The following is a 56,470-nucleotide window of genomic DNA, read 5'->3' as shown; positions in this document are numbered from 1 at the left end:
AGCTCGACGCGGACCTGCTCGGAGAAGGGGCGGTAGCGGTGCACCGGCATGCCCGAGGGCTTCTGCGTCGAGGTGCGGTAGGAGCTGGGGCGCGGGTCGGTCATCTCGTCCTCGTCAGGTGGTGAGCGGGGCCCCCGGCCGGAGCCGGTCGGGCGTCGTCACCGGCGGCACAGCAGACTCCGCGACGAGGGGGCCGGTGGCTGCTACTGGCCCTCGCCGCGGCAGCCGAGGAGGAGGCTCACGCGCACGAGGGCACCCTACCCCCGCCGGCGCCGCGACCCGGCAGTCCGTCGACCCCGAGGCCTCAGAAGCCCAGCCGCGCCAGCTGCCGGGGGTCGCGCTGCCAGTCCTTGGCGACCTTGACGCGCAGGTCGAGCCAGACGGGGACGCCGAGCAGGGCCTCGACGCCCGCCCTCGCCTGCGTGCCGACCTCCTTGAGCCGGGCGCCGCGCCGCCCGATGACGATGCCCTTCTGGGACTCCCGCTCGACGAAGAGGTGCACGCGGACCTCGACCATGCCGTCGGCGCGGGGCTCGCCGTGCTCGTCCTCGCGCGGCAGCATCTCGTCGACGACGACGGCCAGGCTGTGCGGCAGCTCGTCGCGCACGCCCTCCAGGGCGGCCTCGCGGACGAGCTCGGCGACCATGACGGCCTCCGGCTCGTCGGTCAGCTCGCCACCGGGGTACATCGGCGGCCCCTCCGGCAGGTGCCCGAGCAGCACCTCCTCCACCACGTCGACCTGCTGGCCGCCCGTCGCCGAGACGGGCACGACGTCGGCCCACGGCCCGAGCTCGGCGACCTCGACGAGCTGGCGCGCGAGGCGGTCGCGGGGCACGAGGTCGGTCTTGGTCACGAGCGCGACGACGGGGACGGCGCGCCGGCCCTGCGCGAGCGGGGCCAGCTGCTCGGTGATCCACCGGTCGCCCGGGCCGACGGGCTGGTCGGCGGGCACGCAGAAGCCGATGACGTCGACCTCGGCCAGGGTCGCGAGGACGAGGTCGTTGAGCCGCTGCCCCAGCAGCGTGCGCGGCCGGTGCAGCCCGGGGGTGTCGACGAGCACGAGCTGGGCCTGCGGGCGGTGCAGCACCCCGCGGACGGTGTGGCGTGTCGTCTGCGGACGGCTCGAGGTGATGGCGACCTTCTGCCCCACGAGGGCGTTGGTCAACGTCGACTTGCCCGCGTTGGGCCGCCCGACGAAGCAGGCGAAGCCGCTGCGGTAGCCCGCGGGGACGTCCGGCATGGCCAGCGCGGACGCGGGGACGCCCGGCGGGGGGACGTCGTCCTCGTCGAGCGGGGAGCTGTGAGGGCTCACCGCCGCGTCCCGAGGTACTCCAGGAGCAGCTGGCGCTGGAGGGCGAACATGGCCCGCTCCTCCTCCGGCTCGGCGTGGTCGTAGCCGAGCAGGTGCAGCACGCCGTGGGTGGTCAGCAGCAGCAGCTCGTCGGCCGTGGAGTGCCCGGCGGCGCGGGCCTGGCGGGCCGCGACGTCGGGGCACAGGACGACGTCGCCGAGCAGCCCGGGCGGGCTCGGACGGTCCTCCGTGCCCGGCCGGAGCTCGTCCATGGGGAAGGACAGGACGTCGGTCGGCCCCTCCTCGCCCATGTGCTGCTCGTGCAGGGCGGCCATGGCCGCCTCCTCGACGAGCAGGACCGACAGCTCGGCCTGCGCGTGCACGTGGAGGGCGTCGAGCACGTGGCGCGCGAGGGAGCAGAGCTCGCGCTCGGCGACGTCGTGCGAGCTCTCGTTGGCGACCTCGACGCTCACGCGCCACCCCCGGCGGCGGGCCGGGCGGGCGGCCGCCGCGGGTCGCGCTGCTGGCCGGCGGGCGCGGGCGCGGCGTGGGCGGCGTCCCAGCGGCCGTAGGCCTCGACGATGTCGGCGACGAGCTTGTGCCGCACGACGTCCCCGGCGTCCAGGTGGGCGAAGGCGACGCCGTCGACCCCGTCGAGGACCTCCTGGACGACCCGCAGGCCCGACTGCGTCCCGCTGGGCAGGTCGACCTGCGTGACGTCACCGGTGATGACCATGGTCGAGCCGAAGCCGAGCCGGGTGAGGAACATCTTCATCTGCTCGGCGGAGGTGTTCTGCGCCTCGTCGAGGATGATGAAGGCGTCGTTGAGCGTCCGGCCGCGCATGTACGCCAGCGGCGCGACCTCGATGGTCCCGGCCGCCAGCAGCCGGGGCACCTGCTCGGGGTCGAGCATGTCCCCCAGCGCGTCGTACAGCGGCCGCAGGTAGGGGTCGATCTTCTCGGTGAGCGTCCCCGGCAGGAAGCCCAGCCGCTCCCCCGCCTCGACGGCCGGTCGGGTCAGGACGATGCGCGAGACCTGCTTGGTCTGCAGCGCCTGCACGGCCTTGGCCATCGCGAGGTAGGTCTTGCCCGTGCCCGCCGGGCCGATGCCGAAGACGACCGTCTCCGCCTCGATGGCCTCCACGTACCGCTTCTGCCCCAGCGTCTTGGGGCGGATGGTGCGTCCCCGCGAGGAGAGGACGTCGAGGGTGAGGACGTCGGCGGGGCGGACGCTCGTGGCCTGGCGCAGCATCGCGACGGATCGCTCGACGGCGTCGGGGGTCAGGACCTCCCCCGCGAGGACGACGGCCGACAGCTCGTCCACCAGGCGCTCCAGGAGCGCGACCTCGGCGGCCGGGCCGGTGGCCGTGACCTGGTCCCCCCGGACGTGCACGTCGAGGTCGGGGAACAGCCGCTCGACGAGCCGGAGCACGGCGTCACCGCTGCCCAGCAGCGCCGGCATGGGCACCTCCGGCGGCACGACGACGGTGTGGCGCGTGCGGTCGGTGGCCCGGGGCGTGCCCGCCGCTGCTGCCGACGGTCGGGAGGAGGGCTGGTCGGGCGAGACCCGGTGGGACGGCGTCAGGGGAGGCGGCGACATGGGCGGGCTGGGCGCCCTGGCTCCTCGCGGGCAGGCGCGCCTCCGGACGGCACGCGGGTCCGCACAGGGTAGCCCGCGGGCACCCGGCCGCTCAGACGTCGCCCTCCATCGTGCTGCCCGGGGCGGCGAGGACGTGGCCGTGCGCGTGGAAGACGGTCTGCCCGACGCTCGCGCCGGTGAAGAAGAACAGGCGGTGCTCACCGGCGGTCGCGCCGCCGTCGGCGGCGACACGGGCGCCGACGGCCACGAGCTCGGCGAGCACGGCGGGGGCCGCCGCCGCGAGCGAGACGACGTCGGGGTGGTGCGCACGAGGGACGACGAGCACGTGCAGCGGCGCCTTCGGGTCGATGTCACGGAAGGCGACCACGTCGTCGGTGCTCGCGACCAGCTCCGCGGGCACCTCCCCCGCGACGATGCCGCAGAAGAGGCAGCCCCCCTGCGCCGCGCGGTCGCTGGCCGGGGCGGGCTGCTGGCCGTGCTGCTCCGACCGGGTCATGAGGGGCACTGTAGGGCGCCTCGGTGTGGAGCCGGCCAGGTCGGCTGGAGAGACGGACGGGCGGTGCACGGGGCGCCCAGCTCTGCGACCTGCCACCGGGTGTGCTGACGCCCGACCACCCGCTGCCAGGCGCCGTCCCGATCTCCGCCGCGCGTCAGCGGCCGGAGAAGATGTCGCGCAGACGGCCGAAGACACCACCGCCCGCGCTGGTGAGGCGCCCCTCGGGGGCCTCCTCGCCGCGCAGCTCCGCCAGCTGGCGCAGCAGCTCCTCCTGGCGCTCGTCGAGCCGGGTGGGGGTCTGCACGTCCACGTGCACGAGCAGGTCGCCGCGCCCGCCGCCGCGCAGGTGCCCGACGCCGAGACCGCGCAGGGTGTGGACCTCGCCGGACTGGGTGCCGGGCCGCACGTCCACCCGCTGGCTGCCGTCGAGGGTGTCGACGGCGAGCTCGGTGCCCAGGGCCGCCGCCGTCATCGGCACCACGACGCTGCAGTGCAGGTCGTCGCCGCGGCGGGTGAAGGTCTCGTGCGGCTTCTCGACGACCTCGACGAAGAGGTCCCCGGGCGGGCCGCCGGCCGGGCCGACCTCACTCTGGCCGGCCAGCTGGATGCGGGTGCCGGTGCTGACACCGGGCGGCACCCGCACCGTCAGGTCGCGGCGCTCCTGGACGCGGCCCTCCCCGGCGCACTCCGGGCACGGCGAGGGGATCGTCGTCCCGAAGCCCTGGCACTGCGGGCACGGCGTCGTCGTCATGACCTGCCCGAGGAAGCTGCGGACCTGGCGCTGCACCTGGCCGCGACCGCCGCAGACGTCGCAGCGGCGGGGGGAGGAGCCCGGCGCGCAGCATGAGCCCGTGCAGGTGGGGCAGACCACGGCCGTGTCCACGGTGACCTTCCGGTCGGCGCCGAAGACGGCCTCCCACAGCGGCACCTCGACACGCACGAGGGCGTCCTGCCCGCGCCGGGCGCGGGTGCTCGGGCCTCGGCCGGCCCCTGCGGCGCCGCCGAAGAAGGTGTCGAAGATGTCGCTGAAGCCGAAGCCGCCGGTGCCGCCGCCGAAGCCGCCCATCTGCTCGCCGCGGTCGTAGGCCCGGCGCTTCTCCGGGTTGGACAGGACGTCGTAGGCCGCCGACACCGTCTTGAACTCGTCCGAGGCCCCCGGGTTGACGTCGGGGTGCAGCTTGCGCGCCAGCCGTCGGTAGGCCTTCTTGATGTCCTCCTGCGAGGCGTCGCGGGGCACGCCGAGGGCGTCGTAGTGGTCGCTCACCAGGTCTGCTCACTTCTCTCGGGGCCGGCTGCGGGGCCGGCCCTGCGGGTCCGTCGGCGCTGCGGCGCCTGGTCGGGCGCGGCTCAGCCGCCGATCATGCGGGAGACGTAGCGGGCCACCGCACGTACCGCGGCCATCGTCGTCGGGTAGTCCATCCTCGTGGGGCCGAGCACGCCGAGGTGGGCCACGACCTGCCCGCCGGAGGCGTACCCGCTGGTCACGACCGACGTCTCGGTCAGCCGCTCGTGCGCCAGCTCGCGGCCGATGCGCACCGCGACCCCGCCCGTGCCGGCGCCGGTGTCCTCCGCCATCTCCCCCAGCAGGCGCAGGAGCACCACTTGCTCCTCGATCGCCTCCAGCACCGGGGAGATGGACTGGGGGAAGTCCAGGCCCGAGCGCGCGAGGTTCGCCGTGCCGGCGAGCACCACCCGCTCCTCCCGCTCGGCCGACAGCGAGTCCTCGAGGGCACGCAGCACGGCCCGGACGACGTCGCGGTCGGCGGGGGCGAAGGTCTCCGGCAGCGAGGGCAGCACGGCGACGACGTCGGACAGGCGCCGGCCGGCGGCGGCGACGCCCAGAGCGGCCCGCATCCGGGCGACCAGCTCGTCGGGGACCTCCGAGGTCACCTCGACGGTGCGCTGCTCGACGCGCCCGGAGTCGGTGATGAGCACGAGCAGCATGCGCGGCCCGCCGAGGGGCACGAGCTCGACGTGGCGCACCGTGGCCCGGCTGAGCGAGGGGTACTGCACGACGGCGACCTGGCGGGTCAGGTGCGCGAGCGCCCGCACGGTGCGGGTGAGGACGTCGTCGAGGTCGGTGGCGTCGTCCAGGAGCGTGGAGATGGCGCGACGCTCGGCCGGGGACAGCGGCTTGACGGTGGCGATGCGGTCGACGAAGGCGCGGTAGCCCTTGTCCGTCGGCACCCGGCCGGCACTGGTGTGCGGCTGGGCGATGTAGCCCTCCTCCTCCAGGACGGCCATGTCGTTGCGGATCGTCGCCGGCGAGACCCCGAGGCTGTGCCGCTCGACGAGGACCTTCGAGCCGACCGGCTCCCGGGTCGCGACGTAGTCCTCGACGATGGCGCGCAGGACCGCGAGCCGCCGCTCGTCGCTCACCGGTGCACCTCCGCCCGTCGCCGCGAGGCCGGCCGCACGGGCAGCTGGCACTCAGATGTCGTGAGTGCCAAGCCTACGCCCGTGGGCGTCGGGTCCTGGGCGGTGCCCGTGCAGCCCTCGAGGGCCGGCCCCCGTGGGGCCGGCCCGCCGGCCACCGGCGGGCCGGCCGCGGTCAGCCGCCGCGGACGGCGCCGACGACGCGGTCGGCGAGCCCCGGGCCGCCGGCGTCCTGCGAGGGCGTGAGCGCACGCAGCGGCTCCGCGAGCTCGCGGGCGAAGAAGTCGAAGAATCCGTCCGGGTCGGGGCCCGCGTTCATCGTGACCACGTGGTCGAAGCCGGCGTCCACGAACTGCTGGGCCACCTCGAGGTGGCGGGCGACGTCGGGGCCGCAGGCGAACTGGGCCTTGATCTGCTCCGTCGTGACGCTCTGGGTCGCCGCGTCGAAGTTCACCGGGTTGGGCAGCTCGGACATCACCTTCCACCCGGTCAGCGCCCACCGGGTCTTCTCCCACACGGCCGCGGCGGCGGTGTCGGCGTCCGGCGCCCAGGCGAGCGGGATCTCGGCGAAGGCGGGACCGCTGCCGCCGAGCCGCTTCCAGGTCGCGACCATGTCGCCCTTGGGCTCGGTGGCGAAGAGCCCGTCACCGAGCTCGGCCGCGATGCGCGCCGACGCCGGGCCGCTGGCGGCGACGGCGATGGCGGGCAGGTCCTCGGGCAGGTCGAAGACCCGGGCGTCCTCCAGCTGCAGGTGCTTGCCCTCGTAGGAGCGGTAGCCGCCCTGCCAGAGCAGCCGGATGATCTCCAGGGACTCGCGGAAGAGCTCGTGCCGCTGCCGGATGCCCGGGAAGTGCCGGGTGCCCACGACGTGCTCGTTGAGCCGCTCCCCGGCGCCGACCCCGAGCGTGAACCGCCCGTCGGAGATGATCTGGAGCGTCGCGGCGGCCTGGGCGATGACGGCCGGGTGGTAGCGGACGGTCGGGCACGTGACGCCCGTCGCGAGGCCGAGGGAGTCGGTCCTGGCCGCGATGTTCGCGAGCAGCGCCCAGGTGAAGCCGCTGTGGCCCTGCGTCTCCAGCCACGGGTGGAAGTGGTCGCTCATCTCCACGAAGTCGAAGCCGGCGCGCTCGGCCTCGACGGCCTGGCGCACGACCTCCTTGGGGTCGAACGCCTCGGTCGCGAGCTTGTAGCCGATCTGCATGGGGGTCCTCTCGCGGTGACGGCCGCTGGTGCCGCCGGGGGCGGGATGGTGCGGCGACGACGCTAGGAGCGGCGGGAGCAGGCTGCGCGGCGAGGGTCACCCCGCGTGCCGTCCGGGGCGGGCCGAGGGGGGCGGCTAGCGTCCGCGCCATGAGCCCCACCACGCCGCCGGGCCGCTACGGCGGCGACGTCCTGGCGGGCGACTGGCGCCGCCCGCCCCATGGGCGCTCGGTCGACCTGCGGGCCGAGACCGGTCTCGTGGTCGAGGAGGCCGAGACCGGCTGGGTCGGTGCCGTCGTCCGGGTGGAGAAGGCCGGGGGCACGCGCGTGGTCCACCTGGAGGACCGGCGCCGCCAGGTCCGCGCCTTCCCGCTCGGCCCCGGCTTCCTCGTCGACGGGCGTCCCGTGCGGCTCGTGCCGCCCGCCCCCTCGACCCCGGCGGCGGGCCCCACGTCCGGCCCGGCGCCGGGACGGACGGCCAGCGGCTCCCGCGCCGTCCTGGGGGGGCGGGCACGGGTGGCGCGGGGCAGCCGGATCTGGGTCGAGGGCCGCCACGACGCCGAGCTGGTCGAGAAGGTCTGGGGTGACGACCTGCGGGTCGAGGGCGTCGTCGTCGAGGCCCTCGACGGCGTCGACGACCTCGGCGGGGCGCTGGCCGCCTTCGGGCCCGCCCCCGGCCGGCGGGTCGGCGTCCTCGTGGACCACCTCGTGCCCGGGACCAAGGAGTCGCGCATCGTCGACGCCGTCCGCGCGGACCCGCGCTGGCGGGGGCTCGTGCACGTCGTCGGGCACCCCTACGTCGACGTCTGGGCGGCCGTGCGACCCCGGGCCCTCGACCTGCCGGCCTGGCCGGAGGTGCCGAGAGGCCAGTCGTGGAAGCACGGCGTCCTGGCCGCGCTGGGCTGGCCGCACGCCGACCAGCGCGACGTCGCCCTCGGGTGGCGGCGCATCCTCGGCGCGGTGACGACCATCGCCGACCTCGAGCCCTCGCTGTCCGGGCGGGTCGAGGAGCTCGTCGACTTCGTCACCGAGCCCGGCACCTGACCGCGTCCACCCCGGCAGACCCGGACGCCGGAGGAGGGCCTTCTCGTCTGGAGCCGGGCGCTCGGCCGGCCGTAGGCTCGACCTGAGCGGCCGAGCGGTCGCGGCAGAGGAGGGACGTCCCGTGTCCGACCAGCAGCCCCGTGGTGACCAGCAGCCGGCGCCCGGCCCCCAGCAGGGGTACGGCCAGCAGGAGTACGGCCAGCAGGAGTACGGCCAGCAGGGCTACGGCCAGCAGGGGTACGGCCAGCAGGGGTACGGCGGCTCCCCGCGCGGCGGGCCGCGGCCCGAGGGCGCCGACGACCTCTCGCCGGCCGACCAGCGGCTGTGGGCCACGCTGACGCACCTCTCCGGTCTCGTCTCCTCCTTCGTCGGGCCTCTCGTGGCCTACCTCGTCCTGCGCGAGCGGGGGCTGTTCGTGCGCGAGCAGACGAAGGAGGCTCTCAACTTCCACATCACGGTCGCCGGCGTCTTCGCCGCCACGTGGCTGCTCGGGATCGTGACCTTCGGCATCCTCACCTTCGTGCCCGCGATCGCGTCGGTCGTGCTGCCGGTCTACGCCCTCGTCTTCGCCGTCCTCGCGGCCGTCCGCAGCAACGGCGGCGAGCGCTACCGCTACCCGCTGACGCTGCGTCTGGTGCGCTGACGCGTCACCAGCCGAGCAGGCGGCGGACGACGCCGTCGGCCAGCAGGCGGCCGCGGTCGGTGAGCACGACCCGTCCGCCTCCGGCCATGTCGACGTCGGCCGGGGAGGGGTGGTGCCGCAGGAGCCCGTCGGCGACGACGTCGGCGACTCGCGCGCGCCCCTCGGACGGCAGCACCGCCGCGGGCAGGCCGTCGGCGAGCCGCAGCCCGAGCAGCACCCGCTCCACGAGGCGTGCGCCGTCGTCCAGCACCTCGCGGGAGTGGGCCGGTGAGCGCCCCTCGGCCAGCCGTGCGCTGTAGGCGCCGGGGTGCTTGACGTTCCACCACCGCACCCCGCCGACGTGGCTGTGGGCGCCGGGCCCGACCCCCCACCAGTCGTCGCCGCGCCAGTAGGACACGTTGTGGCGGCACCGGGTGCCCGGGCCGCTCGACCAGTTGCTCACCTCGTACCAGCCCAGGCCGGCGGCGAGGAGCAGCGCGTCGGCGTCCTCGTACTTGCCCGCGAGGTCGTCGGGGTCGGGCAGGGACAGCTCGCCGCGGCGCACCTGCCCGGCCATCCGGGTGCCCGCCTCCACCACGAGCGCGTAGGCGGAGACGTGGTCGGGCTCGCACGCGAGCGCCGCCTCGACGCTGGCCCGCCAGTCCGCCGGGCTCTCCCCCGGCGTCCCGTAGATGAGGTCCAGGCTGACCTGGAGCCCGACGTCACGGGCCCACCGGACCACGTCGGGGACGCGGGCGGGGTCGTGCGTGCGGTCGAGCGTCGCGAGGACGTGCGGGACCGCGGACTGCATCCCGAAAGACACACGCGTGAAGCCGCCGGCCGCCAGCTCGGCGAGGGACGCCGGGGTCACGGAGTCCGGGTTGGCCTCGGTGGTGACCTCGGCGTCGTCGGCGAGCCCGTGGACGGTGCGGACGGCGTCGAGCAGCCCGAGCAGGTCACGGCTGGCCAGCAGCGTCGGCGTGCCTCCCCCGACGAAGACGGTGGAGACCGGCCGCGGCGGCAGGCCGGCGGCGGCCAGCACCTGGCCGGACATCTCGACCTCACGCGCGGCCACGGCGGCGTAGCCGGCGCGCGAGGAGCCGCTGCCGGCGCCGCCGAGCTCCTCGGCGGTGTAGGTCGTGAAGTCGCAGTAGCCGCAGCGCACCCGGCAGAACGGCACGTGGAGGTACATCGCCAGCGCCCGCTCGTGCGCACCGTCGACGACCGAGCCGGGCAGGGCGCCGTCGGGCGGGGCGGGGTCGCCGACGGGCAGGGCAGGGCTCACGGGGACATGGTCTCTCGACCGACGCCGTCGCCCGTCGACGGCCCGAGCGCCGCACCGGGGCCTCGTGCCACCAGCCGGCCGGCAGGTGCACCGCACGGTCGGGGCGAGGATGGGTCCGTGCGGGAGCAGCGGGCGGCGCAGGACTCCGCGACGAGGGCGCACGTCGCGGAGGGCGAGGGTGTCGGGGTGCGGCTGCACCCGCTGCGGCCTGAGGACGTCGCCCTCCGGGCGCAGCTCCTGGCGCTGGAGCCTGCGCCGCACCAGCTGGTCGACTCGGCGAGCGCTCGGCAGACCCTGCCTGCGGCGGACGCCGACCCGCGACGGGCCCCGTTCGCCGTCCTCGCGGGCGGACGTCCCGTCGGCTTCGGGGTGCTCGACCGCGGGGAGTGGCTGGCCGCCGTCCTGGACGACCCGGCCCGCGCCGTCCTGCTGCGCGGCTTCTACCTCGCGGCCGCCGAGCAGGGCCGCGGCTGGGGCACCCGGGCGGCCGCCGCCGTCCCCGCGCTGGCCGCACAGGTGTGGGGCCCACCGCCGGCAGGGCCGGCGCTCGCGGTGCTCACCGTCGGCGACGGCAACGTGGTGGCGCAGCGCGCCTACGCGGCGGCCGGCTGGACCGACACGGGCGTGCGCCAGGTCGGCGGCGAGCTGGGCGCGCTGCGGGTGCTCGTCGCCGCCGTCCCGCACGACGGCGCTTCCCGGCCGGGGCGGCGGGGGTCGGCTCAGGCCGAGGCGAGCGCACGCTCGCAGTAGGGCCGCAGGTCGGCGGCGAGGGCGAGCGCCCCGGAGTCCTCGGCGGCCAGCAGGGTCCGCGCCTGCTCCGGCGAGCGGCTGGCGAAGAAGCCTGACGCGGTCACGCCGTGGCCGGGCCGGGAGAGCACCTCGACGGCGTCGCCCGCCGCGACGGGGCCGGGCGTCACGACGCGCAGGTACACCCCCGGGCGACCGCGCTCGGTGAAGCGCCTGACCCACCGCTGCTCGCCGAGGTGGCGGGCGAAGGTCTGGCAGGGCGTGCGGGCCATCGTCACCTCCAGGACGAGCGTCTCCCCTACGCGCCAGCGCTCGCCGACCTCGGCGCCGTCGACGTCGACGCCCGTCGTCCGCAGGTTCTCCCCGAACAGCCCGGGGGTGACGTCGCGCGCCAGCACCCCGGACCAGTGGTCGGCCTCCTCCTGCGCGTAGGCGTAGACCGCCTTGTCCGGGCCGCCGTGGTGCTCCCGGTCGGCCTGGACGTCCCCGCGCAGGCTGAGCGTCCCGACGTCGACCCGCTCCGGGACCGGGCGCTTGTCGATGGCCGTGACGTCGCCGCGGTCGCCGTCCGCGGCGAGGGCGTGGACGCGGCAGACGGCGAGGACCTGCCCGCCGCGGGTCAGGCCCGAGCCAGCCGGGTCGTCGGGAGCTGCCATGGGCGCAGTGAAGCAGGCGCCGAGGGCAGACGGCGGCACCTCGGGCACCCCCGCTCAAGGTCCCGGCCGCCATGACCGATGCACGATCGTGACCTCGACCGCCAGGCCCGACGCGCCCAGCGCCACGGACGACGTCTCCGCGCAGCGGCCCACGGGCGCGCCCGCGCCCGCCTCGACGGAGGGTCACGGGCTCGTCGCCGTCCTCTCCGCGCAGGAGCGCTGCCGGCTGCAGGACGCCGCCGCTGCCTCCTCGTGGGCGGCCGTCGACCGTCGTCGCACGCCCGCGCGTCGCCGCCGCTGACCACGACCGCCGGCACCGTCCGGGCAGGGGCGACGACGTCCGCCTCGGCGCCCGCCCGCCCGACGCGAGAAGAGGCGACGAGGTCCGCCAGGTCGGACGGCTACTTCTTCGCGGCGTCCTTGACGTCGGCGTCGGAGCTCAGCGCGGCGATGAAGGCCTCCTGGGGGACCTCGACGCGGCCGACCATCTTCATGCGCTTCTTGCCCTCCTTCTGCTTCTCCAGCAGCTTGCGCTTGCGGGTGATGTCGCCGCCGTAGCACTTGGAGAGGACGTCCTTGCGGATGGCACGGACCGTCTCGCGGGCGATGACGCGCGCGCCGATCGCCGCCTGCACGGGCACCTCGAACTGCTGGCGCGGGATCAGCTCCCGCAGCCGACCGGCCATCATCGTCCCGTAGGGGTAGGCCTTGTCCTTGTGCACGATGGCGCTGAAGGCGTCGACCTTCTCCCCCTGCAGCAGCACGTCGACCTTCACGAGGTCGGCGGCCTGGTCACCCATGGGCTCGTAGTCCAGGGAGGCGTAGCCGCGGGTCTTGGACTTCAGCTGGTCGAAGAAGTCGAAGACGATCTCCGCGAGGGGCAGCACGTAGCGCAGCTCGACGCGCTCCGGGGACAGGTAGTCCATGCCTTGCAGCTCACCGCGCCGGCCCTGGCACAGCTCCATGACGGGCCCGATGAAGTCGCTGGGGGCCAGCACGGTCGCCTTGACGACGGGCTCGCGGACCTCCTTGACCTTGCCCTCGGGGAACTCGCTGGGGTTGGTGACCCGCAGCACCTCGCCGTCGTCCATCGCGACCTCGTAGACGACGCTGGGCGCCGTCGAGATGAGGTCGAGGTCGAACTCGCGCTCCAGCCGCTCGCGGACGATCTCCAGGTGCAGCAGCCCCAGGAAGCCGCAGCGGAAGCCGAAGCCGAGGGCCACGGACGTCTCGGGCTCGTAGAGCAGGGCGGCGTCGTTGAGCTTGAGCCGGTCGAGGGCGTCGCGCAGCACGGGGTAGTCCGAGCCGTCGATGGGGAAGAGCCCGGAGAAGACCATCGGCTTGGGGTCGCGGTACCCGCCCAGGGAGTCGGTCGCCGGCCTCGCCGCGTCGGTCACGGTGTCGCCGACGCGGGACTGGCGGACGTCCTTGACACCGGTGATGAGGTAGCCGACCTCCCCGACGCCGAGGCCCTCCGACGGCGTCGGCTCCGGCGAGCTGACGCCGATCTCCAGCAGCTCGTGCGTGGCCCGCGTCGACATCATGGCGATGCGCTGGCGCGGCCGGAGCGTCCCGTCGACGACGCGGACGTAGGTGATGACGCCGCGGTAGGTGTCGTAGACCGAGTCGAAGATCATCGCCCGGGCAGGCGCGTCGGCCACCCCGACCGGCGGCGGCACCCGCTCGACGATGCGGTCGAGCAGCTCACGGACGCCCTCGCCGGTCTTGCCCGAGACCCGCAGCACGTCGCCCGGGTCGCAGCCGACGAGGCCGGCGATCTCCGCCGCGTAGCGCTCCGGCTGCGCGGCGGGGAGGTCGATCTTGTTGAGCACCGGGATGATCTCGAGGTCGCCCTCCATCGCCAGGTAGAGGTTGGCCAGCGTCTGGGCCTCGATGCCCTGGGAGGCGTCGACGAGGAGGATCGCCCCCTCGCAGGCGGCCAGGGACCGCGAGACCTCGTAGGTGAAGTCGACGTGCCCGGGCGTGTCGATCATGTTGAGCGCGTGCGCGACGCCGTCCACCGCCCACGGCATCCGCACGGCCTGGCTCTTGATGGTGATGCCGCGCTCGCGCTCGATGTCCATGCGGTCGAGGTACTGCGCCCGCATGGCCCGCTCGTCGACGACCCCGGTGATCTGCAGCATGCGGTCGGCGAGGGTCGACTTGCCGTGGTCGATGTGGGCGATGATCGAGAAGTTCCGCAGCAGGGCGGGCTCGGTCGCGGCAGGCGCGATGCCCTGCTCGCCGGTCTCGCTGCGGGCCGGTGCGCTCACGGGCTGGGGCCACCTCCGTCGGGCGGGCTCGGGGCGGGACGCCCGTGGTCGAGGACGTCCATCGTCGCACGCAGGGCGGGCACCTCCGCGCTGGTAACCTCGTGCGGGTGCGCCCGGCGCGCGTCTCGTGACGCGTCCGACGAGCGTGTCCTCGAGCAGCGCCTGCTGGGTGGCTGCGCCGACGAGGGCGACGAGACGACGACGACCACCCTGACCCGACCTGGAGCACCTACCCGTGGCCAACATCAAGAGCCAGATCAAGCGCATCACGACCAACGAGAAGGCGCGCCTGCGCAACAAGGCCGTCAAGTCCGAGCTCAAGTCGGCCGTGCGCTCGGTCCGCGAGGCTGCCGCTGCCGGCGACCGCGACGCCGCGCAGGTCGCCCTCGCCCACGCCTCCAAGCGCCTGGACAAGGCCGTGAGCAAGGGCGTCATCCACAAGAACCAGGCCGCCAACCGCAAGCAGGCCCTCGCCAAGCGGGTCGCCTCGGTCTGAGCCGTCCGCCGCGCCGGGCTCGTCCCGGCGCCTGCCGCCGCCGACGAAGGGGCCGCGCTCCCGCGGGAGCGCGCCCCTTCGTCGTCCCTGCGACAGGGCGGCTCCTCAGCCTCCGACGACGACGGACCACGCCCGTACGGAGACCACCTCGACGACACCCTCGCGGGAGAAGGGGTCGGCCTCCAGCAGCGCCCTGGCCTCCCGCTCGTCCTCGACGCGGTAGACCAGGCACGCACCGGTGCCGTCGGCCCACGGCCCCGACATCACCAGCGACCCGCCCGCGTGCAGCCCGCGCAGGTACTCACGGTGCTCGGGGCGGACCGCGGCGACCTGCTCGGGCGTTGCGGTGTAACGGATCTCGGCGACGACGTGGGTCACGGGTGCTCCTTCGTGCTGGGCCGGCGGGACCGGGCGCGATCGGTGGGCTCTGGTCGCGGGTGGGGGGTCGAGAGCGTGGGCGGAGGGCCCCGGCCGAGGGTGGCTCATCGCTCGTGCGAGGCGCAGAGGGCCAGGACGGCGCGCTCGAGGGCGTAGACCGGGTCGCGACCGCCTCCCTTGACCGCCTCGTCGGCCTCGGCGAGGACGACGACGCCGGCGCCGAGCGCGGCCGGTGACCAGCCGCGCAGCTCTCGGCGAGTGCGCCCGACCATCCACGGCTGCATGCCGAGGGCCCGCGCGACGTCCTCCTCGCGGCCCTGGGTGCCCGCGACGAGGGCCATCTGCCGCAGCCGCAGCGCGAGGACGGCGACGATCGGCACCGGGTCCAGGCCGGTGCTCACCGCCTGCCGGACGAGCGCCAGCGCCTCGCCCCGGTGCCCCGCCACGACGGCGTCGGCGACCCGGAATCCCGTGGCCTCGACCCGCCCGCCGTAGTACCGCTGGACGTCCTCGACCTCGACGGTGCCGCTCGTGTCGGCGACGAGCTGGGCGCAGGAGGCGGCGAGCTCGCGCAGGTCCGAGCCCACGGCGTCGACGAGGGCGCGGGCGGCAGGCGCGGAGATCCGACGGCGCGCGGCGCCGACCTCGGCGCCCACGAAGGCGATCTTCTCGTCGTCGCGCTTGACGGGTGGGCAGTCGACGACGACGGCGCCCGGGACCGCGCGCGCGGCGTCGAGGACCTTCTTGCCCCGCTGGCCGCCGGCGTGGCGCAGCACGAGCACGACGTCGTCCGCCGGGGCGGCGAGGTAGCGCAGCACCTCGGCCTCGAAGCCCTCCCCCGGCGCCTCGACGCCCGTGACGACGGCGAGGCGCTCCTCGCCGAAGAGCGACGGGCTGGCGACGGCGTCGAGCGCCCCGGGGCTGTGGGCGGCGGCGTCGAGGGTGGTCACCTCCAGGTCGGCGTGCTGCTCGCGGGCCAGCGCCGTGACCCGCGCGACGGCCCGTTCGCCGAGCAGCCGCTCGGTGCCCGTGACGAGCACGACGGGCCCGGGGACCGCCTCGGTCCACGGCAGGCCGGCGGGGCCCGGACGCCCGCGCCCGCCGCCCCTGCTCCTCGACGACGAGCCTCTCGGCACCGACCCTCTCGACGCCGACCCCTTCGACGCTGGTGCCTTCGCCGCCACAGGTCGCAGGGTGCCACGACCCGCCGACGACGCCCCTCCCCCGGCTGGCCGGGCCCTCAGCACGTCGCCGCGACCCGCCGCCGCGGCACGACCGTGAGCGACCCGGGCGTCCCGGCGACCGCGACGTCCCCCGTCGCCGTCGTGCACGCGACCAGCGCGCCGACGTCGGCGTAGAGCTGCAGGGCGCTCGGCGTCGGGTGGCCGTAGGTGTTGGCCCCGACCCCGACGAGCCCCACGCGGGGGGAGGCGAGCGCGGCAAGACCCGGGTCCTGGTCCGCCGAGCCGTGGTGGGCCACGCCGAGGACGTCGACGGGCCACGCGCCGAGGTCCGCGGCGGTCGCCCGTCGCAGCTGCGCCTGGGCCCCGGCGCCCAGGTCGCCGAGGGCCACCACCGACACCGCGCCCCCACCCCCTGGGTCGACGACGTCGAGCCGGACGACGACGCTCGCGTCGTTCGCGCCGTCGCCCTCGCCTGCGCCGTCCGCGCCGGGGACGTGGGCATCGCGCGGGTATCGGCCGGCGGCGGGACCGAGCACGCGCCACGGCACCTGCCCCGCCACCCCGGCCAGGCCGGCCTCGCCGCGCTCGGACGGCACGCCCTCGGCGGCGAGCTGCGCAGCCACCTCCTGGGCCGCCGCCGACGGCACGGCCAGCGGGCTGACCACGGCCCGGGTGACCTCGCGCCCGTCGAGGACGCCGGGCAGCCCGTCGACGTGGTCGGCGTGGAAGTGCGTCAGCACGAGCAGGTCCACCCGCCGCACGCCGAGCCGGTCCAGGCAGCCGTCCACGGCGGGCGGGTCAGGCCCCGCGTCGACGACGACCGCGGCCTCCGGCCCGCTGCGCACGACGAGGGCGGCGCCCTGCCCGACGTCGCACTGGACCGCCACCCAGCCGGGCGGCGGCCAGGCACCGCCCCGGACACCGGTGCGCGCGAGCAGCAGGCCGAGACCGGCCACGACGAGCAGCGCGGCGGCCGTCAGCGCTGTCGCACGGCGCCACCGGGGCACGCCTCGTGCCGTGGTCGTCGACGTGGTCGACGCCCGCTGCGGCCGCGTCCCACCCCGCCGGCCCCCCTCCCGCCGGTCCCCACCCGGCCGGTCCCTGGCGCGCGGGTCCCAGACGCGCAGGTGACGGACGCGCAGGTGCCGGCCCACCGACACGGCGGCCGGGGCCAGGACCAGCCCGGCGAGGAGGACCCCGCTGAGCAGGGCAGCCCCACCCCACCCACCGGGCCACGGCAGCGCGGCGCCGGGGACGCCTGCGCCGGTGCGCGCGACGAGGGCGACCCACCCGACCGCCCAGGCCGCCGGCAGGGCGAGCACCTGCGCCGCCGTCGCCGAGAGCGGCGCGACCGCGAGCGCGGCGACGCCGAGGACGGTGGCGGGCGCGACGGCCGGCGCCGCGAGCAGGTTGGCCGGGACCGCCGCGAGCGACACCTCCGGGGCCAGCAGGAGCAGCACCGGGGCGCAGAGCGCCTGCGCGGCCGCGGGGACCGCCACCGCCATGGCCAGACGCGCCGGCAGGACCCGGGAGAGGGCGTCCGCCCACGGTGCCGCCAGCAGCAGCAGGGCGCCCGTGCCGAGCACCGAGAGCGCGAAGCCGACCGAGCGCGAGGCCCAGGGATCGGCGACGACCAGCACGACGACGGCCGCGGCCAGCAGCGGCACCCCGCGCCCGGGCCGGCCGGCGACCACGCCGAGGAGGGCCGCCGAAGCCATCACCCCGGCGCGCAGGACGCTGGGGTCGGGACCGGCGACGCCGACGAAGGCGACGAGCGCCGTCAGGGCCAGCGCGGTGCGCAGGCGCCGCCGGGCGCCGAGCAGCGCGGCCCCGGCCGCCACGGCGGCGACCAGGACGGCCGTGTTGCCGCCGCTGACCGCGGTGAGGTGCGCGAGCCCCGTGGTCCGCATGTCGTCGGAGAGGTCCTGCGGCATCCGCGAGGTGTCCCCGACGACGAGCCCCGGCAGCAGGCCGCGCGCGTCGTCGCCGCGCCCGGCGACCGCGTCGTGCAGCCCTCCGCGCAGGGACGCCGCCGTGGCCCGCCAGCCCGTGGGCGGCTCGACCGCGCGCACGCCGCCGACCAGGCGCAGCACGGCGACGACGTCGTCGCCCCGCTCGGCGGGCGACAGGCGACCGACGAGGTGCACGACCTCGTCACGGGACCGCTCGCCCAGGTCGACGCCACCCACGACGAGCAGCGCGCCGCGCGCAGGGGCCACGACCCCACGACCGGTCACCTGCTCGGGCACCACGCGCACGACGAAGCGCGGTCGTCCGTCGCCCCAGGACCCCTCCCGGGGTCGGACGGCGGCGGGCTCGCCGGCGACCCGCCCGACCACCTCGACGACGGCCGAGCGGGCGACGAGGTCTGGCACCAGCCCGCCGTCGCGCTCGGCGACGCGCAGGGCCGTCGTCGCGGCCACGACGGCAGCGACCAGCAGGACGACGGCGACGGCCGACCTCGCGGGCGAGGGCCCGCGTCGTCCTGCGTCCCTCCGTCGTCCTGCGCCCGTACGTCCTCCTGCGTCCCCGCGTCCTCCCGTGACTCCGAGCCGTCGCGGGCCTGCGGGCCGCCCCGCTCGTCCACCGGCCCGCAGCAGCCCCACGACGGCCACGCCCAGCAGCAGCGCGACCAGCAGCGAGAACCCCGCGGGGAGCGCGACGGCCGCTCCGGCGCTCGCCCATGCCGCCAGCGCCGCCGGCACCAGCCGCAGGTCGGCGGCCTCCACCCCGGCGACGGGTGCTCGGTCGTCCTCCTCACCTGCCGCCAGGAGCGGGCGCCGGGTCACGGCGCCCTGCCCGCCCGCGGGCGGGCTCACGGCACGACCACGAGGTCACGGAGGTCGGCCAGCCGGGCCTCGCCGATGCCGCTGACCTCGCCGAGCTCCTCGACGCTGGTGAAGGAGCCCAGCTGCGCGCGGGTGTCGAGGATCCGCTGGGCCAGCACGGGCCCGATGCCGGGCAGGGCGTCGAGGTCGGCCGCCGTCGCGGTGTTCAGGCTGACCCGGCCGGTCCCGCCGGCCCCAGGAGCGGCGCCGGCTCCACCGTCGGCCGTGCCGCCGGCTGCCGCCCCGGTCGCGACGGCGAGGTCGGGCGCCGCCAGCGGCGCGACCTCCTCCCCCGGCGCCGGGACGAGCACCTGCTCGCCGTCCACGAGCACCCTGGCGAGGTTGACGCGCGCCAGGTCGGCCTCCGGCGTCGCCCCGCCGGCGGCCTCCAGCGCCTCGCCGACGCGGGAGCCTGCGGGCAGCCGCACGACACCGGGGCCGGCGACCTGGCCGACGACGTGCACCACCACCTCGGCCGGGCCGGCTGCGGAGGCCGTCGAGGCCGGGGCGGGCGCCGGCCCCGGCGAGGGGGCCGAGGGAGCCGCCGCCGACGGCGCGGGCGCCACCGGCGTCGCACCCGGTACCGCGGTCGTCTCGGCGGCCGCCGGCGTCTGCGCCCGCACGGGCACGGGGACGCCCGGCGCCCCGGCGGAGGAACGGACGGCGAGCCCCAGCACGACGACGGCGGCGACCACGAGGACGGCGACGACCACGGGACCCGAGAGCCCCCAGCGTCCGTGCCGCACGGCCACGGGGACGCGGTCGGCGAGCGCGCCCACCAGCTGCGGCCAGAGCCCGAGCCCCTCGGCGAGGTCCCCGTCGGCGACGTGCCGCCCCGACGCCCGACGACCCGGCGCGCCCTGCCGTCCTCGGTGGCCTCCTCGCCCGTCGCCCGGGGCGACGTCCTCGTCGAGCTCGTCGTCGCTGTCCTCGACCTCCTCGGGGCTCCCGCCGTCCCGCCCGCCGGCACGCCCACCGACCAGCACGGCGTCCAGGCGCCGTCGCACGAGCTCGGCGTCCGTCACGTCCTCCTTGCGACCCGGCACGTGCCGACTGTGGCGCCGCCCGCGAGCCGAGCCGGCGCCCGGCACCGGGGCTGTGGACGAGCCCCGCACCCCTGCCGCTGTGGACGCCACCCCCCACAGACGACGACCCCGGCAGCCGGGCCGCGCACCGGACGACGCGTCGGCTGGTCGGCGGCAGACGGCTGCAGGGGTGTGAGCAAGCCCACGCGGCGCCGGCGCGCCACGAGGACCCGGAGGCTTCCGCCGCCCCGCGGCCGCGGACTACCGTCCGTCGCACGGGCGTCGACGCCCGCCGGGTCGAGCCCGCCGCCGGCGCTGGTGCCGCGGGTCGAGGAGCTCAGCCGCCCGGCCAGCTCCGAGGACGTGACGCCGTGGGCGCGAGCACTCCCCACCGCCCCTCCGCCGCCGGGGACGCCGCTCCCGGCGGCCGGTCCGGCGTGGCCGTCGACGCCGGCCCCGGCGCCGACGCCGCCCAGCGCAAGGCGTCGGTGCGCCGCATCGGCCCGGGCATCGTCGTCGCCGCGACGGGGGTCGGCGCTGGCGACCTGGTCGCCACCCTCATCGCCGGCGCCGAGCTCGGCTACACGCTCCTGTGGGCGGCGGTCGTCGGGTGCGTCGTCAAGATCTCCCTCGCCGAGGCCACCGGGCGCTTCCACCTGTCCACCGGCACGACGATCATCGAGGGCTGGCGCTCGCTGACCCGCTGGGCCACGGGTTACTTCGCCGTGTACGTCGTCGTCTGGGGCTTCGTCTACGGCGCCACCGCCATGACGGCGAGCGCGCTGCCGCTCGCGGCGCTCTTCCCCGACGTCATGCCGCTGGCCGCCTGGGGCGCCCTCTGCGGCGTCCTCGGCCTCGTCCTCGTCTTCACGAGCCGCTACGCCGTCTTCGAGAAGGTCATGACGGCCCTCATCGGGGTCATGTTCGTCATCGTCGTCGGGCTGGCCGTCCTCGTGGTGCCGGACGTCCCGGCCATGCTGGGCGGGCTGGTGCCCCGGCTGCCGGACGGCTCGGTCATCTACACCCTCGGCCTCATCGGCGGCGTGGGCGGCACCATCACGATGGCGGCCTACGGCTACTGGGTGAACGCCAAGGGGTGGCGCGACCGCGGCTGGATGATGGTCATGCGGTGGGACAACCGCACGGCGTACGTCACCACCGGCGTCTTCGTCGTCGCGATGCTCGTCATCGGCGCGGAGCTGCTCAACGCCGCCCAGATCAGCCTGACCTCCGGCGACCGCGGGCTGCTGGACCTCGCCGACGTCCTGTCCGCCCGCTTCGGGCCGGTCATCTCGACGCTCTTCCTCGTCGGCTTCTTCGCCGCCGCGTTCAGCTCCCTGCTCGGGGTGTGGAACGGCGTCAGCCTGCTCTTCGCCGACTTCGTCGCCGTGCTGCGCTCCGGCCAGGGCTCACCGGCGCGCTCGGACCACCCCGAGCGCACCGTCGCCTTCCGCGCCTACGCGCTGTGGCTGACCTTCCCGCCCATGCTGCTGCTCCTGCTCGGGCAGCCGTTCCAGCTCGTGCTGGCCTACGGCGTCCTGGGCGCCCTGTTCATGCCCTTCCTCGCCGGGACGCTGCTGTGGCTGCTCAACTCCCGACGGACCCCGGCGGGCTGGCGCAACGGGTGGCTGAGCAACGTGCTGCTGACCCTCGCCGGAGCGCTGTTCCTCGTCCTCAGCTACGTGCAGCTGGCGAGCTACGTCGGGGGCTGACGGCCGGCGGGTGCACCCGGCGGCGCGGACCGGGCTCCTGCCCGGCCCGCGCCCTGCGCGCCGGCCGGCTCAGGAGATGTGCGAGCCGCCGTTGATGTCGTAGGTCGCACCGGTGATGTAGGCCGCGTCGGTGGACAGCAGGAAGGCGAAGAGCGCGGCGATCTCGGCCGCGGTGGCCTGGCGCCCGAGCGGGACGTCGGCGGCCAGGGCGGCCTCCTTCTCGGGGTTCGTGGCGCCCGCGCGGATGTCGGTGTCGACGACGCCCGGGGCCACCGCGTTGACGGTGATGCCCAGCGGGCCGAGCTCGCGCGCCATCGCCCGGGTGAGCCCGAGGATCGCCGCCTTCGCGGCCGAGTACGGGACACCGCCGAAGACCCCGCCGCCGCGGACGGCCGAGACCGACGACATGGTGGCGATGGCGCCGCCACCGCCGTCGCGCATCGTCGCGGCCACCCGCTTGGCGACGAGGTAGGTGCCCGTCGCGTTGACGCCCATGATGCGGTCCCACTCCGCGCGGGTGGTGTCCAGGAAGCGCGTCGGGGAGGTGATGCCGGCGATGCAGGCCAGCCCCGCGACCGGCGGCATCGTCTCCTCGACCCGGGTGACCACGGCGTCCACGGACTCCTCGTCCGTGACGTCGACGCCCAGGCCGGTCGCCGGGACGCCGTGCTCCTCGCCGATCTGCGCCGCGGCCTTCTCCGCGGCCGCGGCGTCCAGGTCGAGCAGGGCGACCGCCCAGCCGTCGCTCGCCAGGCGGCGCGCCGTCGCGACGCCGATGCCGCGGGGCGAGCCGGCGCCGGTGACGACGGCGGTGCGGCGGCCCCGCGCCGCGCCGGTACGGGTCGCCTCGTCCTGGGTCTGGGTGGTCATCGCACGGGCTCCTCGGCGGGTCGGGCAGCGGCGCTGAGCAGGCCGCTGATGAGCTCCCCGGCGGCCAGGGCGGCCTCCGGGCGGTCCTCGTCACGGACGTCGCGGGTCTCCAGCTCCAGGGCGAGGACGCCCTCGTAGCCGGCGGCGTCCAGGGCGCCCAGCACGGCGGCGAAGTCGACGTCGCCCCGGCCGAGGCTGCGGTGGATGTCCCCGCGCACCGCGTCCCGCAGGTGCACGTGCCGGGTGCGGTCCCCGTGGCGGGCGACGAAGTCGAGCGGGTCCCCGCCCGAGGCGACGACGTGGCTGACGTCGAGGACGGCGCCCACCTCGGCGGGCAGCGCGTCGAGCAGGCGACCGGCGCGGTCGAGGTCGCAGACCGTCCGGTGGGCGTGCGGCGCCTCGGTCCACAGCTCCAGGCCCCGTCGACCGGCCCGCTGCGCGGCGTCGACGAGCCGCTCGACGACGAGGGCGCGGTCCGCGGCGTCCTCGCGCACCGGCTCGTGCCCGAGCCGGCCGCTGGGCAGCACGAGGGCGGTCGCCCCCACCTCCCGGGCGAGGTCGAGCAGCCGCTCGAGGCGCTGCTCGCGGCGCCGCGCGGCGCCCTGGTCGGCGTCGGGCACGTCCAGGTCGCCGACGTCCGCGTTGACCGAGCGCACCTGCACGCCGGCGCGCTGCACCGCCGTCCGCACGGCGGTGGCGGAGCTCTCGTCCAGGTCGACGGGCACGTGGTCGCACACGCCGGGCAGCGCCCCGAGGTCGACGCCGGTGAAGCCCAGACCGGTGATGGTGCCCAGCGCCTCGGCCAGGGGCTGGTGGCGGAAGGAGATGGTGGAGCAGTAGACGCGCCGTGGGTCCACGGGTCGCTCCCTTCGTCGTCGAAGGAGGCACACCGTAGAGAGGCTTCTGTTGACAGTCAACAGGTGTCGCTGGCCGACGGTCTACTGTCGACCCATGAGCTCCCTCGCCGACGCCTCCTTCGACGGCCTCGGCCGGGTCGAGAGGACGACGCGACGAGAGCTGATCCTCGCCAAGCTGCGCACCGCACTGGCGTCCGGGCAGTTCCCGCAGGGCACGCACATGGTCGAGACGACGCTGAGCGAGGCGCTCGGCGTCAGCCGCGGCACGCTGCGCGAGGCGCTGCGCCACCTGCAGCAGGAAGGGCTGCTGGTCGCGGACTCCCGCGGCCGCCTCACCGTCCGCGTGCTCTCCCGCCACGAGGTCGCCGGGGTCTTCGCCGTCCGCGGCGCCCTGGAGGCCCTCGCCGTCGAGGCCGTGTGCGCCCTGCCCGACCGGGGGCCGGCGATCACCGAGCTGCGGGGTCGTCTCGAGCGCCTGCGGCAGGCGACCTCCTTCGCCGACCGCGTCACCTGCGACCTCGAGCTGCACGAGGCGCTCTGCCGGGCCTCGGGCAACGAGTCGCTCGTCCGGGCCTGGTTGGGCGTCGGCGGGCACGCCCGCGCGGCCATCGTCGCAGCGGGAGAGGCGACCGCGCTGCACAACATGGCCGCCGAGAGGCACGAGCCCCTCGTGGCCGCGATCGAGCGCGGCGAGGTGCCGCACGCCCTCGAGACGCTCCGCCGCCACCTCGACGAGGCCGTCACCGCGGTGCTGTCGCGGATGCCGGAGGAGTCCGAGAGCGACGAGGAGCTCGCGCCGCTCGCCTGAGCGCCGTCGTCGCACCCCACCGGTGGCACCCGCCGGACCTTCCTCACCGCCTCTTCCCCTCCGGCCTTCCTGAGCGCCCTTCTCCGCCGGGCCCTCTTCGCCGGCCTCTTCGCGCCGGGACGCGGCGCAGCCACCCCTGCCCGCCCGCCACCGGCACCACGACCGCGCCTGCCGTCACCCCGTCGTGACATCAGACAACTGCTGACTGCCGACTGTTGACAATGAGTCGTCGACCGCCGATGCTCGTCCGAGCCGCGCAGGAGCGGCAGCTCCTGGTGCCTCGGCGCCGGAGCGTCGGTCCCGAGGGGCCCACGCGAGACGCACGACCGCATCGACGAGGGAGTCGAGATGGCGAGCCACGCACCACACGCCCGGGGCCGCTCCCAGGGCGCCGGGCCGACCTCCGCCGGGCCGACCGACGCCGGGCCGACCGACGCTGGGCCGACCCGCGCCGGGGAGGCCGGTGGTCCCGGGCAGCCGGACGTGCGCGACACCGGCGTCGACGGCTCCGCCGAGTCCGGGCCGGACCGCCCCGAGGCCCTGCCCGGCCCCGTCGGCCGGGCCGTGGACCTGCTGGACCGCGCCCTCGTCGGCGTCTGCGGCGTCCTGCTGACGGTCGTGACCGCCGCCGTGTTCTGGCAGGTGCTGGCCCGCTACGTCACCGCGTCGGCCTCCGCCTGGGCCAACGAGCTGGCCACCATGGCCTTCGTCTGGCTGGCCCTGCTCGCCGTCGCCCTCGGCGTGCGCCGCGGCCGCCACCTCGTCCTCGACGTCTGGGAGCTGCTGCCGCTGCCGCGCTGGGTCGGCGCCGTCCTGGACACGGTCGCCGCGGTCATCACCGTCGGCGTGCTCCTCGCCCTCGCCTACTACGGCTACACGGGGCTGTCGACGAGCTTCACCCGCACGCTGCCCGGCCTCGGCATCTCCTTCGGGTGGAACGCCCTCGCGGTCCCCGTCGCCACGGCGGTCGCCGTCGTCTTCGCCCTGGAGGCGTGGTGGCGCGGGGTGCGCCGCACGCGCGGCCACGGCGAGCAGGAGCCCCGCACCACGGACGAGGAGGTCTGATGGGCCCGCTGCTGCTCGGCAACTTCGGCGCGGCGATGCTGCTGCGCGTCCCGGTCGGCTTCGCGCTGGCCGCCGCCTCGCTGGTCGCGCTCGTCGTCGTCGGCAACGTGCCGCTCACGGTGAGCGCCCAGCGCATCGTCGCGGGCATCACGCCCTTCCCCCTGCTGGCCATCCCGCTCTTCGTCCTCGCCGGCGGCATCATGGGCGCCGGCGGCATGACCGCCCGCCTGCTGGCCCTCGCCGACAGCCTCGTCGGCCGGCTCCGCGGCGGGCTGGCGCAGACCAACGTGCTGTCGTCGTTGATGTTCGGGGGGCTCTCGGGCTCCGCCGTGGCCGACGTCTCCTCCCTCGGGCGCGTCCTGATCCCCGCGATGAGGCAGCGCGACTACCGCGCCGCCTTCGCCGCCGCGACGACGGCCGCGTCCTCGGTGGTGGCGCCGATCCTGCCGCCCAGCATCACGCTCATCGTCTACGGCGTCGTCAGCGGGACCTCGATCGGGCAGCTGTTCTTCGCGGGCATCGTCCCCGGGCTGCTCTACGTGCTGGCGCTCATGCTGACCATCCACCTCGTGGTCCGTCGTCGCGGCTTCACCCCCGAGGCGGTGGCGAGGGCGGGCGACCCGAAGGAGATCGGCCGCACGCCGAAGGACGAGGTGCCCAAGGTCCTGCCCTCGCTGGTGCGGGCCGTGCCGGCGCTGCTGCTGCCCGTGCTCATCCTCGGCGGCATCCGGCTCGGGGTCTTCACCCCGACCGAGGCGGCGGCCATGGCGGTCGTCTACGCCGTCTTCGTCGGCCTGGTCGTCTACCGCGAGCTCACCTGGGAGCGGCTGCGCGACACGATGACCAGCTCGGCGCTCATGGTGGGGCTCATCATGCTCGTCCTCGCGGCCGCCCAGCTGTACTCGTGGGCGCTGACCCTGGGCCGGGTGCCGCAGGAGGCCGCGTCGGCGATCTTCGCGCTCACCGAGAACCCGGTCGTGCTGCTTCTCCTGATGAACGTGCTCCTGCTCGTCATCGGCATGTTCATCGAGGCGAACGCCGCGCTGATCATCATCACGCCGATCCTGCTGCCGCTGGCGACGTCGATCGGCGTCGACCCGGTGCAGCTCGGGATCATCATCGTCATCAACCTCGGCATCGGGCTGGTGTCCCCGCCCGTCGGGATCTGCCTGCTGCTGGCCGCCGAGATCGGCCAGACGAGCACCCTCGCCGCCGTCAAGGCCGTCCTGCCGATGGTCGCCGCCGGGGTCGGCGTGCTCCTGCTCATCACCTACGTCCCGGCCGTCTCGCTCTGGCTGCCGTCGCTCATCGGCGCCTAGCCCGGCCCCTCCCGACCTCTTCTCCGGGCCGCTTCTCCCGGCCCCTCTCCCCGCCCCCCGACGCCGCGCGCGAGGACGCCCGCGGCCCACCCCTGGAGGTACTCCATGACCACGTCGACCCAGACCCACCCCGCCCGCACGACCCGGCCCGCCGGCACCCGCCGCCGCACCACCGCCCTCGCCGCGGCGCTCGCGGCCGGCGCCCTCGTCCTCAGCGCCTGCGGCGGCGACGACGGTGGCAGCGCCGGGGGCGAGGGCACGATGACGCTGACCCTCGGCCACGCGGGCAGCGAGACCGACCCGCGCCAGACCGGTGCCGAGGAGTTCGCCGACCTCGTCGAGGAGGCCTCGGACGGGCGCATCACCGTCGAGATCTTCCCGTCCTCGACGCTCGGCACCTGGGAGCAGATGGTCGAGGGCCTGCAGCTGGGCACCACCGACGTCGTCATCGAGAGCCTGCTGTCGGTCGAGGCCTACACCGACCTCGCCAGCGTCGAGACCGCGCCCTTCCTCTACGACAGCCCCGAGGCCTTCTTCGAGACGTGGGACGGCGGCATCGGCGACGAGATCAAGGAGGCCATCGCCGAGGAGTCCGGCTACCGGATGCTCGGCGACATGTACCGCGGGCCGCGGCAGCTGACGACCAAGACACCGGTCACCCAGCTCTCGGACGTCCAGGGCCTCACGATCCGGACCCCCTCCGCGCCGACCATGCTGCAGACCTGGCAGGCGCTCGGGGCCCGCTCGGAGGCGCTGCCCTTCGACGAGGTCTACTCCGCCCTGGAGCAGGGCGTCCTCGACGGCCAGGAGAACCCCCTCGACGCCATCCTCTTCAACAGCATCTACGAGGTGGCTCCCGAGATCTCCCGCACCGAGCACATGTACGCCAACTACCACTTCATCGTGTGGGACGAGGCGCTGCAGGGGATGTCGGAGGAGGACCGCACGATCATCGAGGACGCCGCCGCCCAGGTGGGCGAGAGCTACACCGAGCGGACGATCGCGAACATCGACGAGTACGAGACCGAGCTCGAGGGCCTCGGCGCCACCTTCCACGACCTCACCGACCGGCCGGCGTGGGTCGAGGCGACCCAGCCCGTCGTCGAGAGCCTCTCCCCGCAGGTCCAGGAGTGGATCACCCAGATCCGCGGCTGAGCGCGGCCCAGCCGGGCGACGCCACCCCCCACCCCACCCAGCACCACCGTCGGAAGGACGACCCGTGGACCTGCACCGCCAGCTCGAGGAGAAGGAGCGCGCCGGGCGCCCCGTGCGCGTGGGCCTCATCGGCGCCGGCCGATTCGGGACGATGTACCTCTCCCAGGCCCGGGGGCTGCCCGGCATCCACGTGGTCGCCGTCGCCGACCTCGACGTCGAGCGCGCCCGGGCGTCCTTCGCCCGGGCGGGCTGGCCGGCCGAGGACGTCGTCGACGACGTCGCGACGGCGATCGGCGGCCAGGGCGGGGAGCGCCGCGCGGCCGCCGTCCGCGACGCCCAGGAGCTGCTCGACGCCGACCTCGACGTGGTCGTGGAGGCGACCGGCAACCCGGTCGTCGGCATCCGGCACGCGCTCGCGGCCATCGGCTCGGGCAAGCACGTGGTCATGGTGACCGTCGAGGCCGACGCCCTCGCCGGGCCGGCGCTCGCCCGGCGGGCGAGCGCAGCCGGCGTCGTCTACTCCCTGGCGTACGGCGACCAGCCGGCGCTCGTCCACGAGCTCGTCGACTGGGCCCGCACGTCAGGCTTCACCGTGGTGTGCGCCGGCAAGGGCGCCAAGTACCTGCCGACCTACCACGACATGAACCCCGACAACGTCTGGGAGCACTGGGAGTTCTCCGAGGAGCTCACCTCCTCCGGGCAGCTGAACCCGCGCATGCACACGGCCTTCCGGGACGGCACGAAGGCCGCCATCGAGATGGCCGCCGTCGCCAACGCCGGCGGGCTGCTGCCCTCGGACGAGGGGCTGACCTTCTCCCCCGGCGACGTGGAGCAGATCGCCACCGTCTGCCGGCCGCGCGAGGTCGGCGGCGTGCTCGCCCGCGAGGGCACGGTCGAGGTGATGTCGAGCGTCACGCGCGAGGGCGACCTCATCCCGCACAACATCCAGGAGGGCATGTTCGTCGTCGTCCGCGCGACGAACGACTACGTGGCGGGCTGCTTCGGGGACTACCCGTGGCACCCCGACCCGACCGGGCGGTACGCCGCGCTGTACCGCCCGTACCACTACGTCGGGCTCGAGCTGAACGTCTCCGTCGCCCACGCCGCGCTCCGCGGGGTGGCGACGGGGACCCCGCTGGGCTTCTACGCCGACGTCGTCGCCACGGCGAAGAAGGACCTGCGCGCCGGCGACCTCCTCGACGGCGAGGGTGGGTACACCGTGTGGGGCAAGCTCGTCTCCGCGCCGTGGTCGGTGCAGCACGGCGCCCTGCCCGTGGCGCTGGCCCACCACGTGCCGCTGGTGCGCGACGTGGCCAGGGGTGAGGTGGTGCGGCGCGAGGACGTGGCCCTGGAGGAGGCGTCGCTGGCGCAGGCGATGGCGCTGCGGGAGGAGACCGAGGCGCTGCTCGTCGCGGACGCCGTCCCCGCCTAGCAGCAAGGACGGCGGTGGGGGCGACGGCACCTCACGACTACCCTCGGGAGCCGTGTCCTCCCCCGCCTCCGCCGTGACCCCAGCCCGCCCCGACGACGGGTCATCCGCCCCCGCGGCGCGCTACGACGCCGCCCTCGCGGCGCAGGTCGAGGCGCGCTGGCAGCAGCGGTGGCTCGAGGACGACGTGTACGCGGCGCCGTCGCGTCCTACCTCCGCGGTGGACGGCGGGCAGCAGGCGAGCACGGCGTTCGTCATGGACATGTTCCCCTACCCCTCGGGGGCGGGTCTGCACGTCGGGCACCCGCTGGGCTACATCGCGACCGACGTCTACAGCCGGTACCTGCGGATGTCGGGCCGGCACGTCCTGCACACCCTCGGCTACGACGCCTTCGGCCTGCCGGCCGAGCAGTACGCCGTCCAGACCGGCACGCACCCGCGCACCTCGACGCTCGCGAACATCGCGACGATGCGCGAGCAGCTGCGCCGGCTGGGGCTGGGGCACGACCCGCACCGGTCGGTCTCGACGATCGACCCGGAGTACTACCGCTGGACCCAGTGGATCTTCCTGCAGGTCTTCGGCTCCTGGTACGACGCGGAGGCCGGGCGGGCCCGGCCGATCGGCGAGCTGGTCGCCGCCTTCGAGGCCGGCACGCGGGCGACGCCGGACGGACGCCCGTGGGGCGAGCTGAGCGCCGTCGAGCGGGACGACGTCCTGTCCGGCTACCGGCTGGCCTACGCCGACGAGGCTCCGGTCAACTGGTGCCCCGGCCTCGGCACCGTGCTGGCGAACGAGGAGGTCACGGCCGACAAGCGCTCGGAGCGAGGCAACTTCCCCGTCTTCACGGCGGCGCTGCGGCAGTGGAAGATGCGGATCACCGCCTACGCCGACCGGCTCGTCGACGACCTGGAGCCGCTGGAGTGGCCCGAGGCCATCAAGATCCAGCAGCGGCACTGGATCGGGCGCAGCCGCGGCGCGCAGGTGCGCTTCGCCGTCACGGGCGGCGCCGGTGCCGGCGACGGCGTCGCCCATGTCTTCACGACCCGCCCCGACACCCTCTTCGGCGCGACGTACCTGGTGCTGGCCCCCGAGCACCCGCTCGTCGACACCGTCCTGGCGACGGCGTGGCCGACCACGACGCCCGCCGGGGACCCGCTGCCCGAGAGCTGGACCGGCGGCGCCGCGACCCCGCGCGAGGCCGTCCACGCCTACGCCCGCGGGGCGGCCGCACGCACCGAGGACGAGCGCCAGGACGACGGGCGCGCGAAGACGGGCGTCTGGACGGGGGCGACCGCCACCAACCCGGTCAGCGGCGAGGAGGTGCCCGTCTTCGTCGCCGACTACGTCCTCATGGGCTACGGCACCGGCGCCATCATGGCCGTGCCCGCGCACGACCAGCGCGACTTCGACTTCGCGCGGGCCTTCGACCTGCCGCTGCGCTGCGTCGTCACCCCCGGTGACGACCGGGGCACGGACGCGAGCACGTGGGCGGACGCGTGGACGGCCAAGGACGGCGCGGTCACCGGCTCCGACGCCTCGGGCGCCCGCCCCGACGGCCTGGCGCTGGACGGCCTGGACGTGGCGGCCGCGGGCGAGGCGGCGGCGTCCTGGCTGGCGGCGCACGACGCGGGCCACCCCAGCACGACCTACCGGCTGCGGGACTGGCTGTTCAGCCGGCAGCGCTACTGGGGCGAGCCCTTCCCGGTCGTCTACGACGCCGACGGCGTCGCGCACGCCGTGCCGGAGGACCAGCTGCCCGTCGAGCTGCCCGAGGTGGACGACTACTCCCCGCGCACCTTCGACCCCGACGACGCCGACACCTCGCCCGAGACCCCGCTGTCGCGCCGCGCGGACTGGGTCGAGGTCGAGATGGACCTCGGCGACGGCCCGCAGACCTACCGCCGCGAGACCAACACGATGCCGAACTGGGCCGGCTCGTGCTGGTACGAGCTGCGGTACCTGGACCCGCACAACACCGAGCGGCTGGTCGACCCCGACGTCGAGCGGCTCTGGATGGGCCCCCGCGAGGGCAAGCCGCTGGGCGGGGTGGACCTGTACGTCGGCGGTGCCGAGCACGCCGTCCTGCACCTGCTGTACGCGCGCTTCTGGCACAAGGTGCTCCACGACCTGGGCCACGTGAGCTCGGCGGAGCCGTTCCACCGCCTGTTCAACCAGGGCATGATCCAGGCGTTCGTCTACCGCGACGCGCGCGGCATCCCGGTGCCGGCGGCCGAGGTCGAGGAAGGCCTCGACGACGCCGGCCGGGCGACGTTCTCCTGGCGCGGCGAGCCGGTGGGCCGCGAGCTCGGCAAGATCGGCAAGTCGCTGAAGAACGCCGTCGCGCCCGACGAGATCATCGCCGAGTACGGCGCCGACACCCTGCGGCTGTACGAGATGGGCATGGGGCCGCTGGACGCCGCCCGGCCGTGGGAGACGCGCGCCGTCGTCGGCTCGTTCCGCTTCCTGCAGCGGCTGTGGCGCAACGTGGTCGACGAGGAGACCGGCGAGGTCCGCGTGGTCGACGAGCCCGTCGACGAGGCCACCGCGCGCGTCCTGGCCCGCACGGTCGACGGCGTCCGGCGCGACTACGAGGGGCTGCGGCTCAACACGGCGCTGGCCAAGGTCATCGAGCTCAACAACCACCTGGTCAAGCGGGGCACGACGCCGCGCCCGGTCGCCGAGGCGCTGGTGCTGCTCGTCGCGCCCCTGGCCCCGCACGTCGCCGAGGAGCTGTGGCACCGGCTCGGGCGCACCGGGTCCGTGGTGCACGCCGAGTTCCCGGTGGCCGACGAGGCGATGCTCGTCGAGGCCGAGGTGACGGCGGTCGTCCAGGTGCGCGGCAAGGTCCGGGCCCGCCTGCAGGTGCCCGCCGACATCGACGAGGAGGACCTGCGCGAGCGGGCCCTGGCCGCCGAGGGCGTGCAGCGCGTCGTCGGGGACTGCCCGATCCGCAAGGTCGTCGTCCGCGCCCCGAACCTGGTCAACGTCGTCGTCTGACCCCGCCGCCCTCCCCCGGCGCCTCGGCGACGACCCGCCGTCACGGGGCGCCCCCCTCGCGGCACGTCGACGTCGACGTGCCGAGAAGGACGGGGAGCGGTGGTCCTTCGTCGACTACCTGCCGAGGAGGGCGCCCAGCTCCTGCGCCGAGCCGGCGAGCGCGGCACGGGCGGCCGGCAGCACCTGCGCGGCGGCGGCGCGGGCGTCGTCGGACAGCGCCCAGGCCAGCTGCTCCTGCAGGCGCGCGGTGGTCACCTCGTGCGGCAGGAGCACGGGCCAGCCCAGCGCCCGGCCCTGCGCGGCGACCTTCGCGCCGCCGTCGACGGGGTCGAGGCCGACGACGGGGACGCCGTTCTTCAGGGCGAGCACGAGCCCGTGCAGCCGGCTGGTGACGACGACGTCGAGACGGCGCAGGAGGGACTCCACCTGCGCGGGCGTCGACGGCACGTGCGGCTCGCCCGTCGCCAGCCGGGTGTCGAACGGCACGAGCGCCGGCGGCCCCCCGGCCAGGGGGGCCGAGGCCAGCGCCGGGAGCACGAGGTCGTGGACGAGCTCGTGCCGCTGCCGCGGGCCGTACTCGTGCTGGGCGTGCGCGAGGCACACCCCGACGACGGGCACGTCCGGGACCTCGACGAGCAGCGAGGTGTCCGGGCGAGGCTCGCCGTCGCCGTCGCGCGCCAGGGCGGCGTGCAGCGGCGCGAGCCCGTCGACGACGGAGACGTCGACGCCCAGCAGCCGGGCGGCGGGGAAGCCGTCGGCGACCCGCTGGAGCTGGCGGCCGCGGGCGGGGCCGCACACCCACAGGACGACGTCGTAGGCGTCGGCGTCGACGCGGGCCAGGTCGACGGAGGGGTCGTCGTGGGGGACGAAGGTGCGGGTCATCGCGACGTCGAAGGGGCGGCCGAGGGCCTGCAGGTCGGCGACGGCGGCGTCGCGGGCGAGCAGGTCGCCCGCGGTGATCTCCCCGTCGGGGACGCTGAACCACCCGGTGACGAGGACCCTCCCGGGGGTGCGGGCGGAGGTGCTCTCGGTGGGGGTCGGGCCGGTGCTCATGCCCGGACGCTCCCACGCCCGGCGCGGCCTGACGCGACCGGGAGCCCAGAGCCGGCCCAGAGCCGGCCCAGAGCCGGCCCGGAGCCGGCCCGGTGGGCGCGACGACGGGGCGGGGCGGCGGTGTCCCGCCCCGTCGACGGTGGTCAGGCCAGGGTCAGGATGCGCCCGCGGACCTGCTCGACCAGCTCCGGCGGCACCTCGGCCAGCCCGTGGTCGTCCTGCGCGTGGGCGCCCACGGCCCCGAGGATCTCGTCCTCGCTCGACGCCGAGAAGGTCTTGCGACATCCCGGGACGACGTCTCCGCACGCGAACTGCTTCATGGCCACCTCCTGCTCCGGGGACCGGCGGTCGGCCCCCTCCTCCTTGTCGGCCTCAGGCGCCCTCCGCCATCGTCACCAGCCGCGCCATCACCCGTTCGACCCGCACCACGCCCACCGCCCGGCCCACGTCGTCGACGACGACGACCGGGTCGAAGCGCACGGCGGGCGGGCGGGCGACGACGCGGCCGGCCACCTCCACCACGCCGTCGGAGGCCCGCGCCCGGAGGCTGACGGGCGCGGCGCGGTGCCCGCTCTCGCCGTCGCGCCGCAGCGGCAGCAGCAGCTCGGAGGGGTGGGCGTGGGCGTCGAGCCGCAGCCCGACCTCGCCCTCGGCGAGGTCGAGGGCGAGCGGCGACGTGGGGTCCTCGCAGCGCACGGACTCCACGAGGCTCGCGACGGCCTCGACGAAGGACACCCGCGCCGCGGCGCTGCGCAGCCGGGTGGCCACGGCGGGGTCCAGCGGCTCGAAGGTCGGTGCCGGGCGGGCCAGCAGGTAGCCCTGGGCGAGGGGGACGCGCAGGCGCAGGAAGGCGTCCATCTCCTCCCAGGTCTCGACCCCCTCGGCGAGCAGCCACGCGTCCAGGCGGCCGGCGAGCTCGCCGAGCATCTCCGCGAGCGCCAGCTTGGCCTCGTCCTGGTGGATGCCGGCGACCAGCGCCCGGTCGAGCTTGACGATGTGCGGGCGCATGGTCGTCAGCTGCTGCAGCCCGGAGTAGCCCGACCCGGCGTCGTCGAGCGCGACGAGGGCACCCCGCCCGGAGAGCACGTCGCGCAGGGCGACGACAGGGGTCAGGTCTGCGACGGCGGTGTGCTCGGTGAGCTCCAGGACGAGCGGGGAGAGGTCGCCGGCGGCGAGCAGGAGGTCGCGCAGCGCCGGCTCGGGCAGCAGGTGCGGGCTCACGTTGACGGTGAGGAAGCAGTTGTCCGGCAGGTCCGCCCGCATCGCCAGCGCCCTGGCCACCACGAGCGCCTCCAGCTCGGCGCCGACGCCGAGCTCGTCCGCGGCGGCGAACCACAGGTCCGGCGTCAGGTGCCGCGGGCCGCTGAAGCGGGAGAGCACCTCGTACCCGGCGACGACGGCCTGGCTGACGTCGACGATGGGCTGGACCACGAGAGCCAGGCGGGCGGGGTCGGCCAGGACGCCGTGCACGAGGGCTGGCCAGTCCGGGGCGGACGGCTCCGGCTGGGGTGGTCGGGGCTGGGGTGGTCGGGGCTGGGACTGCTCGGGGTGCTGGGACTGCTCAGGGTGCTCGGACTGCTCGGGGGGTCGGCGCTGGGCGGGTGGGCCGACGACCGACGGGGCCTCCTCGGGCAGCTGCGCAGACGCCATGGACGGGGCATCGGCTCGCCGGCTCCCGCCCTGGAGCACGCACCCGCCCGCCTGCTCCTGACGTGACCCACCCGGGCCTGACCGACCAGCGCGGGGCCACCCTCGACCCGCTGGCGCACCTCATCCGTCGGTGGCGGTCCCCGGGTCGGCAGCGGCCCCGGCGCCGGCCTCACCCGCGCCGTCGCCCTGGGCTCCTGCGTCGTCCAGCGGGCGCCCCTGCTCGTCGAGCGCCGGCTGGCCGGGGGCTCCGGGGTCGTCGCCCGGGTCGCCGCCTCTCCCGGCGTCGCCGTCGTCTGCGCCGTCGCCGGCGTCCAGCGGCAGCAGGGAGGGCGGCGCGTCGGCGCCCTGCGGGCCGTCGCCGGCCACCTGGGGCCAGGGCTGCCACGGGCCGACGGTGACGTCGGCGCCCGTCGTCACCGACACCAGCCGCCAGGAGAGGACGTCACCGGTCTCCCGGTCCACCCGCAGCAGCGTGGCCTCGGCGGTCCCGTTGAGCGGTCCGACGGTGAGCTGGTCGAGGACGGCACCGGCCGTGCTGGAGCTGATGTACCGGACGCCCTGACCGACCTGCTCGGGGTCGGTCCGCACGTGGTAGTGCCCGGCGAGCAGCGCCGGTGCGCAGCCCCGCTCCAGCGCCGGGACCCCGATGGAGGCGTCGTGGACGAGCAGGAGGTCGGGGTCCTCGTCGCAGGCGGTCTCGGCGAGCTGCTCCGCCAGCTCGTCCGCCGTCGGACGCTGCGCCTGGTCCTCCGTGCCCTGCAGGAGCCGTGTCGCGCGCGGGTCGGGGGCCCCGAGGACGCGCAGGCCGGCGACCTCGACGACGTCGCCGCGCAGCACGACCCACCCGGCTGCCTCCTCCTGCGCAGAGGTCTCGGGGCTGTCGTGGTTGCCGTCGGCGACGACGACGGGCACGTCCGAGAACGCCGAGGCGACGGCCCGCACGCACGGCTGCTCGACCGACGTGCCGTTCATCGTCGTGTCGCCCGCGTTGAGCACGACGTCGGTCCCGGACAGCTCGACGAGCCGGCGCAACGGGTCGGCCATCCCGACGTTGCAGTGCAGGTCGCTGACCACCAGGGCCGTGACGACGTCGTCCTCCAGCACCTGCTGCAGGTCGGCGGCCGTGACGGTCTCCCCGTCGGCGCTCCCCGCGCCGTCGGCCGCGCCGTCGTCCGCGCCGTCGTCCGCGCCGTTCCCGACCTCCTCGCCCCCCGCCCCTGCCGCCCCGCCGGCGGGCAGCGAGCCGTCGGGCGCCGCTGCCTGCCCCGCGCCCGCCGGGGCCGCGGTCGCACGACCCACCGACGCGTCCTCCGGCGCGAGCCGGGCCGCGGCGAGCGAGCGCACCGCGTCGTCGCTCTCGGGTGCCTGGGCCCAGGCCCGCTCGAGGTCCTCGGTCACCTCGGCGTAGAAGGCCTCGTTCTCGGCCACCTGGTCGGTGACGAAGCCCGCGACGAGGTCGACGACCTCCGCGAGCCGGCCGGTGACGCGGGCCCCCTCCAGCGGCGTCCCCTCCAGCACGGGCGTCGCTCCCCGGCCGACGGCGTCGCGGGGGCTCTGCGGGCGCAGGCCGGCGACGACGACGGCACCGACGAGGGCCGCCACGAGCAGCAGCGCGAGCGGCACCCGGTGCCGGCGGCCCAGGGCCGCCAGCTCGGCGCGCCGGCGCCGGCCCAGGGCAGCCCGGCCCAGCACGGCGGCGCCGACGAGCAGCGCCCACGTCACGAGCCAGCGCTCCACCGCGTCCAGCACGAGTGCGCGGGTGACGACGTCGACGGTCGCCTGCGGAGCCGAGAACAGCTGCAGGTACCGGGCGAGGTCCTCCCCTAGCAGGTCGACGGTGGTGGTCCCGTCGGCGATCTCGGTGAGGGCGGCGGGGATCTCGGCGACCTCGACGTCGACGCCGAGGGCGAGGGGCAGGGGTGAGTCGACGACGAGCGCGCCGAGCGGCCCGAGGTCCACGGCGACCTCGCCGCGGGTCGTCACCTCGTACACCGCGACGTGCGGGCCGAGGCTGGCCGTGGCCCGCGCCGACGTCACCCCGTAGACGGCGGCGACGAGCCCCAGGGCGAGGACGAGCGCCGTCCACGCGGCCGCCGCCCGGCGGCGGGCGCCCGGTCGTCGCGGCTCGGACGGGCGAGTCCCGGGCGCCTCGACCTCCTCGGGCGTCGCGTCGGTCGGCTGCTCGGGCATCCGCAGAGTCTCCCCCCTCGCCGCGTCGGGAGGTCACGCCCCGGTCCCCACGTCACCCGTCCCCCGCCCCCTTCCCCGCGGTCTGTGACCATGAGGCGTGAGGAGCCCGCAGGTCGCCGGCTGGCTGGTCGTCGCCCGACGTCTCGCCCGGTCCCTCGTCGTGGTGGCGGCGGTGGTGCTCGCCCTCCTGACGGCACAGGGTGCGGCGGCCGCCCACGCGGCCGTTCCCCTGGCAGCGACGGCCGAGCCGGCACCGGTCGAGGGGGACCCCGACGAGATGGTCGACGACCCGACCACCGACGGCGAGGTCACCGCGAGGACCCGGCACCTGCTCGAGGCGACGACGACCGCCTTCCCCGAGACGTCCTGGTACTGCTTCGCCCCTCGACCGGGCACGACCTCCGAGCACCCGCTGGGGCGGGCCTGCGACGGGACCTTCGGCAACGTCTACGGCGAGCGGCCGACGCCTGGTCAGCGCGACCTCGGGTGGGAGGTCGCCGGGTGGCTGCAGGAGCACGCCAGGGTCCTCGGCGTGCAGTACGTCATCTGGGACGGCCGCATCTGGTCACCGCGCCGCGACGCCGAGGGGTGGCGGCCCTACGACGGCGGTGGGCTGCACGACCCCGACGACGTCACCGGCGGTCACCTCGACCACCTGCACGTCAGCGTCCGGGAGGGAGAGCTGCCGCCGGCGCTGCCCGACCTGGGTGACCTCCGGGACCTGGGCGGCGGCGGGTGGCTCGTCGTCGTGCTCCTCGGCGGCGGGGTCGTCGCGGGCCTGCTCGCGGGCGCGCGGAGGTCGCGGCGGACCCCTGCCCCGTGACCGGCGCGCCGTCGAGGTGGCCGCCGCCGGCAGCCGACGGCCGACCCCCGCCGGTCGGTGCCGCTCAGGCCAGCCCGTGCCGCGACAGCGCCACGGCGACGCCGTCCTCGTCGACCGACGCGGTGACCTCGTCGGCGCGGGCCTTGACGTGGTCGGCGGCCTGTCCCATGGCGATGCCGACTCCGCAGACGTCGAGCATCTCGAGGTCGTTGTCGCTGTCGCCGATCCCGATCGTGCGGGAGAGCGGGATGCCGAGCGCCGCGGCGAGCTCCGTGGCCGCGGCCCCCTTGTGGACGCCGTGGGGGGCGACCTCGCCGCCGTTCTCGCCGAGGTAGGGGATCGTGCCGGTGATGACGTGGTAGCGGTCACCGAGGGCCTCCCGCATCCGCGCGAGGGTGCCGACGTCTGCGCCGAAGAAGGTCGCCTTGGCGATGCCGGTGCCGGCCGGTGGGGCGCCGCGGTGGCGCAGCGGCTCCTGCAGGGCGCGCAGCTCCTCGTCGCTGCGGACGGTGCGGCTCGCACGGGCGAAGCGCCAGAACAGCGGCAGGACGCGGTCGAGCAGCCCCTCGCTGGGGTACAGCTCGTCGTAGGCCTGCAGCGCGTACTCGACGTCGTGCTCGGCGAAGACCGACGTCAGCTCGGCGACGGCGGCGTCGTCCATCGTGCGCGCGACCAGTGCCCGGTCGCCGTGGTCGACGAAGCCGCCGCCCGCGGAGACGACGCCGTCGAAGCCGACGTCGGTCAGCGCCGAGGGGATCTCCCGGCGCGAGCGGCCGGTGCAGAGGAACACCAGGTGGCCCGCGCGGCGAGCGGCGACCACCGAGCCCGCGACGGCGTCGGAGAGGTTCTGGCCGTGGTCGAGCAGGGTGCCGTCCACGTCGAGGAGCACGAGGTGGGCGTCGGTCACGGGTACCTCTCGGTCGGTCGCCCTCGGCGCGGCCGCCCGGGCACGACCGAGCCTGCCACGGCGGGCGGGACAGGCTGACGGCTCGCCGGCGCCTGGAGCGCCGCCCTCTGCGCCTGCGTGGCCGTGCACGGTCACGGGTGCACGGACCATCGACGTCGTCAGGTCCGGTCGAGCCCGCGCCGCCGGACGGTCGCGTCGGCGAGGTCGACGCCGGCGTCGCGCAGGAGAGGCCCGAGCATCAGCGGCACGGGGCGTACCCGCCCGGCAGCGGGAAGCGCTCGGCGGTGGCCTCGGCGAGGTCGCGCAGGAAGGAGCCCTGCCGCGGGTGCGCCCACGCCCGGTCGTCGTTGTCCTCCAGGGCCCAGGACCCCTCCTCCCACAGGACGTGGTCGAGGGCGGCCGGCCACAGGTCCACCTCGACCGGGGTCAGCTCCACGTGCCGGAGGTAGGCGCTCGCGAAGGCCGACCACTCGGCGTCGTCGAACAGCCGCGGCGGCGCCCCCTCGCACTCGTGGTGGAAGAGGCAGACCGCCAGGGCGAGGTCGAGGACACGCGGCTCGACGCCCGCGTTGTCCGGGTCGAGCATGACCGGCCCGGTCGGCGCGAACCGGTAGTTGCCGGCCTTGACGTCGCTCGTCACCGGGATGCTCGGCAGCCGACCGGCGCGGTGCGCGGCCGCGAGGGCGGGCCACGACTGCTCCTGCCAGCGCGCGGCCAGGCGGGACAGGACGCCGACGTCGTCGAGGCGGCCGGCGAGGGTCGCGAGGTCCTCCTCGATGGACGCCCTGTCCGGCTCTGCGAAGGCGTAGACCCGCATGCCCGCCGGGGCGGCGACGTCGGCCGCGTGCTGGCGTCCGAGCCAGTCCCCCACGGCCGCCACCTGGGCCAGGGTCCCCCGGTAGTCCGCGCCGTCGACCCACGGGTACCGGACCCACCACTGGTCGTCCAGGCAGAGCAGACCCGGGCCGTCGGCGACGTCGGGCGTGACGACGGCAACACCCGCCTCGGCGAGCCGTCGCGTCCACTCGATGGCGGCCGCCGCCCGCTCGCGGTCACCCGACGTCCGCTTGACGACGACGCGGCGCCCCGCCCGGTCGACCCCTCGGTGGACGCGGGACCACTCGCTCAGCGACGCGCCGTCCAGGCGGTCCAGCCCGAAGGCCTCGCGGAGGGCCTCGAGGCTGGGCTCGTCGACCTCCGACGGCGTCGTCGCCTCGGCGTGCTCGCCCATGGCCGGACCCTGGCGCTGCGAGGACGACGAGCAGGCCGGCCGCCCCGATGACCCACGTCTCCCGGAGCCCCGTCGAGCACGCGCACCCTCACCACACTCCACGGAGCTGCATCGCCAGCCGACGCAGACATGACGAAGCCCCGGGCGGTCTCCCTCGCCGTAGCTGGTACGCCGTCGACCCCGGGGCTCTCGTCCGCGAGGTCCAAGGATCGGCGGCTGGACCAGGCAAGCGACGGGCTGCCTGCAGCTGAAGAGCACAGGCAGCTTGGACTGGCACGACGTCACACCGGACGCCATCGCCCAGCAACCTCGACCACCATGCCCACGCCGAAGAGGACGAGGAAGATCCCGGCGATCCGGCTGAGCCACGGCAGCAGACGCTCCATGCGCGCCAGCGCCCGTCGGGACCCCAGCGCGACCGCGACGACGACGTCCCAGACCAGGACGACGGTGAACATCCAGAGGCCGTACCCGAGCAGCGTCATCGGCGGGCTCGGGGCGACCGCGGCCGCCAGGCTGACGTAGAAGAGCGCGTTCTTCGGGTTGAGCAGCCCCGACCCGAGCCCGAGGCCGACGTGGCCGGTCCAGGTGGCGCGGGTGGCGCGCGGTGCGCCGTCGAGGTCCACGTGCTCCCGGGACCTGAGGAAGGCGACCCCGACCACGACGAGGAAGGCCCCGCCCGCCACCTGCACGACGGCGAGGACACCAGGGTGCGAGAACACCGAGAGACCGACGAAGGCGGCGGTGATGAGCAGCCCGTTCGCGACGGCGATGCCCACGCACGCGCCGGTGGCGGTGCGCCACCCGCTGGTCATCGCGCTGCGGGCGACGAGGAAGAAGTCGACGCCGGGGACCAGCAGTGCGAGCAGGTGCGCGGCAGCGACGGCGGCGAGCTGGTCCATGGTCTCCCTCGTGTCCTGACGGTGGGACGTCAAGCCTCGGGAGCGCTCGTGGTGGCGTCTTGGACGTTCGGGCGCTCAGCCTCGGTACGTGCCCGGCGAGGTGGCGACGTGCGCGCGGAACACCCGGTGGAGGTGGCTCTGGTCGGCGAAGCCCAGCACCGCAGCGGTCTCGGCGATGGGCGTGCCGTCACGGAGCATGCGCCGGGCGACGGCGACACGGGCGTTCTGCCGCCAGGCCAGCGGGGCCAGCCCCGTGGCCCGCTTCACCGCGCGGACGAGCTGGGGCCTCGTCATCCCCACCAGCTCCGCGAGGTCGCCGAGCGCGGGGTTCGACTCGTCGTGCCGCAACCGGTGCAGGACCGGTGCCAGGCGGACGAGGAGGTCGGGATCGGCCCTCCCGGGGACCTCGTGCTCGGGCGTCGCGTCGGCGAGCGCGCCCAGGAGCTCGTCGAGCCCGTCCTCGATGCGCCACGCGGGGGCGTCGGAGATGACCAGGTCGGTCCACCGGCCGGCCAGCTCGAAGAGAGCGGGACGGCGCACCACACCGATGCGGGAGAACAGCTCGTCGCTCACGCCGCGCGTCACCAGGGACGCGACCCAGTCCTGGTCGGCGTGGGTCATCCGGTAGCGCCACGCGCCGTCGTCCGGGTTGCAGTCGTGCACGTGGCCCGCGGGGATGACGACGACGTCGCCGGCGAGCAGCCGGACGCCACCGCCGAGGGAGCCCGTGAGCACCGAGCTGCCTGCGTCGACCAGCCCGAGCGAGAACGCGTCGTGGGTGTGCGGTCGGTAGCAGGACAGCTCTTGGGAGGACCGCCTGGTCTCCAGGTGCCGCACGGCCGAGCTCCGCCAGAACTCGCTCATCCGCCCGACCAGGGTCCGACGCCCGCGGATACCCCACAGGCGTCCATGCGATCCCTGGGTTGAGCAGGTGCGGCGTTCACGAGAAGCGGGTGCACACCGTCGGTGGTGGAGCTGAGGGGACTCGAACCCCTGACCCCCTCCATGCCATGGAGGTGCGCTACCAGCTGCGCCACAGCCCCGTACCGGTGTCGAGCCTTGGCTCCCACCGGGACCCGTAGAGACTAGACCGCCGTCGCCGGGCGGCCAAATCACCCTCCGCCCGGCGTGGCCGTCAGGCCCGTGCGCCGCCGGAGGCCGCGCCCGTCGTCACCGGCGCGTCGTCGGTCGCCCACGACCCGGCGTTGTGCTCCAGCAGTCGCCAGGGCGTCGGTGCGCCTAGCTCGGCCCGCACGAGCGTCGACCAGCGGGCGTTGCGCAGCGCGGTGAGCACCGACGAGGTCCCCCGCGGCAGCCCCAGCAGGCGCGTCATCGCCGCACCCAACGAGCCGCCGTGGCCGACGAGGACCGCCGTCTCCCCCGCACCCAACGACGCGACGACCTCCTCGGCGACGTCGGCGACCCGTTCCCCCGCCTCGCTGCGGCGCTCGCCGTCACCGCCGAAGGCGACGTCCTCCCCCGCCGTCCACCGCTCCAGCAGCTCGGGCCAGCCCGCGGCGACCTCCGAGCGCAGCAGCCCCTGCCACGAGCCGCCGTGGATCTCCCGCAGCCGCCGGTCCGACGCCACGGGCAGGTCGGCAGCCAGCGCCAGCGCGCCCGCCGTCGCGCTGGCCCGCGACAGGTCCGAGCTGACGACACGCACCGGCCGCCGGGCCGCCAGCACCTCAGCGGCCGCGTGCGCCTGGCGCTCGCCCAGCCCGGTGAGGGGGACGTCGCGCTGGCCCTGCCAGCGACCCTCGGCGTTCCAGGCCGTCTGGCCGTGCCGCCAGAGCACGACCTGCGGGGGCGCCGTCCTCGGGCTCACGCCCCGGCGCCGCGGCCGGCCGTCACCGACGCCGGCAGCTCGACGACCGGGCAGTCCTTCCACAGCCGCTCGAGCGCGTAGAAGCGGCGGTCCTCGGTCTGCTGCACGTGGACGACGATCTCGGCGTAGTCCAGCAGCACCCACCGCGCCTCCGGCAGCCCCTCGCGGCGCACCGGCTGGGCACCCATCTCGCGCAGCCGCTCCTCGATCCCGTCGACGACGGCCCGGACCTGCCGGTCGGAGTCGGCCGAGGCGACGACGAAGACGTCGGTGATGACGAGCTGGTCGCTGACGTCGAGCGCGATCACCTCCTCGGCCAGCTTGTCGGCGGCCGCCTCGGCGGCGGCGCGGGCGAGCTCGAGCGCGCGGTCGGTGGCTGTCACGGGGAGGTCCTCCAGACGTGCCGCGGCGACGCGCCCCGGCCTGCCCCCAGGGTCTCACCCGCAGGCAGGTCGACGTCGCAGCCGGACCCCGCGCCGACGGGCCTCACGCGGGCGGGGTGGCCTCGACGTCCGGGCCGGGGCTGACGTCGTCGCTCGTGCCGGGGACGTCACCGGCCGGCGCCGCCTCACCCGCGCTGCCGGCCTGCACGTCCGAGCCGGCGGGGCGGGCGTCGGGACCCGTCGGCTGCTCGACGTCGGCCTGGCCCTGGGCGGCGAGGGCGGCCAGCTCGTCGGCGGCCTCGGCCAGCGGGTCGCGCTCGTCGGGTGGGAGCGTCATGCGGGGACCTCCGGAGACGCGGACGGCGCGGCGTAGAGGCCGTGCTTGCCGATGTACTGCACGACGCCGTCGGGGACGAGGTACCAGACCGGCTCGCCGCGGGCGACGCGCTCGCGGCAGTCGGTCGAGGAGATGGCGAGCGCGGGGATCTCCAGGAGGCTGACGCCGTCCGCGGGCAGGCCGGTGGCCGCGAGCACGTGCCCGGGGCGGGTGACACCCACGAAGTGGGCCAGGTCCCACACGGCGTCGGCGTCCTTCCACGTGAGGATCTGCTGCAGCGCGTCCGCACCCGTGATGAAGAAGAGCTGCGCGTCGCCGCTGGCAGCCTGCAGGTCGCGCAGCGTGTCGACGGTGTACGTGGGTCCGGGCCGGTCGACGTCCACCCGGCTCACGGTGAACGAGGGGTTGGACGCCGTCGCGACGACCGTCATGAGGTAGCGGTGCTCAGCGCTCGTGACCTCACGCTCGACCTTCTGCCACGGCCGGCCGGTGGGGACGAAGACGACCTCGTCGAGGTCGAAGACGCTCGCGACCTCGGAGGCCGCCACGAGGTGCCCGTGGTGGACGGGGTCGAAGGTGCCGCCCATGACGCCGATCCGCCGACGCCCCGGGGACGGCACCGGCGGCGGCCTGCCCGGCCCGCCCGCCGTCCTCTCGGGCGCAGCAGCGTCGGCGTCTGGGCTCAGTGCCCGTGCCCCGAGCCGTGCGAGCCGCCGTGCGCGGCGTCCTGCGCCTCCTCGGCCCGACCGACCCGGCTGCCGACGCTGCGGAAGGCGTAGGTGACCAGCAGCAGCGTGATGAGGATGGCGAAGGCCACGACCCCGAAGAGGATCGGCGCCATCGGGAGCTCGTTGACGATCTCGTGCTCGCCGGACGCCAGGACGCTGAGCATGGGGACCTCTCCTCGCGGTGCGGGTGCGCCGGGTCGCGAAGCGCGGGCCGGCCGGTGCCGAAGTCTGCCACGCGACCTCCGGCGCCAGGGCGGGGCCGACCGGGCGGAGATCCGACGACGCCCCACCGCGCGCGACCACCAGCCTGCCCCCGGCTTCCCTGCCCCCTTCTCGCGACGTGTGACCTCGTCGCCCGGTCGACGGCGCCCTGCGCCACGAGCGCGGGGAGGGGACGTCGCGTGCGCGTGGAGCCGCGGCCGTCCGCCTCGCCGAGACAGGTGCACCGCAGGGGGACGCCAGCAGCCCTCCGGACCCGCTCCCGGTGACGAGGTCACACGTCGCGGGGAGCCCGCCCCACCACCGCGACGAGGTCACACGTCGCGGGGGTGGGGGACGGTCGGGTCAGGTCCGGACGTGCCCGTCGCCGGTGACGACCCATCGGGTCGTCGTCAGCTCGGCCAGGCCCATGGGGCCACGGGCGTGGAGCTTCTGCGTCGAGATGCCGACCTCCGCGCCCAGGCCGAGCTGGGCGCCGTCGGTGAAGCGCGTCGAGGCGTTGACCATGACGGCGGCGGAGTCGACCTCGGCGGCGAAGCGCTCGGCCGTCGCGAGGTCGCGGGTGCAGATCGCCTCGGTGTGGCCCGTGGACCAGCGGTCGACGTGCGCGATCGCGGCGCCCACGTCGGGGACGACGCGGACGGCCAGCTCCATCGCGAGGTACTCGGTCGCCCAGTCCTCGTCGGTGGCCGGCTCGACCTCGACGCCGGGCAGGTCGCGCGCTGCGGCCACGACGGCGTCGTCCCCGTGCAGGCGGACGCCCTCGGCGGCCATGGCGGCCAGCAGCGGCGGCAGGAACGCGGCGGCGACGGCCTCGTGGACGAGCACCGTCTCGGCGGAGTTGCAGACGCTCGTGCGCTGGGTCTTGCTGTTGAGGCAGACCGAGAGCGCCTGGTCGAGGTCCGCGGCGGCGTCGACGTACACGTGGCAGTTGCCCGTGCCGGTCTCGATGACGGGAACCGTCGCGCTGGCGACCACCTCGGCGATGAGCCCGGCGCCGCCGCGGGGCACGAGGACGTCGACGAGCCCGCGGGCCCGCATGAGGTGGCCGGCGCCCTCGCGGCCGTGCTCGTCGACGGTGGCCACGAGGTCGGCCGGCAGGCCCAGGCCGGAGAGGGCCTCACGGATGACCTCGACGACGACGGCGTTGGACTCCCGCGCCGCCGACCCGCCCCGCAGGACCACGGCGCTGCCGGCCTTCAGGGCCAGCGCCGCCGCGTCGACCGTGACGTTGGGCCGCGCCTCGTAGATGACGGCGACGACGCCCATCGGCACCCGCAGCTGCCGCAGCCGCAGCCCGTTCGGCAGCGTCTGGCCGCGGACGACCTCCCCGACCGGGTCGGGCAGCGCCGCGACGTCGCGCACGGCCGCGGCGATGTCCCCGATCCGCTCCTCGTCCAGCCGCAGCCGGTCCAGGAGGTTCGCCGGCAGCCCCTGCTGCTGCCCACGCTCGAGGTCGCGGACGTTGGCCTCGACGACCCGCGGCGCCTGCGCCACCAGCGCGTCGGCCACCGCGACCAGCGCCGCGTCCTTGCGCTGGCGGGTCGCCGTGGCCAGGGCCCTGCCGGCGGCCTTGGCGGCACGGCACGTGGCGAGGACAGCCTGCTCGACGTCCGCCACCGGCGGCGCGGGGACGTCCGCCGCCGCGGAGGGGCGGGTGTCGAGGGTCTGGCTCATGACCCGAGGGTAGGCGACCGTCGCCGCCCGCCCCTGGCGTCGGGGACCGCCGCGGCCCCCGGCACCAGCACCCGCGTGGACGCGGTCGTCCACGCCCGAGGTCGCGTCGGGCTGCGAGGCCGAGGCGGCGGCGTCGCTCGGTGGTGACGTCAGCGCCCCGGCGGCGTGCTCCCGCCGGGGGGCTGCTGGGACCCGGCGGTCCCGCCGTCGGGCGTCGACCGCTGCTCCCCGCCCTGAGCCGTCTCGGCGGACCTCGTCGCGGCGCCGGCCTCCTCGGGCGAGACGGGGGCGACGTCCGGGTCGGGCGCCCCGGCCACGGGCGGGACGTCGCCGCCGCTGACGGGGGCCCGCCGGCCGCGTCGGGTGGCCGACTCGCTGTCGGCGGCCTCCTTCGTCGCGCCCTCCGCCTCGCGGCGGGCCCGGCGCAGCGCCTCGCCCGGGTCCTCCAGGGTCGGCATGTCGAGGTCGGAGCCGATGCCGCTGGGGTCGACCTCGTGCGGCTCGTCGTCGTCGCTGCCGGAACCGCTGTCGCCGGAACGGCCGAGGACGTCACCGACCCCCTTGAGCGCGCTGCTCAGCTCGCTCGGGATCACCCACACCTTGTTGGCGTCGCCCTGGGCGATCTGGGGCAGCGTCTGCAGGTACTGGTAGGCCAGCAGCTGCGGCGTCGGCCGGCCGCGGTGGATGGCGCCGAAGACCTCGACGATCGCCCGCGAGCGGCCCTGCGCCTCCAGGATCGCCGCCTGCGCCTGGCCCTCGGCGCGCAGCACCGAGGACTGCTTGTCACCCTCCGCCGTGAGGATCTGGCTCTGCTTGACGCCCTCGGCGTTGAGGATGGCGGCGCGCCGGTCGCGCTCGGCGCGCATCTGCTTCTCCATCGAGTCCTGCACGCTCGCGGGCGGGTCGATGGCCTTGAGCTCGACGCGGTTGACGCGCACGCCCCAGCGGCCGGTCGCCTCGTCGAGGACGCCGCGCAGCTGGCCGTTGATCTGGTCGCGGCTGGTGAGGGTCTGCTCCAGGTCCAAGGACCCGACGACGTTGCGCAGCGTCGTCACCGTGAGCTGCTCGATGCCCTGGATGTAGTTGGCGATCTCGTACGTCGCCGCCTTCGGGTCCGTCGGCTGGAAGTAGATGACCGTGTCGATGCTGACGACGAGGTTGTCCGAGGTGATGACCGGCTGCGGCGGGAAGGAGACCACCTGCTCGCGCAGGTCGACGGTGGCGCGCGGCTTGTCGATGAAGGGCACGAGGAAGTGCAGCCCGGCGTCGAGGGTGCGCGAGTAGCGACCGAGCCTCTCGACGATGACCGAGCTGGCCTGCGGCACCACGCGCACCGACTTCGCGACCGTCGCGATGACGAACAGGACGAGGAGGGCGAGGACCAGGTAGAGGGCGAGAGTGCCGAAGGTCACGAGGAGCTCCAGGGGCTGGGGGTGGGCCCGGCGGGGCCAGGAGGACCGGTGGACCCGCCGGGGGCGGGGCGACCGGGCGGGTCGGCGGGCGGCAGGGCGCGGACGACCGCGGTGGCCCCGTCGATGCGGACGACCTCGACGTCCAGGCCGACCGGCAGGACGCCGCCGTCGCCCGGCCCGGGCTCGCTGCGGGCGCTCCACACCTCGCCGCGCAGCTTCACACGGCCCTCGCGCGGGCTCACCTGCTCGAGCACCTCGGCGCGCTGGCCGAGGTTGCCGTCGACGTTCGTCGCGACCATGGGCACCCGGGGGCGCACGTACTTGAGCAGGACGGGCCGGGCGACCGCCAGCAGCGCCACCGCGGCGACCGCGAAGACGACGACCTGGAAGGGGAAGCTGAGGCCGAGCGCGGCCGACAGGGCCGCGACGAGCGCCGCCCCGGCGATCATGGCGAAGACGAAGTCGAGCGAGGCGATCTCGACGGCGCCGAGCAGCAGCGCGAGGCCGACCCAGAGCAGCCACTGCAGGTCTTCCACGCCGTCACCCCCGCTCCCCGTGCCCGGACCGCCGGGCTGGCTGGGCCGTCGCCCCTGCGCGTCCGGCCGTCGCTGCGACAGTATCCGTCGGTGCCGACGAGCGACGGCGGGCGCGCCGCCGCCTGCTCCGCGCGGTGCGCGCACGGCGAGACCGGGGACGCGCTGGCGGACGGCGGGGCAGGAGCCGACGATCGAGGCGTCCCTGCGCGAGCTCCCGCCCCCAGGAGGACCGACGTCGTGATCTCCGTGCCCACCGCCCGCGCGCTGCGCACGTCCGGGGTGGCGTGGGAGCCCGCCTCCGGCGACCGCTTCGTCATCGTCGACCGAGACATGGACGAGCAGGTCTTCGTCCTGTCCGACATGGTCGTCGAGACGCACGACCACGCGAGCGGACGCGTCCTCGGCTTCAACGGGACGACCGAGTGGGCGCTGGACTCCGTCGACGCCGAGCAGGCGCTCTGGCTGCCGCGGGAGGGCCAGCTCCGCGAGCTGCTCGGCACGACGTTCGCCGGGCTCGCCGTCGAGGAGGTCGAGCCCGGCGACGACGGGCTCGGGCGCTTCGTCGTCCTCACGCGCTCCGCGGAGGGCGAGCGCCGGTCCAGGAGCGACGACGTCGAGGAGGCCTACGCCCTGGCCGTGCTCGCCGTCCGGGCGCAGGCGTCGCGCAGCACCTGAGGGCCTCCCCGCGACGGCTCGCCCCCGCGCAGGTCAGCGCGGGACGAGCACGAGGTCGTCGCGGTGGACGAGGACGCGGTCGTGGCCCTTGCCGAGGGTGCGGGCGAGCTCGGACGTCGAGCGGCCGAGCATCGCCGGGACCTCCTCGGCGTCGTAGCCGACCAGGCCCCGGGCCAGGACCACCCCCGCCTCGTCGGCGAGGTCCACGGTGTCCCCGGCGACGAAAGCACCGCGCGCAGCGCGCACCCCGGCCGGCAGCAGCGACGCGCCGCGCTCGCGGACGGCGCGGACGGCGCCGTCGTCGAGGACGAGCGTCCCGCGCGCGCGGGCGGCGTGCGCCAGCCACAGCAGCCGGGTCGGACGGCGTCGGCCCGTCGCCGCGAACCAGGTGCCGACGTCCTCCCCCGCCAGGCCCGGCGCGGCGAGGTCGGCGCTCGTCAGCAGCGTCGGGATGCCCGACGACGTCGCGATCGAGGCCGCGTCGAGCTTCGTCGTCATGCCCCCCGTGCCGACGCCGGCCTCCCCCGTGCCGCCGACCTCCACCCCGGCGACGTCGGCCGGGGAGGCGACGAGCGGGACCCGCCGGCTGCCCGGGCGCGACGGCGGCCCGGTGTGCAGCGCGTCGACGTCGGAGAGCAGCACGAGCGCGTCGGCCCGCACGAGGTGGGCGACCAGGGCTGCGAGCCGGTCGTTGTCGCCGAAGCGGATCTCCTCCGTCGCCACCGTGTCGTTCTCGTTGACCACCGGCAGCACCCCCAGGGCCAGCAGCCGGTCGAGGGTCCGCTGGGCGTTGCGGTAGTGCCCGCGACGCACGACGTCCTCGGCCGTCAGCAGCACCTGCCCGACCGTCGTCCCCGACGGCGCCAGCGCCCGCGTGTACGCCGCGACGAGCAGCCCCTGCCCCACCCCGGCCGCGGCCTGCTGCGTCGCGAGGTCGCGCGGCCGCCGCCCCAGGCCCAGGGGCGCGAGCCCGGCGGCGATGGCCCCCGAGGACACGAGCACCACCTGCCCGCCACGGCCCCGCACGTCCTGCAGCGCCGCGACGAGCGCCCCGAGCCGCGCCTCGTCCAGACCGCCCGCCGCGCTCGTCAACGACGACGACCCGACCTTGACGACGACGCGCTGCGCCGCCGGCAGGTCCTCGCGCCGGCGCACCGACGACGAGCCGGCGGGCGGAACCGCCAACCCCGCGCCGGGCGCCCGGTCTCCCCCGACCTCGCCAGGACCTGCGGCGCCTGCCTGCCCGCTCACGTCCTCGGGCGCTCGCCCCGGGCCGCGGCACGCTCGGCGAGGCGCTCGGCCTCCAGCTCGGCCAGCGTCGCGGACCGGGCCTCCTTGCGCTCGGCCTGCTGGCGGCGGCGGTCCTGCGTGGAGCGGCGTCCCTCACCGGCGAGGCGGGCGTCCTCCCCGCGCGGGCCGGCGAGCAGCTCGGCGCCGCCGACGAGCGTCGGGTCCCAGTCGAAGACGACCGCGCCGCCCGGGCTCGCGTCGTCGCCGATGACGACCTCGGAGCCCGCCACCGCGCCGGCGGTGAAGAGCTCGTCCTCCACGCCCAACTTGGCGAGCCGGTCGGCGAGGTAGCCGACGGCCTCGTCGTTGGCGAAGTCGGTCTGGCGCACCCACCGCTCGGGCTTGGTGCCACGGACCCGGAAGCGCTCGCCGTCGGGCGTGCCGGCCGCCTCCTCGCGCGTCACCGTGAACCCGGCCTCGTCGACCGCGCGGGGACGCAGGACCACGCGCGGCGCGACCGGCTCCGGCGCCTGCGCCCGGGCCCGCCGGACGAGCCGGGCCATCGCGAAGGACAGCTCCCGCAGCCCCTCGTGCGAGGCCGAGGAGACCTCGAGCACCTCGTGCCCGCGCGCCTCCAGGTCGGGGCGGACCATCTCGGCCAGCTCGCGCGCCTCGGGCACGTCGACCTTGTGCAGCACGACGAGCGTCGGGCGCCGCTCCAGCGGCAGCCCGGGCTCACCCGTCGCGGTGAGGTCGACGGCGTAGCGCGCCAGCTCGGCCTCGATGACGTCGAGGTCGCTCACCGGGTCACGGCCGGGCTCCAGCGTCGCGCAGTCGAGGACGTGGACGAGCGCGGCCGTCCGCTCGACGTGCCGCAGGAACTCCAGCCCGAGCCCGCGCCCGTCGCTGGCGCCCTCGACCAGGCCCGGGACGTCGGCGACGACGAACCGCTCGTCGCCGGCCGCGACGACGCCGAGGTTGGGCACGAGCGTCGTGAAGGGGTAGTCGGCGATCTTCGGCCGCGCCGCGGACAGCGCCGCGACGAGGCTGGACTTGCCGGCGCTCGGGAAGCCGACGAGGGCGACGTCGGCGAGCGACTTCAGCTCCAGCACGACGTCGCCGGACCACCCGGGCTCGCCGAGCAGCGCGAACCCCGGGGCCTTGCGCCGGGTCGTCGCGAGCGCCGCGTTGCCGAGGCCACCGGCGCCGCCAGGGGCCAGCTCGACGGCCGTGCCGGCGTCGACGAGGTCGGCGAGCACCCGGCCGTCCGCGGCGTCCTTGACGACCGTCCCGGCCGGCACGCGCAGCACGAGGTCCTCCCCCGCGGCGCCGTGGCGCAGGTCCCCCTGGCCGGGCCGACCGTTGGCGGCGGCGCGGTGCGGTGCGTGGTGGTACTCCAGCAGCGTCGTCGTGGACGGGTCGACGACGACCTTCACGCTGCCGCCCCGCCCGCCGTTGCCGCCGTCCGGCCCGCCGAGCGGCTTGAACTTCTCGCGGTGCACCGAGGCGCAGCCGTGCCCGCCGCTGCCGCCGGCGACGTGCAGGACGGCGCGGTCCACGAACATCGGCACGACGGCCTCCTCGGGCCGACCCCGAGGGGTCGCAGGTCAGGGGTGCGGAGCGGGGGTGGGCCGGACGCACGAGAGGGGCGAGCCGGCGGCTCGCCCCTCTGGTGCTGGAGGTCTGCGGCGACCCCGACGTGCTCGGCCCCGGAGGGCTCAGTCCGCGACGGCCTCGGTCTGGGCCGGGACGGTGACGTTGACCGTGCGACGTCCGCGGCGGGTGCCGAACAGGACGGCGCCGGGCGCGAGGGCGAAGAGGGTGTCGTCCTTGCCGCGGCCGACGTTGTCGCCGGGGTGGAAGTGCGTGCCGCGCTGGCGGACGATGATCTCGCCGGCCTTGACGACCTCGCCGCCGAAGCGCTTGACGCCCAGCCGCTGCGCGTTGGAGTCGCGCCCGTTGCGGCTGGAGCTGGCGCCCTTCTTGTGTGCCATGGCAGTGCCTCTTCCTCGTCCGTCCCGCTGCGGGGTGCTCTCGTGCGGGTGGTCTGGTGCGGGGCGGGGCCCCGCGGTGGTCGCGGCCTGGTCAGCCGCGGCCGGTCAGCTGTCGATCGCGGTGATGCGGACGCGGGTGTGCTTCTGGCGGTGGCCCTGGCGCTTGCGGTACCCGCTCTTGTTCTTGTAGCGGAGGATCGTGATCTTGGGGCCCTTGACCTCCTCGACCACCTCCGCCGTCACCGTGACGCCGGACAGGCCCTGCGTGTCGCTCGTGACCTTCTCGCCGTCGACGAGCAGCAGCGGCGCGAGCTGGAGGTTCGTGCCCGCCGCGGGGGTGCCGCCACCGATGCGGTCGATGAGCAGCTCGCTGCCCACCGACACCTTCTCCTGCCGACCACCGGCGCGGACGATCGCGTACACCACGGGACTCTCCTGACGTCGACCGGCCGAGGGCCGGCGGGCGCTCGCGCGCCTGCTGCGTGCTGCTGGGCTGTCGTGCTGTGCCGCTGGTGCTCGACGCCGGCGCGGCGTCCCGGCTCCCGGAGACCCGACCCGTGAGGGGCGGTGACCGGTCTGGGGCGCGCACGGCGCAGGGCGCACCGGTGGTGCGACCGCCCCAGCGTACGGAGCGGGTGCTCAGGGGGTCAAACCGCGCCGGTGCTCAGGCCTCCTCCGGACGGGGCCACCCCTCGCGCCGCGAGGCGGCGTCCCAGAACATCCACTCGAAGCGGGTGGCGAGCGCCGCCGCCTCGGTGGCGGCGTCCGCGCTGGCCGGGTCGGCCGCGACCGCGCCTTCGACGACGTCGACCGCCGCCGCCGAGGACGCCTGGAAGCCCGGGTCGGCGTAGGCGGCGACCCACCGGGCGTACGGGTGGCCGGGCACGGCCTGCGCGCCCTCGGCCAGCGCGAGCCCCACCTCGGCGTAGACGGTGAAGCACGGCAGCACCGCCGCGGCCGCGACGGCGTAGGGCGCCGTCGACGTCTGCCCGACGAGCCAGGAGGAGTACGCCAGCGTCGTCGGCGACGGCCGCACCGGTCCTGCCGCCAGGCCCTCGGGTGCCGTCCCGCTGGCCGGCGCCAGCCGCTCGTCGTGGAGGAGGTCGGCGTGCAGGTCGCGCTCGGCCGCGACGGCGCCCGCCGCCGAGCCGGCCCACACCGCCGCGTCCTGCGGCGTGGGCGCCCGCGCGGCGAGCAGGGCCAGGGCTCGGGCGTAGTCCTTGAGGTAGCAGCCGTCCTGCTCCAGGTAGTGCCGGAAGGTCGCCGGCTCCAACGAGCCGTCCGCGAGCGCCGCGAGGAAGGGCAGCCGGTCGACCGCCGCGCGGACGCCCGCCGTCTGCGCCGCCACCCGCGCGGCGAAGGGCCGGCCGTCGGTCGAGGTCCGGTGGCGGGCCAGCTCCCCGCCAGCCGGCGGGGTGGCCGTCGACGTCGAGGCGCTCACGGCGCCCCCGCCCCGACGAGCGGGGCGCCCGTCTCGGCGTCCCACCACCCGGCGTGGTGGTGCACCGGGCCGTGCCCGCGACCGGCGCGGGCCGCCCGGCCGACGCCGAGGCGCTCGCCCTCGGCGATGGCGCGGGCGAGGTGACGACGCGCGCCCTCGACCGCCGTGAGCCAGCTGGGTCGCTGAGGTCGCAGCGCGGCGCACGCGGCGGCGAGCACGCAGCCCGTGCCGTGGGTCGAGCGCGAGCGCAGCCGCGGGGAGAGCAGGTGGTGCGCCGAGCCGTCTGCGTCGACGAGGACGTCGAGCACGTCCCCACCGCCGTCCGGCCCGGGCGCGGCGTGGCCGCCCTTGAGCAGCACCGCGCCGGCGCCGAGCTCCTGCAGGCCGCGGGCCTGCTCCTCCATCGCCGCGGCCGAGCCGGCGACGTCCGTGCCGAGCAGCACGGCCGCCTCGGGCAGGTTGGGGGTGAGCAGGTCCGCCAGCGGCAGCATGCGGTCGCGGACGGCCTCGACGGCGTCCTCGGGCAGCAGCCGGTCCCCGCTCGTGGCGACCATGACGGGGTCGACGACGAGGTGCTGGACGGGTCGCCGTCCCAGCACGTCGGCGACGGCGCCCACGACCTCTGCGGTGGCGAGCATGCCCGTCTTCGCGGCGTGGACCTCGACGTCGTCGAGCAGCGTCTCCAGCTGCTGGGCGACGAAGTCCGGCGGCACCACGTGGATGCCGGCGACCCCGGCGGTGCTCTGCGCCGTCAGCGCGGTGAGGACGGCGGTGCCGTAGGCGCCGAGCGCGCCGAACGTCGCGAGGTCGGCCTGGACGCCGGCACCACCGCTCGGGTCGCTGCCGGCCACGGTGAGGGCGACGGTGCTCACGCGCGCACCCCCGGCCGGTCGTGCGGGGTGAGCAGGCGTGCGCTCATGTCGACATCCCTTCGCTCGTGCGGACGAGAGCAGGTTCGACGGGTGTGATCTCAGCCCGGCGCCGTCGTGGCGGCGAGCACCCCGTGTCGGGTCCGACCCTAGCCAGACGCACGAGCGCCCCGCCGGACAGGGTCTCGGCGGGGCGCTCGTCCAGGGGTCGTCGGCCGTCTCTGGACGGGTCTCAGTCGACCGTGGGGTCCTGGGCCGTCTCCGCGGCCGGCTGCTCGCCGGCCTCCTCGGGCTGGACCTGCACCTCGACGGGCTCGGCCTCGACGGGCTCGGCCTCGGCGGGCTGGGCCTGCGCCGGCTCGGCGGACTGGTCCTCGGCGGGCCGGGTCTCGGCGTCCGGGACGACGCCCGCCTCCTCGACGTCGACGGGCACCGAGGGCTCCAGGCCGGGCTCCTGCTCGCCGACCCGCGGGGACGTCCCGTCGTCCTCGCCGCCGTCCTCGGGGTCACCGGCCGCGACGGCGGCGAGGTCGGCGCCGTCCCCGGCGGGGAGGGCGTCGCGCGAGCTGCCGACGGCGACCTCGACGGCCGCGGCCGCCTCCTCGCCGGCGGCGGGACCGTGCTCGTCGGTCACCGCCCGCACGGCGGCCTCGTGCTCGTGCCGGGAGGCACGGGCGACGCGGGCGATGGCCTCGGCCACCTCGCGCGCCGAGGCCGCCCGCCGCTCGGGCTCGCCCTCGTCGGCGGCCGTCGTCTCGGCCGACGGCGTCGAGGAGCCGCCGCGGCCGCGGCGCGAGCGCTTGGAGCGGCCGCCCGTCTCACCGGCGCCGTCGTCCCCCGTGCTGCCCCTGCCGCCCTCGCCCGAGCTGTCCTCGGACGCCCGGCCCCTGCTGTCGGAGCCCCTGCTGTCGGAGCCTCTGCCGTCGGAGCCCCTGCCGTCGGAGCCCCCGCCCTCGCGCCCGAGCAGGGGCTCGTCGTGCAGCAGGACGCCGCGGCCGTGGCAGGCCTCGCACGGCTCGCTGAAGACGTCGATGAGCCCCTGGCCCACGCGCTTGCGGGTCATCTGCACGAGACCGAGCGAGGTGACCTCGGCGACCTGGTGCTTGGTGCGGTCGCGCCCGAGGCACTCCACGAGCCGGCGCAGCACGAGGTCGCGGTTGCTCTCCAGCACCATGTCGATGAAGTCGACGACGATGATCCCGCCGATGTCGCGCAGCCGGAGCTGGCGCACGACCTCTTCGGCGGCCTCGAGGTTGTTCTTCGTCACCGTCTCCTCGAGGTTGCCCCCCGAGCCGGTGAACTTGCCGGTGTTGACGTCGACGACCGTCATCGCCTCGGTGCGGTCGATGACGAGCGAGCCGCCGCTGGGCAGCCACACCTTGCGGTCGAGCGCCTTCGCGATCTGCTCGTCGACGCGGTAGGTCGCGAACGCGTCCCGGTCCTCGCTGCGCACGACCCGGTCGGCCAGGTCGGGCGCCACGCCCTGCAGGTACTCGGTGACGACGCGGGCGACGTCGTCGCCCTCGACGACGAGCCGCGCGAAGTCCTCGTTGAAGACGTCGCGGACGACCTTGACGGCGAGGTCGGGCTCCGTGGAGAGCGGGCTCGGGGCGCTGACAGCCTTCGAGCGCTTCTCGATGCCGGCCCACTGCTCCTGCAGCCGCTCGACGTCACGGCGCAGCTCGTCCTCGCTGGCGCCCTCGGCGGCGGTGCGCACGATCACGCCCGCGTGCTCGGGCACGACCGCCTTGAGGATCTTCTTGAGGCGGGTGCGCTCGGTGTCGGGCAGCTTGCGGCTGATGCCCGTCATCGACCCGTTGGGCACGTAGACGAGGTAGCGCCCGGGCAGCGACACCTGGCTCGTCAGGCGGGCGCCCTTGTGCCCCACCGGGTCCTTGGTCACCTGGACGAGGACGGGGTCACCGGCCTTGAGCGCCAGCTCGATGCGGCGCGGCTGGCCGTCGAGACCGGCGGCGTCCCAGTTGACCTCGCCGGCGTACAGGACGGCGTTGCGCCCGCGGCCGACGTCGACGAAGGCCGCCTCCATGCTCGGCAGGACGTTCTGGACCTTGCCGAGGTAGACGTTGCCGACCATCGAGGTCTGCGCGCGGCGGGCGACGTAGTGCTCGACGAGGACGCCGTCCTCGAGCACCGCGATCTGGGTGCGGTCGCCGCGCTCGCGCACGACCATCGAGCGCTCGACGCTCTCGCGCCGGGCCAGGAACTCCGCCTCGGTGAGGACCGGACGACGGCGGCTGCCGTCGCGCCCGTCCCGGCGGCGCTGACGCTTGGCCTCCAGGCGGGTCGAGCCCTTGAGGCCCGTGACCTCCTCCTCGGCCCGGCGGCGCTGGCGGTCCTCGCGGGACTCACCGTCCCCCTCGCCTCGCGAGCCGCCGCCGTTCGAGCCCCCACCGTTCGAGCCGCCCGTGCTGCCGCGACGCCGACGTCGCCGCCGACGGCTGGAGCCGCGGTCCTCGCCGTCGTCGTCCGCGTCGTCGTCCGCGTCGCCCTGCTGGTCCGTCGAGCGGTCGTCAGCGCCAGGTGCCGGTGCCGCCGACCCGCCGTCGGCGTCCTCCTCCTCCGGCGTGGTGCCCTCGTCGGAGGAGTCCTCGCCGCCGGTGCGCCGCTTGCGCCCGCGCCCGCCGCGGCGTCGACGACGGCGGCCGCCGTCGCC

Annotated in this window: 54 protein-coding genes, 1 tRNA gene and 1 riboswitch (1 of these 56 only partly in view); of the genes, 14 read left to right on the top strand and 41 right to left on the bottom strand. The window is 76.0% G+C overall.

What is annotated here, in order from left to right; all coding sequences use genetic code 11:
* From leuA to WDV86_RS12850, 8 genes are all read right to left on the bottom strand, one after another.
* Positions 1-104, bottom strand: the start of a protein-coding gene (leuA, locus tag WDV86_RS12885) for a 2-isopropylmalate synthase (RefSeq protein WP_339568038.1). It extends 1,687 nt beyond the left edge of the window; the window shows 104 of its 1,791 coding nt (coding positions 1-104); it begins with the start codon at positions 102-104; the stop codon falls past the left edge of the window.
* A gap of 200 nt (positions 105-304) precedes the next feature.
* On the bottom strand, positions 305-1,240 hold the full coding sequence (gene era, locus WDV86_RS12880; protein WP_445263081.1) for a GTPase Era: 936 nt from the start codon (positions 1,238-1,240) through the stop codon (positions 305-307).
* Positions 1,241-1,308: 68 nt separating this feature from the next.
* On the bottom strand, positions 1,309-1,764 hold the full coding sequence (ybeY, locus tag WDV86_RS12875; protein ID WP_339568036.1) for an rRNA maturation RNase YbeY: 456 nt from the start codon (positions 1,762-1,764) through the stop codon (positions 1,309-1,311).
* Entirely contained in the window at positions 1,761-2,891 is a 1,131-nt protein-coding gene (locus WDV86_RS12870; protein WP_339568035.1) for a PhoH family protein, read from the bottom strand. The genes ybeY and WDV86_RS12870 overlap by 4 nt, the downstream gene beginning before the upstream one ends.
* Before the next feature lie 91 nt (positions 2,892-2,982).
* On the bottom strand, positions 2,983-3,387 hold the full coding sequence (locus WDV86_RS12865) for an HIT domain-containing protein (RefSeq protein ID WP_339568034.1): 405 nt from the start codon (positions 3,385-3,387) through the stop codon (positions 2,983-2,985).
* 154 nt (positions 3,388-3,541) lie between these two features.
* A complete protein-coding gene (dnaJ, locus tag WDV86_RS12860; protein ID WP_339568033.1) occupies positions 3,542-4,651 on the bottom strand; it encodes a molecular chaperone DnaJ in 1,110 nt (369 codons plus the stop codon).
* 83 nt (positions 4,652-4,734) lie between these two features.
* Positions 4,735-5,766 (bottom strand): heat-inducible transcriptional repressor HrcA, encoded by a 1,032-nt coding sequence (hrcA, locus tag WDV86_RS12855; RefSeq protein ID WP_339568032.1) that lies wholly within the window; start codon positions 5,764-5,766, stop codon positions 4,735-4,737.
* Positions 5,767-5,938: 172 nt separating this feature from the next.
* On the bottom strand, positions 5,939-6,964 hold the full coding sequence (locus tag WDV86_RS12850) for a TIGR03557 family F420-dependent LLM class oxidoreductase (protein ID WP_339568031.1): 1,026 nt from the start codon (positions 6,962-6,964) through the stop codon (positions 5,939-5,941).
* A 149-nt stretch (positions 6,965-7,113) separates the two neighbouring features.
* Here WDV86_RS12850 and WDV86_RS12845 point away from each other — a divergent pair, with 149 nt between their 5' ends.
* Positions 7,114-8,007 (top strand): DUF3097 domain-containing protein, encoded by an 894-nt coding sequence (locus WDV86_RS12845; RefSeq protein WP_339568030.1) that lies wholly within the window; start codon positions 7,114-7,116, stop codon positions 8,005-8,007.
* Positions 8,008-8,128: 121 nt separating this feature from the next.
* The gene (locus WDV86_RS12840) at positions 8,129-8,650 is read left to right on the top strand and encodes a DUF4870 domain-containing protein (RefSeq protein ID WP_339568029.1); all 522 of its coding nucleotides are present in this window, start codon (positions 8,129-8,131) and stop codon (positions 8,648-8,650) included.
* Between the two features lie 4 nt (positions 8,651-8,654).
* Here WDV86_RS12840 and hemW read toward each other — a convergent pair whose 3' ends face one another.
* Entirely contained in the window at positions 8,655-9,914 is a 1,260-nt protein-coding gene (gene hemW, locus WDV86_RS12835; protein ID WP_339568028.1) for a radical SAM family heme chaperone HemW, read from the bottom strand.
* A gap of 117 nt (positions 9,915-10,031) precedes the next feature.
* Here hemW and WDV86_RS12830 point away from each other — a divergent pair, with 117 nt between their 5' ends.
* Complete coding sequence (locus WDV86_RS12830; RefSeq protein ID WP_339568027.1) at positions 10,032-10,664, top strand: GNAT family N-acetyltransferase; 633 nt, start codon at positions 10,032-10,034, stop codon at positions 10,662-10,664.
* Here the strand turns inward: WDV86_RS12830 and WDV86_RS12825 are convergent.
* Entirely contained in the window at positions 10,634-11,317 is a 684-nt protein-coding gene (locus WDV86_RS12825; protein ID WP_339568026.1) for an MOSC domain-containing protein, read from the bottom strand. The two genes, WDV86_RS12830 and WDV86_RS12825, sit on opposite strands and share 31 nt — an antisense overlap.
* A gap of 88 nt (positions 11,318-11,405) precedes the next feature.
* Here WDV86_RS12825 and WDV86_RS12820 point away from each other — a divergent pair, with 88 nt between their 5' ends.
* Positions 11,406-11,618: a hypothetical protein gene (locus WDV86_RS12820; protein WP_339568025.1), complete on the top strand. Its 213-nt coding sequence runs from the start codon at positions 11,406-11,408 to the stop codon at positions 11,616-11,618.
* Positions 11,619-11,718: 100 nt separating this feature from the next.
* On the opposite strand, the gene lepA is transcribed toward WDV86_RS12820, so the two are convergent.
* Positions 11,719-13,590: a translation elongation factor 4 gene (lepA, locus tag WDV86_RS12815; protein ID WP_339568024.1), complete on the bottom strand. Its 1,872-nt coding sequence runs from the start codon at positions 13,588-13,590 to the stop codon at positions 11,719-11,721.
* 235 nt (positions 13,591-13,825) lie between these two features.
* On the opposite strand from lepA, the gene rpsT reads away from it, so the two are divergent.
* Entirely contained in the window at positions 13,826-14,086 is a 261-nt protein-coding gene (rpsT, locus tag WDV86_RS12810; protein WP_339568023.1) for a 30S ribosomal protein S20, read from the top strand.
* Between the two features lie 105 nt (positions 14,087-14,191).
* Here rpsT and WDV86_RS12805 read toward each other — a convergent pair whose 3' ends face one another.
* The 4 genes from WDV86_RS12805 to WDV86_RS12790 all read right to left on the bottom strand — a co-directional run bounded on the left by WDV86_RS12805 (position 14,192) and on the right by WDV86_RS12790 (position 19,522).
* On the bottom strand, positions 14,192-14,464 hold the full coding sequence (locus tag WDV86_RS12805; RefSeq protein WP_339568022.1) for a YciI family protein: 273 nt from the start codon (positions 14,462-14,464) through the stop codon (positions 14,192-14,194).
* A 104-nt stretch (positions 14,465-14,568) separates the two neighbouring features.
* Positions 14,569-15,600 (bottom strand): DNA polymerase III subunit delta, encoded by a 1,032-nt coding sequence (holA, locus tag WDV86_RS12800; protein WP_339568021.1) that lies wholly within the window; start codon positions 15,598-15,600, stop codon positions 14,569-14,571.
* A gap of 104 nt (positions 15,601-15,704) precedes the next feature.
* The gene (locus tag WDV86_RS12795) at positions 15,705-18,467 is read right to left on the bottom strand and encodes a ComEC/Rec2 family competence protein (RefSeq protein WP_339568020.1); all 2,763 of its coding nucleotides are present in this window, start codon (positions 18,465-18,467) and stop codon (positions 15,705-15,707) included.
* Entirely contained in the window at positions 18,464-19,522 is a 1,059-nt protein-coding gene (locus WDV86_RS12790; protein WP_339568019.1) for a ComEA family DNA-binding protein, read from the bottom strand. The genes WDV86_RS12795 and WDV86_RS12790 overlap by 4 nt, the downstream gene beginning before the upstream one ends.
* Before the next feature lie 416 nt (positions 19,523-19,938).
* Between WDV86_RS12790 and WDV86_RS12785 the strand changes: the two genes are divergently transcribed.
* Positions 19,939-21,213, top strand: coding sequence for an Nramp family divalent metal transporter (locus tag WDV86_RS12785; protein ID WP_445263080.1), 1,275 nt, complete (start codon positions 19,939-19,941; stop codon positions 21,211-21,213).
* A gap of 69 nt (positions 21,214-21,282) precedes the next feature.
* Here WDV86_RS12785 and WDV86_RS12780 read toward each other — a convergent pair whose 3' ends face one another.
* Together WDV86_RS12780 and WDV86_RS12775 are read right to left on the bottom strand one after the other, a co-directional pair.
* On the bottom strand, positions 21,283-22,083 hold the full coding sequence (locus WDV86_RS12780) for an SDR family NAD(P)-dependent oxidoreductase (RefSeq protein ID WP_339568017.1): 801 nt from the start codon (positions 22,081-22,083) through the stop codon (positions 21,283-21,285).
* Positions 22,080-22,940: a sugar phosphate isomerase/epimerase family protein gene (locus WDV86_RS12775; RefSeq protein WP_339568016.1), complete on the bottom strand. Its 861-nt coding sequence runs from the start codon at positions 22,938-22,940 to the stop codon at positions 22,080-22,082. Before WDV86_RS12775 ends, WDV86_RS12780 begins: the two co-directional genes overlap by 4 nt.
* A 94-nt stretch (positions 22,941-23,034) precedes the next feature.
* On the opposite strand from WDV86_RS12775, the gene WDV86_RS12770 reads away from it, so the two are divergent.
* The 6 genes from WDV86_RS12770 (at position 23,035) to WDV86_RS12745 (ending at position 31,714) form a co-directional block, all read left to right on the top strand.
* Complete coding sequence (locus WDV86_RS12770; protein ID WP_339568015.1) at positions 23,035-23,748, top strand: GntR family transcriptional regulator; 714 nt, start codon at positions 23,035-23,037, stop codon at positions 23,746-23,748.
* Positions 23,749-24,096: 348 nt separating this feature from the next.
* Positions 24,097-24,813 (top strand): TRAP transporter small permease, encoded by a 717-nt coding sequence (locus WDV86_RS12765; RefSeq protein WP_339568014.1) that lies wholly within the window; start codon positions 24,097-24,099, stop codon positions 24,811-24,813.
* Positions 24,813-26,132: a TRAP transporter large permease gene (locus WDV86_RS12760; RefSeq protein ID WP_339568013.1), complete on the top strand. Its 1,320-nt coding sequence runs from the start codon at positions 24,813-24,815 to the stop codon at positions 26,130-26,132. Before WDV86_RS12765 ends, WDV86_RS12760 begins: the two co-directional genes overlap by 1 nt.
* Before the next feature lie 105 nt (positions 26,133-26,237).
* Positions 26,238-27,287, top strand: a complete 1,050-nt coding sequence (locus WDV86_RS12755; RefSeq protein WP_339568012.1) for a TRAP transporter substrate-binding protein — start codon at positions 26,238-26,240, stop codon at positions 27,285-27,287.
* 64 nt (positions 27,288-27,351) lie between these two features.
* Positions 27,352-28,719 carry an NAD(P)H-dependent oxidoreductase gene (locus WDV86_RS12750; RefSeq protein ID WP_339568011.1) on the top strand — a complete coding sequence of 456 codons (1,368 nt, stop codon included), beginning with the start codon at positions 27,352-27,354 and terminating at the stop codon, positions 28,717-28,719.
* Positions 28,720-28,771: 52 nt separating this feature from the next.
* Positions 28,772-31,714 (top strand): leucine--tRNA ligase, encoded by a 2,943-nt coding sequence (locus tag WDV86_RS12745; RefSeq protein ID WP_339568010.1) that lies wholly within the window; start codon positions 28,772-28,774, stop codon positions 31,712-31,714.
* Between the two features lie 114 nt (positions 31,715-31,828).
* Here WDV86_RS12745 and WDV86_RS12740 read toward each other — a convergent pair whose 3' ends face one another.
* From WDV86_RS12740 to WDV86_RS12725, 4 genes are all read right to left on the bottom strand, one after another.
* Positions 31,829-32,767: a polysaccharide pyruvyl transferase family protein gene (locus tag WDV86_RS12740; RefSeq protein WP_339568009.1), complete on the bottom strand. Its 939-nt coding sequence runs from the start codon at positions 32,765-32,767 to the stop codon at positions 31,829-31,831.
* A 143-nt stretch (positions 32,768-32,910) separates the two neighbouring features.
* The gene (locus WDV86_RS12735; RefSeq protein ID WP_339568008.1) at positions 32,911-33,087 is read right to left on the bottom strand and encodes a DUF1059 domain-containing protein; all 177 of its coding nucleotides are present in this window, start codon (positions 33,085-33,087) and stop codon (positions 32,911-32,913) included.
* A gap of 52 nt (positions 33,088-33,139) precedes the next feature.
* Positions 33,140-34,417, bottom strand: coding sequence for an EAL domain-containing protein (locus WDV86_RS12730; RefSeq protein WP_339568007.1), 1,278 nt, complete (start codon positions 34,415-34,417; stop codon positions 33,140-33,142).
* A 120-nt stretch (positions 34,418-34,537) separates the two neighbouring features.
* A complete protein-coding gene (locus WDV86_RS12725) occupies positions 34,538-36,607 on the bottom strand; it encodes a metallophosphoesterase family protein (protein WP_339568006.1) in 2,070 nt (689 codons plus the stop codon).
* Positions 36,608-36,704: 97 nt separating this feature from the next.
* Between WDV86_RS12725 and WDV86_RS12720 the strand changes: the two genes are divergently transcribed.
* A complete protein-coding gene (locus WDV86_RS12720) occupies positions 36,705-37,430 on the top strand; it encodes a hypothetical protein (RefSeq protein ID WP_339568005.1) in 726 nt (241 codons plus the stop codon).
* Positions 37,431-37,494: 64 nt separating this feature from the next.
* Here the strand turns inward: WDV86_RS12720 and WDV86_RS12715 are convergent, their stop codons facing one another.
* The 13 genes from WDV86_RS12715 to WDV86_RS12655 all read right to left on the bottom strand — a co-directional run bounded on the left by WDV86_RS12715 (position 37,495) and on the right by WDV86_RS12655 (position 47,587).
* Positions 37,495-38,337 carry a Cof-type HAD-IIB family hydrolase gene (locus tag WDV86_RS12715; protein ID WP_339568004.1) on the bottom strand — a complete coding sequence of 281 codons (843 nt, stop codon included), beginning with the start codon at positions 38,335-38,337 and terminating at the stop codon, positions 37,495-37,497.
* A gap of 238 nt (positions 38,338-38,575) precedes the next feature.
* Positions 38,576-39,568 carry a phosphotransferase enzyme family protein gene (locus WDV86_RS12710; RefSeq protein WP_339568003.1) on the bottom strand — a complete coding sequence of 331 codons (993 nt, stop codon included), beginning with the start codon at positions 39,566-39,568 and terminating at the stop codon, positions 38,576-38,578.
* Positions 39,569-39,849: 281 nt separating this feature from the next.
* Positions 39,850-40,470 carry a LysE family translocator gene (locus WDV86_RS12705; RefSeq protein ID WP_339568002.1) on the bottom strand — a complete coding sequence of 207 codons (621 nt, stop codon included), beginning with the start codon at positions 40,468-40,470 and terminating at the stop codon, positions 39,850-39,852.
* Between the two features lie 75 nt (positions 40,471-40,545).
* Positions 40,546-41,334, bottom strand: a complete 789-nt coding sequence (locus tag WDV86_RS12700) for an AraC family transcriptional regulator (protein WP_339568001.1) — start codon at positions 41,332-41,334, stop codon at positions 40,546-40,548.
* A gap of 103 nt (positions 41,335-41,437) precedes the next feature.
* Positions 41,438-41,513, bottom strand: a tRNA-Ala gene (locus WDV86_RS12695).
* Positions 41,514-41,605: 92 nt separating this feature from the next.
* Positions 41,606-42,295, bottom strand: a complete 690-nt coding sequence (locus WDV86_RS12690; protein WP_339568000.1) for a histidine phosphatase family protein — start codon at positions 42,293-42,295, stop codon at positions 41,606-41,608.
* Positions 42,292-42,678 (bottom strand): ribosome silencing factor, encoded by a 387-nt coding sequence (rsfS, locus tag WDV86_RS12685; protein WP_339567999.1) that lies wholly within the window; start codon positions 42,676-42,678, stop codon positions 42,292-42,294. The genes WDV86_RS12690 and rsfS overlap by 4 nt, the downstream gene beginning before the upstream one ends.
* Before the next feature lie 103 nt (positions 42,679-42,781).
* Positions 42,782-43,015 carry a hypothetical protein gene (locus WDV86_RS12680; RefSeq protein ID WP_339567998.1) on the bottom strand — a complete coding sequence of 78 codons (234 nt, stop codon included), beginning with the start codon at positions 43,013-43,015 and terminating at the stop codon, positions 42,782-42,784.
* Entirely contained in the window at positions 43,012-43,602 is a 591-nt protein-coding gene (gene nadD, locus WDV86_RS12675) for a nicotinate-nucleotide adenylyltransferase (RefSeq protein WP_445263063.1), read from the bottom strand. The genes WDV86_RS12680 and nadD overlap by 4 nt, the downstream gene beginning before the upstream one ends.
* Positions 43,603-43,697: 95 nt before the next feature.
* The gene (locus WDV86_RS12670) at positions 43,698-43,907 is read right to left on the bottom strand and encodes a hypothetical protein (RefSeq protein ID WP_339567996.1); all 210 of its coding nucleotides are present in this window, start codon (positions 43,905-43,907) and stop codon (positions 43,698-43,700) included.
* A gap of 400 nt (positions 43,908-44,307) precedes the next feature.
* Positions 44,308-45,639 carry a glutamate-5-semialdehyde dehydrogenase gene (locus WDV86_RS12665; RefSeq protein WP_339567995.1) on the bottom strand — a complete coding sequence of 444 codons (1,332 nt, stop codon included), beginning with the start codon at positions 45,637-45,639 and terminating at the stop codon, positions 44,308-44,310.
* A 149-nt stretch (positions 45,640-45,788) separates the two neighbouring features.
* The gene (locus tag WDV86_RS12660; RefSeq protein WP_339567994.1) at positions 45,789-47,051 is read right to left on the bottom strand and encodes an SPFH domain-containing protein; all 1,263 of its coding nucleotides are present in this window, start codon (positions 47,049-47,051) and stop codon (positions 45,789-45,791) included.
* Positions 47,048-47,587 carry an NfeD family protein gene (locus tag WDV86_RS12655; protein ID WP_339567993.1) on the bottom strand — a complete coding sequence of 180 codons (540 nt, stop codon included), beginning with the start codon at positions 47,585-47,587 and terminating at the stop codon, positions 47,048-47,050. The genes WDV86_RS12660 and WDV86_RS12655 overlap by 4 nt, the downstream gene beginning before the upstream one ends.
* Positions 47,588-47,824: 237 nt before the next feature.
* Between WDV86_RS12655 and WDV86_RS12650 the strand changes: the two genes are divergently transcribed.
* A complete protein-coding gene (locus WDV86_RS12650; RefSeq protein WP_339567992.1) occupies positions 47,825-48,262 on the top strand; it encodes a pilus assembly protein CpaE in 438 nt (145 codons plus the stop codon).
* Positions 48,263-48,295: 33 nt separating this feature from the next.
* On the opposite strand, the gene proB is transcribed toward WDV86_RS12650, so the two are convergent.
* The 7 genes from proB to WDV86_RS12615 form a co-directional block, all read right to left on the bottom strand.
* On the bottom strand, positions 48,296-49,447 hold the full coding sequence (gene proB / locus WDV86_RS12645; RefSeq protein WP_445263079.1) for a glutamate 5-kinase: 1,152 nt from the start codon (positions 49,445-49,447) through the stop codon (positions 48,296-48,298).
* A 62-nt stretch (positions 49,448-49,509) separates the two neighbouring features.
* Positions 49,510-51,063, bottom strand: a complete 1,554-nt coding sequence (gene obgE / locus WDV86_RS12640) for a GTPase ObgE (protein WP_445263062.1) — start codon at positions 51,061-51,063, stop codon at positions 49,510-49,512.
* Between the two features lie 147 nt (positions 51,064-51,210).
* Positions 51,211-51,486, bottom strand: a complete 276-nt coding sequence (gene rpmA / locus WDV86_RS12635) for a 50S ribosomal protein L27 (RefSeq protein ID WP_339567990.1) — start codon at positions 51,484-51,486, stop codon at positions 51,211-51,213.
* A 105-nt stretch (positions 51,487-51,591) separates the two neighbouring features.
* Positions 51,592-51,912 (bottom strand): 50S ribosomal protein L21, encoded by a 321-nt coding sequence (gene rplU / locus WDV86_RS12630; RefSeq protein WP_445263061.1) that lies wholly within the window; start codon positions 51,910-51,912, stop codon positions 51,592-51,594.
* A 238-nt stretch (positions 51,913-52,150) separates the two neighbouring features.
* Entirely contained in the window at positions 52,151-52,927 is a 777-nt protein-coding gene (locus WDV86_RS12625; RefSeq protein WP_339567989.1) for a TenA family transcriptional regulator, read from the bottom strand.
* Positions 52,924-53,799, bottom strand: a complete 876-nt coding sequence (thiD, locus tag WDV86_RS12620; protein ID WP_339567988.1) for a bifunctional hydroxymethylpyrimidine kinase/phosphomethylpyrimidine kinase — start codon at positions 53,797-53,799, stop codon at positions 52,924-52,926. Before thiD ends, WDV86_RS12625 begins: the two co-directional genes overlap by 4 nt.
* Positions 53,800-53,836: 37 nt before the next feature.
* Positions 53,837-53,941: riboswitch (TPP riboswitch) on the bottom strand.
* Positions 53,942-54,028: 87 nt separating this feature from the next.
* The coding region (locus WDV86_RS12615; protein ID WP_339567987.1) for an Rne/Rng family ribonuclease at positions 54,029-56,470 on the bottom strand (2,442 nt) is incomplete at its 5' end.

This window comes from Pseudokineococcus sp. 1T1Z-3, from assembly GCF_037482365.1.
Classification (GTDB): Bacteria; Actinomycetota; Actinomycetes; order Actinomycetales; family Quadrisphaeraceae; genus Pseudokineococcus.
Note: the sequence above shows the minus strand (reverse complement) of the source record. Positions and strands in the feature narration are given on the sequence as shown.

Excerpts from the sequence above, each read along its gene's own strand:
- era (WP_445263081.1), bottom strand. The coding sequence starts at position 1,240 with ATGCCGGACGTCCCCGCGGGCTACCGCAGCGGCTTCGCCTGCTTCGTC.
- WDV86_RS12870 (WP_339568035.1), bottom strand. The coding sequence starts at position 2,891 with ATGTCGCCGCCTCCCCTGACGCCGTCCCACCGGGTCTCGCCCGACCAG.
- WDV86_RS12865 (WP_339568034.1), bottom strand. The coding sequence starts at position 3,387 with ATGACCCGGTCGGAGCAGCACGGCCAGCAGCCCGCCCCGGCCAGCGAC.
- WDV86_RS12850 (WP_339568031.1), bottom strand. The coding sequence starts at position 6,964 with ATGCAGATCGGCTACAAGCTCGCGACCGAGGCGTTCGACCCCAAGGAG.
- WDV86_RS12845 (WP_339568030.1), top strand. The coding sequence starts at position 7,114 with ATGAGCCCCACCACGCCGCCGGGCCGCTACGGCGGCGACGTCCTGGCG.
- WDV86_RS12825 (WP_339568026.1), bottom strand. The coding sequence starts at position 11,317 with ATGGCAGCTCCCGACGACCCGGCTGGCTCGGGCCTGACCCGCGGCGGG.
- WDV86_RS12780 (WP_339568017.1), bottom strand. The coding sequence starts at position 22,083 with ATGACCACCCAGACCCAGGACGAGGCGACCCGTACCGGCGCGGCGCGG.
- WDV86_RS12770 (WP_339568015.1), top strand. The coding sequence starts at position 23,035 with ATGAGCTCCCTCGCCGACGCCTCCTTCGACGGCCTCGGCCGGGTCGAG.
- WDV86_RS12765 (WP_339568014.1), top strand. The coding sequence starts at position 24,097 with ATGGCGAGCCACGCACCACACGCCCGGGGCCGCTCCCAGGGCGCCGGG.
- WDV86_RS12760 (WP_339568013.1), top strand. The coding sequence starts at position 24,813 with ATGGGCCCGCTGCTGCTCGGCAACTTCGGCGCGGCGATGCTGCTGCGC.
- WDV86_RS12755 (WP_339568012.1), top strand. The coding sequence starts at position 26,238 with ATGACCACGTCGACCCAGACCCACCCCGCCCGCACGACCCGGCCCGCC.
- WDV86_RS12740 (WP_339568009.1), bottom strand. The coding sequence starts at position 32,767 with ATGAGCACCGGCCCGACCCCCACCGAGAGCACCTCCGCCCGCACCCCC.
- WDV86_RS12735 (WP_339568008.1), bottom strand. The coding sequence starts at position 33,087 with ATGAAGCAGTTCGCGTGCGGAGACGTCGTCCCGGGATGTCGCAAGACC.
- WDV86_RS12730 (WP_339568007.1), bottom strand. The coding sequence starts at position 34,417 with ATGGCGTCTGCGCAGCTGCCCGAGGAGGCCCCGTCGGTCGTCGGCCCA.
- WDV86_RS12725 (WP_339568006.1), bottom strand. The coding sequence starts at position 36,607 with ATGCCCGAGCAGCCGACCGACGCGACGCCCGAGGAGGTCGAGGCGCCC.
- WDV86_RS12710 (WP_339568003.1), bottom strand. The coding sequence starts at position 39,568 with ATGGGCGAGCACGCCGAGGCGACGACGCCGTCGGAGGTCGACGAGCCC.
- WDV86_RS12705 (WP_339568002.1), bottom strand. The coding sequence starts at position 40,470 with ATGGACCAGCTCGCCGCCGTCGCTGCCGCGCACCTGCTCGCACTGCTG.
- WDV86_RS12700 (WP_339568001.1), bottom strand. The coding sequence starts at position 41,334 with ATGAGCGAGTTCTGGCGGAGCTCGGCCGTGCGGCACCTGGAGACCAGG.
- WDV86_RS12680 (WP_339567998.1), bottom strand. The coding sequence starts at position 43,015 with ATGACGCTCCCACCCGACGAGCGCGACCCGCTGGCCGAGGCCGCCGAC.
- nadD (WP_445263063.1), bottom strand. The coding sequence starts at position 43,602 with ATGGGCGGCACCTTCGACCCCGTCCACCACGGGCACCTCGTGGCGGCC.
- WDV86_RS12670 (WP_339567996.1), bottom strand. The coding sequence starts at position 43,907 with ATGCTCAGCGTCCTGGCGTCCGGCGAGCACGAGATCGTCAACGAGCTC.
- WDV86_RS12665 (WP_339567995.1), bottom strand. The coding sequence starts at position 45,639 with ATGAGCCAGACCCTCGACACCCGCCCCTCCGCGGCGGCGGACGTCCCC.
- rpmA (WP_339567990.1), bottom strand. The coding sequence starts at position 51,486 with ATGGCACACAAGAAGGGCGCCAGCTCCAGCCGCAACGGGCGCGACTCC.